48 protein-coding genes (1 of these 48 running past the window's edge) are annotated in these 57,671 nt (G+C 65.7%); 28 read left to right on the forward strand and 20 right to left on the reverse strand.

Annotated elements, in window-relative coordinates; genetic code table 11:
- Positions 1-45 precede the first annotated feature (45 nt).
- The 4 genes from G3O06_RS02215 to G3O06_RS02230 all read right to left on the reverse strand — a co-directional run bounded on the left by G3O06_RS02215 (position 46) and on the right by G3O06_RS02230 (position 3,985).
- Entirely contained in the window at positions 46-537 is a 492-nt protein-coding gene (locus tag G3O06_RS02215; protein ID WP_006749694.1) for a winged helix-turn-helix transcriptional regulator, read from the reverse strand.
- Positions 538-624: 87 nt separating this feature from the next.
- On the reverse strand, positions 625-2,025 hold the full coding sequence (locus G3O06_RS02220; protein WP_205814804.1) for an aspartate aminotransferase family protein: 1,401 nt from the start codon (positions 2,023-2,025) through the stop codon (positions 625-627).
- Positions 2,026-2,186: 161 nt separating this feature from the next.
- Complete coding sequence (locus tag G3O06_RS02225; RefSeq protein ID WP_205814805.1) at positions 2,187-3,113, reverse strand: glyoxylate/hydroxypyruvate reductase A; 927 nt, start codon at positions 3,111-3,113, stop codon at positions 2,187-2,189.
- A gap of 11 nt (positions 3,114-3,124) precedes the next feature.
- A complete protein-coding gene (locus G3O06_RS02230) occupies positions 3,125-3,985 on the reverse strand; it encodes a GNAT family N-acetyltransferase (protein ID WP_205814806.1) in 861 nt (286 codons plus the stop codon).
- 439 nt (positions 3,986-4,424) lie between these two features.
- Between G3O06_RS02230 and G3O06_RS02235 the strand changes: the two genes are divergently transcribed.
- The 13 genes from G3O06_RS02235 (at position 4,425) to G3O06_RS02295 (ending at position 20,758) form a co-directional block, all read left to right on the forward strand.
- On the forward strand, positions 4,425-5,093 hold the full coding sequence (locus G3O06_RS02235; RefSeq protein ID WP_124648630.1) for a haloacid dehalogenase type II: 669 nt from the start codon (positions 4,425-4,427) through the stop codon (positions 5,091-5,093).
- A 991-nt stretch (positions 5,094-6,084) separates the two neighbouring features.
- The gene (locus tag G3O06_RS02240; RefSeq protein ID WP_205814807.1) at positions 6,085-7,668 is read left to right on the forward strand and encodes an ABC transporter substrate-binding protein; all 1,584 of its coding nucleotides are present in this window, start codon (positions 6,085-6,087) and stop codon (positions 7,666-7,668) included.
- Positions 7,669-7,747: 79 nt separating this feature from the next.
- The gene (locus tag G3O06_RS02245; protein ID WP_089459918.1) at positions 7,748-8,701 is read left to right on the forward strand and encodes an ABC transporter permease; all 954 of its coding nucleotides are present in this window, start codon (positions 7,748-7,750) and stop codon (positions 8,699-8,701) included.
- Positions 8,702-8,731: 30 nt separating this feature from the next.
- Positions 8,732-9,691, forward strand: a complete 960-nt coding sequence (locus G3O06_RS02250) for an ABC transporter permease (protein ID WP_205814808.1) — start codon at positions 8,732-8,734, stop codon at positions 9,689-9,691.
- Positions 9,691-11,559, forward strand: a complete 1,869-nt coding sequence (locus tag G3O06_RS02255) for an ABC transporter ATP-binding protein (RefSeq protein ID WP_174987007.1) — start codon at positions 9,691-9,693, stop codon at positions 11,557-11,559. The genes G3O06_RS02250 and G3O06_RS02255 overlap by 1 nt, the downstream gene beginning before the upstream one ends.
- Positions 11,560-11,698: 139 nt before the next feature.
- Entirely contained in the window at positions 11,699-13,033 is a 1,335-nt protein-coding gene (locus tag G3O06_RS02260; RefSeq protein WP_205814809.1) for an FAD-binding oxidoreductase, read from the forward strand.
- A gap of 23 nt (positions 13,034-13,056) precedes the next feature.
- Complete coding sequence (locus G3O06_RS02265; RefSeq protein ID WP_174968707.1) at positions 13,057-13,488, forward strand: AraC family transcriptional regulator; 432 nt, start codon at positions 13,057-13,059, stop codon at positions 13,486-13,488.
- 120 nt (positions 13,489-13,608) lie between these two features.
- Positions 13,609-14,343, forward strand: a complete 735-nt coding sequence (locus G3O06_RS02270) for a cupin domain-containing protein (protein ID WP_174968706.1) — start codon at positions 13,609-13,611, stop codon at positions 14,341-14,343.
- Positions 14,344-14,345: 2 nt separating this feature from the next.
- The gene (locus G3O06_RS02275; RefSeq protein ID WP_205814810.1) at positions 14,346-15,671 is read left to right on the forward strand and encodes an FAD-binding oxidoreductase; all 1,326 of its coding nucleotides are present in this window, start codon (positions 14,346-14,348) and stop codon (positions 15,669-15,671) included.
- Positions 15,672-15,804: 133 nt separating this feature from the next.
- On the forward strand, positions 15,805-17,082 hold the full coding sequence (locus tag G3O06_RS02280) for an FAD-binding oxidoreductase (RefSeq protein ID WP_205814811.1): 1,278 nt from the start codon (positions 15,805-15,807) through the stop codon (positions 17,080-17,082).
- Positions 17,079-18,536: an aldehyde dehydrogenase family protein gene (locus tag G3O06_RS02285; protein ID WP_205814812.1), complete on the forward strand. Its 1,458-nt coding sequence runs from the start codon at positions 17,079-17,081 to the stop codon at positions 18,534-18,536. Before G3O06_RS02280 ends, G3O06_RS02285 begins: the two co-directional genes overlap by 4 nt.
- 68 nt (positions 18,537-18,604) lie before the next feature.
- Positions 18,605-19,792, forward strand: coding sequence for a M20 aminoacylase family protein (locus tag G3O06_RS02290; RefSeq protein ID WP_205814813.1), 1,188 nt, complete (start codon positions 18,605-18,607; stop codon positions 19,790-19,792).
- A 63-nt stretch (positions 19,793-19,855) separates the two neighbouring features.
- The gene (locus G3O06_RS02295) at positions 19,856-20,758 is read left to right on the forward strand and encodes a GNAT family N-acetyltransferase (RefSeq protein WP_205814814.1); all 903 of its coding nucleotides are present in this window, start codon (positions 19,856-19,858) and stop codon (positions 20,756-20,758) included.
- A gap of 203 nt (positions 20,759-20,961) precedes the next feature.
- On the opposite strand, the gene G3O06_RS02300 is transcribed toward G3O06_RS02295, so the two are convergent.
- From G3O06_RS02300 to G3O06_RS02310, 3 genes are all read right to left on the reverse strand, one after another.
- Complete coding sequence (locus tag G3O06_RS02300; RefSeq protein ID WP_174997545.1) at positions 20,962-21,366, reverse strand: cupin domain-containing protein; 405 nt, start codon at positions 21,364-21,366, stop codon at positions 20,962-20,964.
- A gap of 4 nt (positions 21,367-21,370) precedes the next feature.
- The gene (locus tag G3O06_RS02305; protein WP_205814815.1) at positions 21,371-21,850 is read right to left on the reverse strand and encodes a carboxymuconolactone decarboxylase family protein; all 480 of its coding nucleotides are present in this window, start codon (positions 21,848-21,850) and stop codon (positions 21,371-21,373) included.
- 194 nt (positions 21,851-22,044) lie between these two features.
- Positions 22,045-22,545, reverse strand: a complete 501-nt coding sequence (locus tag G3O06_RS02310) for an Ohr family peroxiredoxin (RefSeq protein ID WP_205814816.1) — start codon at positions 22,543-22,545, stop codon at positions 22,045-22,047.
- Between the two features lie 624 nt (positions 22,546-23,169).
- On the opposite strand from G3O06_RS02310, the gene G3O06_RS02315 reads away from it, so the two are divergent.
- From G3O06_RS02315 to G3O06_RS02325, 3 genes are all read left to right on the forward strand, one after another.
- Positions 23,170-25,278, forward strand: coding sequence for an efflux transporter outer membrane subunit (locus G3O06_RS02315; protein WP_205814817.1), 2,109 nt, complete (start codon positions 23,170-23,172; stop codon positions 25,276-25,278).
- Positions 25,279-25,312: 34 nt separating this feature from the next.
- A complete protein-coding gene (locus G3O06_RS02320) occupies positions 25,313-26,629 on the forward strand; it encodes an HlyD family efflux transporter periplasmic adaptor subunit (protein ID WP_205814818.1) in 1,317 nt (438 codons plus the stop codon).
- A gap of 103 nt (positions 26,630-26,732) precedes the next feature.
- Positions 26,733-28,286, forward strand: a complete 1,554-nt coding sequence (locus tag G3O06_RS02325) for a DHA2 family efflux MFS transporter permease subunit (protein WP_174997542.1) — start codon at positions 26,733-26,735, stop codon at positions 28,284-28,286.
- A gap of 654 nt (positions 28,287-28,940) precedes the next feature.
- Here G3O06_RS02325 and G3O06_RS02330 read toward each other — a convergent pair.
- The 3 genes from G3O06_RS02330 to G3O06_RS02340 are packed head-to-tail and all read right to left on the reverse strand — an operon-like array spanning position 28,941 to position 32,153.
- Positions 28,941-30,257 carry a dicarboxylate/amino acid:cation symporter gene (locus tag G3O06_RS02330; protein WP_174997541.1) on the reverse strand — a complete coding sequence of 439 codons (1,317 nt, stop codon included), beginning with the start codon at positions 30,255-30,257 and terminating at the stop codon, positions 28,941-28,943.
- Positions 30,258-30,303: 46 nt separating this feature from the next.
- Complete coding sequence (locus tag G3O06_RS02335; RefSeq protein WP_205814819.1) at positions 30,304-31,218, reverse strand: ornithine cyclodeaminase family protein; 915 nt, start codon at positions 31,216-31,218, stop codon at positions 30,304-30,306.
- Entirely contained in the window at positions 31,215-32,153 is a 939-nt protein-coding gene (locus G3O06_RS02340; protein WP_205814820.1) for a PhzF family phenazine biosynthesis isomerase, read from the reverse strand. The genes G3O06_RS02335 and G3O06_RS02340 overlap by 4 nt, the downstream gene beginning before the upstream one ends.
- A gap of 174 nt (positions 32,154-32,327) precedes the next feature.
- Between G3O06_RS02340 and G3O06_RS02345 the strand changes: the two genes are divergently transcribed.
- The gene (locus G3O06_RS02345) at positions 32,328-33,275 is read left to right on the forward strand and encodes an AraC family transcriptional regulator (RefSeq protein WP_346779478.1); all 948 of its coding nucleotides are present in this window, start codon (positions 32,328-32,330) and stop codon (positions 33,273-33,275) included.
- Between the two features lie 310 nt (positions 33,276-33,585).
- Here G3O06_RS02345 and G3O06_RS02350 read toward each other — a convergent pair whose 3' ends face one another.
- The 5 genes from G3O06_RS02350 to G3O06_RS02370 all read right to left on the reverse strand — a co-directional run bounded on the left by G3O06_RS02350 (position 33,586) and on the right by G3O06_RS02370 (position 38,871).
- Positions 33,586-34,563: a VTT domain-containing protein gene (locus G3O06_RS02350; RefSeq protein WP_205814821.1), complete on the reverse strand. Its 978-nt coding sequence runs from the start codon at positions 34,561-34,563 to the stop codon at positions 33,586-33,588.
- A gap of 139 nt (positions 34,564-34,702) precedes the next feature.
- On the reverse strand, positions 34,703-35,974 hold the full coding sequence (locus G3O06_RS02355) for a patatin-like phospholipase family protein (protein ID WP_174968801.1): 1,272 nt from the start codon (positions 35,972-35,974) through the stop codon (positions 34,703-34,705).
- Positions 35,975-35,984: 10 nt separating this feature from the next.
- Positions 35,985-36,767, reverse strand: coding sequence for a 3-hydroxybutyrate dehydrogenase (locus G3O06_RS02360; RefSeq protein WP_205814822.1), 783 nt, complete (start codon positions 36,765-36,767; stop codon positions 35,985-35,987).
- 15 nt (positions 36,768-36,782) lie between these two features.
- Positions 36,783-37,562, reverse strand: a complete 780-nt coding sequence (locus G3O06_RS02365; protein WP_205814823.1) for an acetoacetate decarboxylase — start codon at positions 37,560-37,562, stop codon at positions 36,783-36,785.
- A gap of 307 nt (positions 37,563-37,869) precedes the next feature.
- On the reverse strand, positions 37,870-38,871 hold the full coding sequence (locus tag G3O06_RS02370) for a bestrophin family ion channel (protein ID WP_205814824.1): 1,002 nt from the start codon (positions 38,869-38,871) through the stop codon (positions 37,870-37,872).
- A gap of 273 nt (positions 38,872-39,144) precedes the next feature.
- Here G3O06_RS02370 and G3O06_RS02375 point away from each other — a divergent pair, with 273 nt between their 5' ends.
- On the forward strand, positions 39,145-40,353 hold the full coding sequence (locus G3O06_RS02375) for an NAD(P)/FAD-dependent oxidoreductase (protein WP_205814825.1): 1,209 nt from the start codon (positions 39,145-39,147) through the stop codon (positions 40,351-40,353).
- A gap of 116 nt (positions 40,354-40,469) precedes the next feature.
- On the opposite strand, the gene G3O06_RS02380 is transcribed toward G3O06_RS02375, so the two are convergent.
- Positions 40,470-40,970: an Ohr family peroxiredoxin gene (locus G3O06_RS02380; RefSeq protein ID WP_205814826.1), complete on the reverse strand. Its 501-nt coding sequence runs from the start codon at positions 40,968-40,970 to the stop codon at positions 40,470-40,472.
- Positions 40,971-41,334: 364 nt separating this feature from the next.
- A complete protein-coding gene (locus G3O06_RS02385) occupies positions 41,335-42,834 on the reverse strand; it encodes a PLP-dependent aminotransferase family protein (protein WP_205814827.1) in 1,500 nt (499 codons plus the stop codon).
- 195 nt (positions 42,835-43,029) lie between these two features.
- Between G3O06_RS02385 and G3O06_RS02390 the strand changes: the two genes are divergently transcribed.
- The 3 genes from G3O06_RS02390 (at position 43,030) to G3O06_RS02400 (ending at position 46,185) form a co-directional block, all read left to right on the forward strand.
- Positions 43,030-43,773: an SDR family oxidoreductase gene (locus G3O06_RS02390; RefSeq protein ID WP_174968686.1), complete on the forward strand. Its 744-nt coding sequence runs from the start codon at positions 43,030-43,032 to the stop codon at positions 43,771-43,773.
- An 82-nt stretch (positions 43,774-43,855) separates the two neighbouring features.
- Positions 43,856-44,893 carry a LysR family transcriptional regulator gene (locus G3O06_RS02395; protein WP_174997529.1) on the forward strand — a complete coding sequence of 346 codons (1,038 nt, stop codon included), beginning with the start codon at positions 43,856-43,858 and terminating at the stop codon, positions 44,891-44,893.
- Between the two features lie 617 nt (positions 44,894-45,510).
- A complete protein-coding gene (locus tag G3O06_RS02400) occupies positions 45,511-46,185 on the forward strand; it encodes a lytic polysaccharide monooxygenase (RefSeq protein ID WP_174968798.1) in 675 nt (224 codons plus the stop codon).
- A 97-nt stretch (positions 46,186-46,282) separates the two neighbouring features.
- On the opposite strand, the gene G3O06_RS02405 is transcribed toward G3O06_RS02400, so the two are convergent.
- Entirely contained in the window at positions 46,283-47,686 is a 1,404-nt protein-coding gene (locus G3O06_RS02405) for a GGDEF domain-containing protein (RefSeq protein WP_205814828.1), read from the reverse strand.
- Between the two features lie 511 nt (positions 47,687-48,197).
- On the opposite strand from G3O06_RS02405, the gene G3O06_RS02410 reads away from it, so the two are divergent.
- The 4 genes from G3O06_RS02410 to G3O06_RS02425 all read left to right on the forward strand — a co-directional run bounded on the left by G3O06_RS02410 (position 48,198) and on the right by G3O06_RS02425 (position 51,976).
- The gene (locus tag G3O06_RS02410) at positions 48,198-49,319 is read left to right on the forward strand and encodes a glycosyl hydrolase (protein ID WP_241019462.1); all 1,122 of its coding nucleotides are present in this window, start codon (positions 48,198-48,200) and stop codon (positions 49,317-49,319) included.
- A 24-nt stretch (positions 49,320-49,343) separates the two neighbouring features.
- The gene (locus G3O06_RS02415) at positions 49,344-49,637 is read left to right on the forward strand and encodes a hypothetical protein (protein ID WP_205814829.1); all 294 of its coding nucleotides are present in this window, start codon (positions 49,344-49,346) and stop codon (positions 49,635-49,637) included.
- Between the two features lie 29 nt (positions 49,638-49,666).
- Positions 49,667-50,548, forward strand: a complete 882-nt coding sequence (locus G3O06_RS02420; protein WP_205814830.1) for an endo alpha-1,4 polygalactosaminidase — start codon at positions 49,667-49,669, stop codon at positions 50,546-50,548.
- A gap of 294 nt (positions 50,549-50,842) precedes the next feature.
- The gene (locus tag G3O06_RS02425; protein WP_205814831.1) at positions 50,843-51,976 is read left to right on the forward strand and encodes a TIGR03364 family FAD-dependent oxidoreductase; all 1,134 of its coding nucleotides are present in this window, start codon (positions 50,843-50,845) and stop codon (positions 51,974-51,976) included.
- A 220-nt stretch (positions 51,977-52,196) separates the two neighbouring features.
- On the opposite strand, the gene G3O06_RS02430 is transcribed toward G3O06_RS02425, so the two are convergent.
- Both G3O06_RS02430 and G3O06_RS02435 read right to left on the reverse strand, forming a co-directional pair.
- Entirely contained in the window at positions 52,197-53,708 is a 1,512-nt protein-coding gene (locus tag G3O06_RS02430) for an aldehyde dehydrogenase (RefSeq protein WP_205814832.1), read from the reverse strand.
- A gap of 197 nt (positions 53,709-53,905) precedes the next feature.
- Positions 53,906-54,700, reverse strand: a complete 795-nt coding sequence (locus tag G3O06_RS02435) for an SDR family oxidoreductase (protein WP_205814833.1) — start codon at positions 54,698-54,700, stop codon at positions 53,906-53,908.
- 600 nt (positions 54,701-55,300) lie between these two features.
- On the opposite strand from G3O06_RS02435, the gene G3O06_RS02440 reads away from it, so the two are divergent.
- The 3 genes in view from G3O06_RS02440 to G3O06_RS02450 are tightly spaced (at most 51 nt apart) and all read left to right on the forward strand, a layout consistent with a single transcriptional unit that may run on beyond the window.
- Positions 55,301-56,746 (forward strand): MmgE/PrpD family protein, encoded by a 1,446-nt coding sequence (locus G3O06_RS02440; protein ID WP_205814834.1) that lies wholly within the window; start codon positions 55,301-55,303, stop codon positions 56,744-56,746.
- The gene (locus G3O06_RS02445) at positions 56,743-57,321 is read left to right on the forward strand and encodes a DUF2889 domain-containing protein (RefSeq protein ID WP_241019463.1); all 579 of its coding nucleotides are present in this window, start codon (positions 56,743-56,745) and stop codon (positions 57,319-57,321) included. Before G3O06_RS02440 ends, G3O06_RS02445 begins: the two co-directional genes overlap by 4 nt.
- A gap of 51 nt (positions 57,322-57,372) precedes the next feature.
- Positions 57,373-57,671: the 5' portion of an AraC family transcriptional regulator gene (locus G3O06_RS02450; protein ID WP_174968660.1), read on the forward strand. The gene runs 613 nt beyond the window's last position; only the first 299 of its 912 coding nucleotides appear in the window; the start codon lies at positions 57,373-57,375; the stop codon falls past the right edge of the window.

Genomic DNA, 57,671 nt, shown 5'->3' on the forward strand with positions numbered 1-57,671 from the left:
TGCGGGCAGCAGGGTGCCGCGCGGGCGGTGGCCGCCGGCGGTCCGTCAATGCCGTTCGCCGAACAGCGATTCGAGCGGGTAGTGCCGTTTGACGAACGGCGACTTGATGATCACGTAACTGAAATACTTCTCGATGCCGATGTTCTGCTCGAGCAGCCCCTCGACGATCGTCTGGTAATGGCTGACGCTGCGCGTGATGAACTTCAGCAGATAGTCGTAGCCGCCGCTCGCGAGATGGCACTCGACGATCTCGTCGACATTGCGGATCGCCGCGACGAAACGGTCGAAGTCCTCGCGCCGGTGGTCGGCCAGCGTGACCTCGGTAAATACGACCTGCACGTCGCCGAGCTTCTCGAGCTGGATGTGCGCGCCGTAACCGCCGATGTAGCCGGCCTTCTCGAGCCGCTTGACGCGGATCAGGCAGGGACTGGGCGACAGCCCGACCGCATCGGCCAGCTCGACGTTGGTCATGCGGCCGCGTTTTTGCAACTGGGAGAGGATGCGCAGGTCGATGCGATCCAGCTTGCTGTCCGTCATGGTCCGTGAGAGGGCAAAAAAATGGAATGTCCGGTTACTTTAGAGTCGAACGGGGGCCGTCACAAGCCCCGCTTTCCCTTGCCGCGCTCACGCCGGCTGCGCATGTGCGGCGTCGAGCGCGCGCTGCACGCCGGGTTCGGCCAGCACGTCGTCGAGCGTCTTGCGCACGCGCTCGAACAGCAGGTCGAACTCGCCCGCGGTGAAGCTCAGCGCCGGGGCGAAACCGAGCACGCCGTCGCCGAACGCACGGAACACCACGCCGTTTGCATACGCGGCGGCCGCGATCCTGTCCGGCACGTTCAGGGCCGGGTCGAAGCGCGTCTTGCGTGCCTTGTCGGCCACCAGTTCGAGCGCGCCGAGCAGGCCGACCGAACGCGCGTCGCCGACGAGCGGATGCGCGCGCAGCGCGTCGAGGCCCGCGCTAAAGCGGGGCGCCATCGCCTGGCCGTTCGCGAGCAGCCCGCCTTCGTGATAGAGCTTCAGCACTTCGAGGCCGATCGCCGCGCTGACCGGATGCGCGGAATACGTGTAGCCGTGGCCGACCGCGGCCGATTCGGCGCGGCTGCCCGCGATCCCCTCGTAGATTTCGTCGGACATCAGCACCGCGCCCATCGGCGCATAGCCGGCGGTCAACCCTTTTGCGACGGTCATCAGGTCGGGTTCGACGCGCTCGGTTTCGCACGCGAACAGCGGGCCCGTGCGGCCGAAGCCGGTGATCACCTCGTCGGCGACGAACAGGATGCCGAGGCGCCGGCACGCGTCGCGCATCGCCTTCAGCCAGCCGGCCGGCGGCACGATCACGCCGCCGGAGCCTTGCACGGGCTCGCAGAAGAATGCCGCGACGTTGTCCGCGCCCAGCTCGGCCACCTTCGCGTCGAGCGCGGCGACCGACGCGGCGATCAGCGCCTGAGGATCGTCGCCGAGCGGATGGCGGTACGGGTAGGGCGACGGGATGTGGTGCTGATCGGTGCGCGGCAGGTCGAAATGGCGATGGAACGCGGGCAGCGCGGTGAGGCCGGCGCCGACCGACGACGAACCGTGATAGCCGCGTTCGAGCGCGATCATCTGCTTTTTCGACGGGCGGCCGGTCGCGTTGAAATAATGCGTGATGAAACGGATCGCGGAATCGACCGCGTCCGAGCCGCCGAGCGTGAAGTACACGCGGTTCAGCGACGGCGGCGCGAGCGCGGCGAGCCGTTCGGCGAGTTCGATCGCAGGCTGCGAGCCGAAATGGAAATAACCGGTCGCGTAGGGCAGCTTCGCCATCTGGTCGGCGGCGGCCTTCACGATGCTGTCGCGGCCGTAGCCGACGTTCACGCACCACAGGCCCGAGAACGCGTCGAGCAGCGTATGGCCCGCGGCGTCGCGCAGGAACACGCCGTCCGCGGATTCGAGCACGGTGACGCCGCGCGCCTCGTGCGCACGGTAATTGACGACGGGGTGGATCAGGTGTTGACGATCGGCTTCGATCAGCGCGGCTTGGTTCATGGGAAGGCGGGACTCTCGTCAGGTGTCAGCGGTGAGTTCATGCTAACGGGCGAGAAATCCGCATGCGTTTTCAATTTGCGGCCCGAAACGTACGCACGCGGCGTTTGCACGGGGCGCTTCGGCATTTTCTGCTGCGCGCCCCGTGCGGCCGGACATGGACGTCAGTAGCCGCGCGCGCGATCGACGACGCCGATCATCGGCTGTCCAGCGCGATGGCGGGCGAGGTTCGCGAGCACTGCATCGACCGCGGTGTCGGGGCGCGTCGCGCTCGCGATGTGCGGCGTGATGCGAATGCGCGGATGGGCCCAGAACGGATGGCCGGTCGGCAACGGCTCGGGGGCCGTCACGTCGAGGATCGCGCTGTCGAGGCGGCCGCTCGCGAGCGCCGCGAGCAGCGCCGCCGCATCGAGCTGCGGCCCGCGCCCGACCTGCACGAGCGACGCGCCGGCCGGAAGCGCGTCGAACACGCGCGCGCCGAGCAGGCCGCGCGTGCCGTCGGTGAGCGGCAGCAGGCAGATCAGGATGTCGGTGCGCGCCAGGAACGTGTCGAGTGCCGCATCGCCCGCGTAGCAGTCGATGCCGTCGAGCGTGCGCGGCGTGCGGCTCCAGCCGGCGCACGGGAAACCGAAGCGCCGCAGCGTGTCGAGCACGGCCTGGCCGAGCGTGCCGAGGCCGAGCACGCCGATGCGACGCGACGCGGCGGCGCGCACCGGCTTCTCGTGCCACACCTGGTCGCGCTGCTGTGCCGCATAGTCGAACAGGTCGCGATGGATCGTCAGCACGGCCTGCGTCACGTATTCGACCATCCCTTCGACGATGCCCGGCTCGATCATCCGCACGACGGGGATGTGCGAAGGCACGCGCGACAGGTCGAACTGATCGATGCCGGCGCCGACCGAGAACACGACTTCGAGATTCGGCAGCAGCGCGACCGGATCGTCCGGCGGCTGCCATGCGGCGAGATAGCGGACGGCTGCGGCGTCGCCGAGGTCCGGCCAGATCCGGAACGGCAGATCGGGCGCCTGTTGCGCGAAGCGCGCTGCCCACTGCGCGCCGCGCACGGGGTCGGCCTTGTACAGGAAGCTCATCGGTGTGCCCCTCAGCCGAGCGCCTGGCTCACGATCGCGAACGCGCGCAGCGCCGGGTCGCCCGCCGGCACGGCACCGCGCGCCATCGCGATGACGGTATCGACGCGCGGCAGCCCGAGCCCCTCCAGCCAGTCGGACAGCCCGCTGTCGCTCGGCAAGTCGAGCCGCACGAATATCCCTTCGTTCAACGCCAGCCAGTGGCTGATCAGTGCCTGCGCGCGCCGCGCATCCGGCGCGATCACCGGGCCGATCACATGGCCGCGGCCGAAGCGGCGGAACAGCGCGAATCCGAGCAGCTCGCCGTCGCGATCGAGCGCGATGCCGTTTGCGACGTCGAGCAGCGCGTCGGTCACCGCGCCGCGTTCGTAGCCCGCCGCACGCGTCGCGAGCGCGGCGAGGCGCGGCCCGTCGTTGGTGCCGAGCGGGCGCAGGCGCTCGCCGGGCGGCAGCGAGATCAGCGGCGGCCGGAACGCCGCGCCCTGGTGCTGGTCGATCGTATCGATCGGCTCGAATCCGAACGCCGCGTACAGCGGCTCGCGTTCCGGCGTCGCATGCAGAAAGACGGTGCGCGTGCCGAAGCTGTCAAGCGCGTGGGCGAGCAGTTCGCGCTCGATCCCGCCGCCCGCGCGCTCGGGCGACACGATCAGCATGCCGAGCGCCGCGTGCGCTTCGCCGAGACGCCAGCCGAGCGCGGTACCCACGACGCCGGTCTCGTCTTCGGCCACGAAACCGCCGCCGAGCTGGCGCACGAAGCGCCAGTCCTCGAGCCGGTGCGGCCACTTGACCGCCTCCGACAGTCGATGTGCGGCGGGCAGGTCGGTTTCGGCGAACGGGCGATAGGTGAGCGTGCGGGAAGGGTTGAGGTCGGACACGCCGGACTCCGGATGGGTGGAAATGACGCATTCACTCTGCCAGTGCGGTGGCGGCGCGGATAGGACGATTCGCCTGTTTTCCGGCGGCGGCGGGCGCGCCCGCGAGATCGATGCAAACCGGCTCGATCGGCACGAACGAACGCGCGAATCGTGCCGGCGCGGCCGGTCAATCCGACCACGCGTGCTGTGGAATGCCACTACGATCAATGCACGGCGGCGCTTCCGCCTGCCGAATGCCGCACCGGCCGCACCGGCCGCGCCCCGCCGCGCCGCGCGCGATCGCGCGGCAGATCGTGCTGCATGGGGCCGGCAACACGCGGCGATTCTGCGTTTTGAGCGGCGCCGAACGATGCGCGGACGACTTTTTGCCCTGATTCAATTTCGTCAAACCCAGCCCATCCCCGGCCCTGCCGGGGCTTCACACCGACAGGACGTCACCATGATCCAGTTTGAACCGAAGTACATCACCTTCGACTGTTACGGCACGCTGACCCATTTCCGGATGGCCGAGACGGCGCGCGAAATCTATGCGGATCGGTTGTCGCCGGCCACGATGGAGGCCTTCGTGCGCGCGTTCGCCGCCTATCGGCTCGACGAGGTGCTCGGCGCGTGGAAGCCCTACCGCGACGTCGTCGTCAACGCGGTCCGCCGCACGTGCGCACGGGTCGGCGTGACGTTCGACGAAGCCGAGGCCGAGCTTTTCTATCATGCGGTGCCGACGTGGGGCCCGCACCCGGACGTGCCGGCCGGGCTGTCGCGGCTGGCGTCAAAGTACAAGCTGGTGATCCTGTCGAACGCGATGGACGAGCAGATCATGAGCAACGTCGACAAGCTCGGCGCGCCGTTCCATGCGGTGTTCACCGCGCAGCAGGCGCAATCGTACAAGCCGCGGATGCAGGGCTTCGAATACATGTTCGACAAGCTCGGCTGCAAGCCCGAGGACGTGCTGCACGTGTCGTCGAGCCTGCGCTACGACCTGATGACGGCCGAGGACCTCGGGATCAAGCACAAGGCGTTCGTGAACCGCGGCCACGAGCCGGGCACGCCGTTCTACAACTATTACGAAGTGTCGGACATCGGCCAGCTGGCGACGCAGCTCGGGCTGTAAGCCGGCTGCGCCGGCAGATCCATCGAGCGCCGGGACGCGGCCGTGATGCCGGCGCGTCCCGGCGCGTTCGGTCAGCGCACGAAACGAGGGTAATTACCGATATCGAGTCGTTCAAGGCGGGGCCGCCCGGGTCGATATATGTACCGAACGGTTAATATTTGGAGGCCCCGCATGAAGTTGTCCACCAAACTGCCGATGCTCGTCGCCGCGGCTGCGGCCGCTTCGTCGCTGGACGAGCAGGCGGCGCGCCTACGGGCCGCCGTATCGGTATTCCGGCTCGCTGCGTGACGGCTTCGCGCCGTCCGCCGGCGGCCGGCGCATCCTCCTGCCCCCTGGGCGCCGCGCCGGCACCCACCCGGCGAGCGCGCCGACATGCCGGTGACGCACACGCCGCCGCACGCGGGCGCGGCGCCTGACGGCTGCACGGTCCCGTTTTCCGGGCAGTCCCGCCATCTTCCCGTCTTCCCGCCAAGCCGTTCCGATCGAGCGGCATTCTTCTGATCTTTCCTGCGCGACGTCCCGTCGCGATCCCCACCGTCGACGCCCGTGGACGCCCGTGCATGCGGCGATCTGCCGCAACGTGCCGCTCGTTGCGGCCGTCGCCGGCAGGCGCGCATGCATTCGACACAAACGTGCGGTTTGCGTGAGCCAAACGCGCACCGGATGCCGAACGGGCAATTTTGTCGGCGCAATCTGCGGCGGCTGCGGCTTTACGATTTCCTGCATCGACACGCGTTCGGCAGCCGCCGCGACACGCCGCCGGGCACAAGGCGACACGCGCGCGCACGCAGCAATTCATGCTGCGCGGGCGGCTCAAAACGATCGATTCGTATCGTGCGGGCCGCCCGAATCGCGACAAACCGCATTTTGTCGATGCTTAAATGAATTGCATGGACACGACGCCACACCCGCTACCAGCAAGCGGGCGCGGCGGGATTGAACAACCACGCTGGATCCTTGGACCCACTTTCCACAGTCAGGAGCAGTTCGGATGAGCGACGATATCGACAATGGCGGCAAGGGCGGCATCACGCGCCGCGACATGATGAAGGTCATGGCGGCGGGCGGCATGATGGCCGCCGGCGCCGGCGGACTGCTGATGACCCCCGGCGCTGCATTCGCCGCGCCCGCGCCGAAGCGCGGCGGCAAGATCCGGGTCGCGAACGAAGCCGGCTCGACGGCCGATACGCTCGACCCGGCCAAGGGCTCGACGGGCGCGGATTACACGCGCTTCTTCATGTTCTACAGCGGCCTTACGCAGCTCGATGCGAGCCTCACGCCGCAGATGAACCTCGCCGAGTCGCTGCAGACGACCGATGCGAAGACGTGGATCATCAAGCTGCGCAAGGGCGTCACGTTCCACGACGGCAAGCCGGTCGGCCCGGCCGACGTGGTGTTTTCGCTGATGCGCCACAAGAACGCGGCTACCGCGTCGAAGGTCAAGACGCTTGCCGAACAGTTCGCGGACGCGAAGGCGAGCGGCCCGGACGAAGTCACGCTCACGCTCACCAGCGCGAACGCCGACCTGCCGGTGATCCTCGCGACGCCGCAGCTCGTGATCGTCAAGGACGGCACGACCGACTTCTCGACCGGCATCGGTTGTGGCCCGTACAAGCTGAAGTCGTTCAAGCCGGGCGTGTCGACCGTCGGCGTGCGCAACGACAGCTACTTCAAGCCGGGCAAGCCGTATCTCGACGAGATCGAGCTGATCGGCATCAGCGACAGCGCCGCGCGCCTGAACGCGCTGCTGTCGGGCGACGTGCACCTGATCAACGCGATCGATCCGCGCTCGACGCAGCGGGTCTCGTCGACGCCGGGCTACGCGCTGAAGGAAACCAAGTCGGGCCTCTATACCGACCTGATCATGCGCAGCGACAACCCGATCGTCTCGAGTCCCGAATTCGTCGAAGGGATGAAGTACCTGTTCGATCGCGAGCAGCTCCGCACGGCGGTGTTCCGCGGCTACTCGGTGATCGGCAACGACCAGCCGATTCCGCCGGGGCACCGCTACTTCAACGCGTCGTTGCCGCAGCGGGCGCACGATCCGGACAAGGCGAAGTTCCTGCTGCAGAAGGCCGGTGCGCTCGGTGCCACGTTGCCGCCGATCTATGCGACGTCCGACGCGAACGGGTCGATCGAAATGGCCGTGCTGCTGCAGCAGGCCGGCCAGAAGATCGGGCTGAACCTGCAGGTCAACCGCGCATCGCCCGACGGCTACTGGTCGAACCACTGGATGAAGCACCCGCTCACCTTCGGCAACATCAACCCGCGCTCGAGCGCCGACGTGCTGTTCACGCAGTTCTTCAAGTCGGATGCGCCGTGGAACGAGTCGGGCTGGAAGAACGCGAAGTTCGACCAGTTGCTGCTCGCCGCGCGGTCGGAAACCGACGACGCGAAGCGCAAGCAGATGTACGGCGACATGCAGGTGATCGTGGCGCAGCAGGGGCGGGTCGGCATTCCGGCGTTCATCAGCTTCCTCGACGGCTACGACAAGCGGCTCGCGGGCCTCGGCTCGATCCCCACCGGGCCGATGATGGGCTTCACGTTCGCCGAGAGCGTGTGGTGGAACGCATGACGTTGTGGCTGGCCGCCGTTGCGCGGCCGGTGCGGACCACCGTGCCGGCCACGCGCGGCTTTTTCAGGAGTGCCGCTCCATGAACCGAATTCTCATCGGGCTGATCGGCCGGCGCATCGCGGTCACCGCGCTGACGCTGCTGATCGTGTCCGCGATCATCTTCACGATCACGAACCTGCTGCCGGGCGACGCCGCGCAGGCCGCGCTCGGCCAGTCGGCGACACCGGAGACGGTCGCCGCGCTGCGCCAGCAGTTCGGCCTCGACATGCCGGCGCACGTGCGTTACGTGCACTGGCTCACCGGCCTGTTGCACGGCGATTTCGGCCGGTCGCTGTCCGGCGACATGCCGGTGTCGGAGCTGATCGGCGGACGCCTGCCGAAATCGCTCGCGCTCGCGGCGATCACCACCGCCGTGTCGGTGCCCATCGCGCTGCTGCTCGGCATCCTCGCGGCCGTCAAGCGCGAGTCGGTGGTCGACCGCGTCATCAGCCTCGGCACGCTGTCGCTCGTCGCGACGCCGGAATTCCTGATCGCGACGGTCGCCGTGCTCGTGTTCGCGGTGAAGCTGCGCTGGCTGTCCGCGTTGTCGTACAGCGGCCCGATCGAAAGCCTGCACGACTTCCTGCGCGCGTACGCGATGCCGGTGCTGACGCTGTGCGCGGTCGTGATCGCGCAGATGGCACGCATGACGCGCGCCGCGGTGATCGAGCAACTGAGCGCGTCGTATGTAGAGATGGCCGTGCTGAAGGGCGCGAGCCCCGCACGCGTCGTACTGCGCCATGCATTGCCGAACGCGATCGGCCCGATCGCCAATGCGATCGCGCTGAGCCTGTCGTATCTGCTCGGCGGCGTGATCGTCGTCGAGACGATCTTCAACTATCCGGGCCTGGCGAGCCTGATGGTCGACGCCGTCAGCAACCGCGATTTCCCGTTGGTCCAGGCGTGCACGCTGATCTTCTGCGTCGCTTACCTGACGCTCGTGCTGTTCGCCGACCTGTGCTCGATCGTGTCGAACCCGCGACTGCGCACCTGAGTGTTTCGTCTTCCTTCCGAGATGCCGCCCATGCACCCGACCGAACCCGTTCAACGCAGCAGCGCGCTGCCGCCGCCCGGCGATCCGCACCCACCGTGGGGGGCGCCGACGCCGCCCGCCGCGCCCGCTCCCGACGAGCCGCGCAAGCGCCGCGGTGTACGCGTCGCATTGACGACCGGCGGCCGCGTCGGCCTCGCGATGGTCGCGCTGATGCTGTTCATCGCGGTGTTCGCGCCGCTGCTCGCGCCGCACGACGTCGGCACGATCGTCACGCCGGACGTGTTCGCGCCGTTCAGCGCGAAGCTGCTGTTCGGCTCGGACTTCCTCGGCCGCGACATGCTCAGCCGCATCCTGTACGGCACGCGCCTCACCGTGCTGCTCGCGCTCGCCGCGGTGCTGCTCGCCGCGCTGACCGGCACGACGCTCGGGCTGCTCGCGACCGTGTCCGGCCGCGCGGTGGACGAGACGATGAGCCGGCTGCTCGACGCGCTCACGTCGATTCCGTCGAAGATGTTCGCGCTGATGTTCGTCGCCGCGTTCGGCTCGTCGCTGCCGCTGCTGGTGCTCACCGCCGCGGTCAGCTACATGCCGGGCTCCTACCGCATCGCGCGTGCGCTGGCCGTCAACATCAGCACGCTCGAATTCGTGCAGGTGGCGAAGGCGCGCGGGGAAAGCGCGCTGTACATCGCATGCGTCGAGATGCTGCCGAACATGATCCATCCGATGCTGGCGGACACCGGGCTGCGCTTCACGTTCGTCGTGCTGCTGCTGAGTGGCCTGAGCTTTCTCGGGCTCGGCGTGCAGCCGCCGTATGCGGATCTCGGTTCGCTCGTGCGCGAGAACATCGCGAGCCTCGGCGACGGGTCGGCCGTCGCGATCATGCCCGCGGTCGCGATCGCGATCCTGACGGTGGGCGTCAACCTGTTGATCGACGGCCTGCCGCATCGCGGCCGCCGCAAGGGCGCGGCCACGGCCGCGGGAGAACACTGATGCGAGATGAATCGACTCCGCTCGTCCAGGTGCGCGGGCTGCGCGTGGTCGGCGGCCGCCCGGGCGGCGAGGAAACGACGATCGTCCACGGCGTCGACTTCGACATCGGGCGCGGCGAGGTGCTCGCGCTGATCGGCGAATCGGGCTCCGGCAAGACGACGATCGCGTTGTCTCTGATGGGCCATGCGCGCACCGGATGCCGGATCGCCGGCGGCTCGGTGAAGCTCGACGGCACCGACGTGTGCGCGCTTTCCGCAGCGGCGCTGACCGCGCTGCGCGGCCGCAAGGTCGCGTATATCGCGCAGAGCGCCGCCGCTGCCTTCAACCCGTCGCGCACGATTCTCGACCAGGTGATCGAGAGCGCGCTGATCCACAAGACGATGACGAAGCGCGACGCGCAGGCGAAGGCGATCGAGCTGTTTCGCGCGCTCGCGCTGCCCGAGCCGGAGACGATCGGCAAGCGCTATCCGCACCAGGTATCGGGCGGTCAACTGCAGCGGCTGATGGCTGCGATGGCGCTGATCACCGACCCGGAGCTGGTGATCCTCGACGAGCCGACCACCGCGCTCGACGTGACCACGCAGATCGACGTGCTGCAGGCGTTCAAGAGCGTGATCCGGCGCTACGGGATGAGTGCGGTGTACGTGTCGCACGACCTGGCCGTGGTCGCGCAGATGGCCGACCGGATCGTCGTGCTGAGCGACGGCGTGATCCGCGAGGCGGGCGCGACCGAACAGATCCTGCATGCGCCGACGCACCCGTACACGCAGAGCCTGATCGCGGCGGTCACGCCGAACGATGCCGAACGCGACGTAGAAGCACAACGACCGGCCGCGCCGGCGCCGCTGCTCGACGTGCGCGGCGCGATCGCGGGCTACGGCGGCCGCACCGCGAACGGCTGGCCCGCGAAGGTGATCCTGCGTGAAGTCGACCTGCGCATCGGGCGCGGGCAGACGGTCGGCGTGATCGGCGAATCGGGCTCCGGCAAGACGACGCTCGCGAAGGTGATCGCGGGCCTCGTGCCGGCGACCGGCGGCGAGATCCTGCTCGACGGCGAGCCGCTCGCGCGCGATATCGGCAAACGGACGAAGGAGCAGCATCGCCGCGTGCAGATCGTGTTCCAGAACGCCGATACCGCGCTCAACCCGGTGCATACCGTCGAGCGCACGCTCGCACGGCCGCTGGCGTTCTACCACGGGATCAAGGGCGCGCGTGCACGCCAGCGCGTCGCGGAACTGCTCGAGCTCGTGCGGCTGCCGCCCGCGGTGGCCGCGCGGCGTACCGGCGAGCTGTCGGGTGGGCAGAAGCAGCGCGTGAACCTCGCGCGCGCGCTCGCGGCCGAGCCCGACCTGATCCTGTGCGACGAGGTCACGTCCGCGCTCGACACCGTCGTCGGCGCCGCGATCATCGAGTTGCTGCGCGACCTGCAGGCGAAGCTCGGCGTGTCGTACGTGTTCATCACGCACGACATCGCGAAGGTGCGCGCGATCAGCGACGACATCGTCGTGCTGTATGCGGGCCGTCGCGTGGAGACCGGCAGCCGCGACGCGCTGTGCGCGCCGCCTTATCACCCGTATTCGCACTTGCTGGTGTCGTCCGCGCCGGAGCTGCGGGCGGGCTGGCTCGACGATGCGGCCGAGCGTTGCCACCGGCCGCTGGTGCCGATCGGTGAGCGCGAGAACGAGGCCGAGCTGTGTCCGTTCCTGTCGCGCTGCGCGATGCGCGTGGACGGCGTGTGCAACCGGACGGCCCCGTCGCTGCGCACGCTCGGGAACGGCGCGCAGGTGCTGTGCCATCGCAGCGAGGAGGATCTCGCGCGCTTCCAGGCGGAGCCGATTCCCGCCGGTGTCACGCCGGTGCAGCTGTAGTGCGTGGCGCGCGAATCGTTCATCGCGCGGTGCGGTGGCGCGCCCGCCGCATAGTCTGCCGCGGCGGTCGTGCAAAACGGCAATTTGTATGCGTGCCGCGCGCGAATACGCGGCAACTGCGGTTTTTGACGGTGATTAAATGATTCTCATTGACCGGTCGCCGATCGTCGTTGCCGGCATGCTCGAGAAGGATCCGATGAAACTGGAATCGTACTGGCTGGATACCCGCCCCGCGTTTCGCGCCGGAAGCGAAGGCCCCGTCGAAGGGCGGGCCGACGTCGTCGTGATCGGCGGCGGTTTCACCGGCTTGTCGGCGGCGCTCGCACTCGCGCAGCGCGGCGTGTCGGTGGTCGTGCTCGAAGCCGCGCAGGTTGCCGGCGAAGCGTCCGGCCGCAACGGCGGCCAGTGCAATACGGGCGTCGCGCAGGACTACGCGTCGCTGGCCGCGCGCATCGGCGCCGCGCAGGCGAAGCAGTTTTATCTCGCGTACGAAAGCGCGGTGAAGAGCGTCGAGACGATCGTGACCGAACAGGCGATCGATTGCGATTTCCGGCGCGCCGGCAAGCTGAAGCTCGCCGCGAAGCCACAGCACTTCACGGGGCTCGAAAAGACCTTCGACGCGTTGCGGCGCGACGTCGATCCCGACATCGAGCTGATCGAGCCGTCGCGGATCCGCGATGAAATCGCGTCCGACGGTTTCTATGGCGGGCTCCTGCAGCGCAACGGCGCGCAGATGCACATGGGCAAGTTCGGCGTCGGCCTCGCGCAAGCGGCCGTGCGTGCCGGCGCACGCGTGTACGAGCACGCGGCCGTTACGCAGCTCGACCGGCTCGACGGCGAGCGCCACCGGATCACCTCCGCCCGCGGCACGATCGTCGCCGATCGCGTGCTGGTCGCGACCGGCGCATCGCAGCACGGGCCGTTCGCGTGGTTCCGGCGGCGCATCGCGCCGGTCGGCAGCTTCATCGTCGTGACCGAGCCGCTGCCGGACACGCAGCTGAACCGGCTGTTCCCGCATCGGCGCGCATACGTCACGTCGCGTCAGATCGGCAACTACTTCCGCGTGACGCCCGACAATCGGCTGCTGTTCGGCGGCCGCGCGCGTTTCGCGATGTCGAGCCCGCGCTCCGACGCGAAAAGCGGCGACGTCCTGCGCGCCGGCATGGCCGGCTATTTCCCGGAACTGGCCGGCGTGCGGCTCGACTACTGCTGGGGCGGCCTCGTCGACATCACCGCCGACCGGCTGCCGCGCGCGGGCCAGCACGACGGGCTCTATTACTCGATGGGCTACAGCGGCCACGGCGTGCAGATGTCGGTGCACATGGGCCGCGTGATGGCCGACGTGCTGTATGGCGCGGCCGCGTCGAACCCGTGGCGCGAGCTCGACTGGCCGGCGATACCCGGCCATTTCGGGCACGCATGGTTCCTGCCGCTCGTCGGCGCGTATTACCGGATGCAGGATTTCCTGCATTGAAGCGAGCGCCGGGAGAATTCGACATGACAGTGCAATTCGTTGGCTCGCCGCGTGTCGCGCAGCCCGTGTCGCCCGCGATCGGCGACGTGCTGCGCACGATCGACGCGTCGTTTGCGCAGCCGCTGAACCTCGACACGCTCGCGGCCGTGGCCGGGTTGAGCGTGTCGCGTTTCACCGCGCGCTTTCGCAGCGAAACCGGGCTGTCGCCGCACCGGTATCTGTGTCTCGTGCGGATACGGCGGGCGCAGGACCTGTTGCGCGCCGGTCTCGCGCCGTCGGTCGTCGCGACCGACGTCGGCTTCTTCGATCAGAGCCATCTGTGCCGGCATTTCCGGCGCGTGCTCGGGATCACGCCGCGCGATTACGTGGTCGCCCGCGCGGGCGGCGCACCGGTGCGAGCGCCATCGACGCGCCTGCGCAGCGAACGCCGCGATGCGTCGTGTCACGCGGCGTAAGCACAGGCATGGACGACATGCCCCGCTGAGGATGCCCGACAGCAGAGCCGGCGAACGACGATTTCCGATATCGCGTGACCGCTTTCGAACGAATCCGTCACGCACTGCACAGGAGCAGAAATGACCGCAGTTTTCGTGTTGCACCGGGCCGACGGCGCGCCGTCTTCCACCGCGTTCCGCAAAGAGGCGTTCGGCGCGAGCGATCCGTTCGCGTCGCATCGCGAGGTCGCGTGGGAAGGCCCCGACGCGATGGCCGCGGGGCGCATCGGCTTCATGGGCGAACTGGACGTGGCGAGCTTTCCGCACATCGAAACCCTCGTCGTCGTCCAGGGCGAGCTGACGCTCGAAGCGGCCGGGGCCGCACCGCTGGTGGTCGGCCCGGGACAGGGCGCCGTCATCGGCGGCGGCACGGCGCTGCGCATCGCCGCGCAATCGCCGGTGCGGCTGATGTTCTGCGCGGCAGCGTGCGCGCAACCGACGAAACGCGGCGTTTTCGCGCTGCACGCCGACGCGGACTTCAAACCGTCCGCCACGCTGCCGGCCGAGGTGCTGCTCGGCCCCGCGCCGCAATGCCGCAGCGACAACGTGTTCACCGACGACGGCGCCGGGTACTGCGCGGGCACGTGGGATTCGACGCCGTATCACCGGATCGTCCGGCCGCATCGCGCGAACGAGTTCATGTTCCTGCTGGACGGCGGCGTCCGGTTTGCGGCGCCCGACGGCAGCGTGTTGTCGCTCGGTGCGGGCGACGCGCTGTTCGTGCCGCGCGGCGCGTCGATCGGGTGGGAAAGCAGCGAACGCGTGGCGAAGTTCTACGTGATGCAGAACGTCAAACCCTCCACCGAACGAGACTGAGCATGTCCCCTCCGCTGCGCCATATCGAAACCTTGTCCACGCCGCCGGCCGCGGCCGACGTCGTCGTGATCGGCGGCGGCATCATCGGCGTCTTCACCGCCTACTATCTGGCCCGGCGCGGCGTATCGGTCGCGCTCGTCGAGAAGGGGCGCATCGGCGCCGAACAGTCGAGCCGCAACTGGGGCTGGTGCCGGCAGCAGAACCGCGACGAACGTGAATTGCCGATGGCCAGCAAGAGCATCGACCTGTGGGAGCGCTTCGCCGCCGAATCCGGCGAAGACACGGGCTTTCATCGCTGCGGACTGCTCTATCTCAGCAATGACGAAGCCGAATTGTCCCGCTGGGCGAGCTGGGGCGAATTCGCGAAGACGGCGGGCGTGACCACCTACATGCTCGACAGCAAGCAGGCCGCCGAGCGCGGACGGGCAACCGGGCGGCAGTGGAAAGGCGGCGTCTTCTCGCCGACCGACGGCACGGCCGATCCAGCGAAGGCTGCGCCGGCCGTGGCCGCCGCACTGATGAAGCTGGGCGGCAGCGTCCATCAGCACTGCGCGGCGCGTGGCGTCGAACTCGAAGGCGGCCGCGTCGCGGGCGTCGTCACCGAGGCGGGCGTCATCAAGACGCGAACGGTCGTGATGGCCGGCGGCGCCTGGGCGTCGTCGTTCTGCCGCCAGCTCGGCATCCGGTTTCCGCAGGCGTCGATCCGTCAGTCGATCCTGAGCGTGTCGCCCGTCGAAACGCCGCTGCCCGATGCGATGTACACGTCCGGCGTGTCCATCACGCGCCGCAGCGATGGACGCTACGCATTGGCGATCAGCGGCCGCGCGCGCGTGGACCTGACGCCGCAGTTCCTGCGCTTCGCGCCGCAATTCGTGCCGATGTTCGCGAAACGCTGGCGCAACCTGCTGCCGGGCGGCCTCGAAGGCGTGCGCGGCGGCCACGAAACGTTGAAGCGCTGGCGCCTCGATGCGCCGACGCCGATGGAAGCCGTGCGCATCCTCGATCCGAAGCCCGACATGCCGACGGTCGCCGAAACGTACCGCCGCGCGTCCGAACTGTTGCCCGAACTGCGCGAAGCGAAGATCACGCACGCGTGGGCCGGGTTTGTCGACAGCACGCCGGACGGCGTGCCGGGCATCGGCGAAGTGCCGGGCGTGCCGGGGCTGATCCTCGCGGCGGGGTTTTCGGGTCACGGCTTCGGGATCGGCCCGGGCGCCGGGCACCTGATCGCCGATCTGGCGTCCGGTGCGCAACCTTTCGTGGACCCGGCGCCGTACCGGCCCGGCCGGTTCAGCGAGTCCGCCTGGGGCAAGGTCGCGGATTTCTGATGCAACGCCGTCACATGGATGAGAGGCCGCCTGCATACGACGCGCATCGAGCCGGACCGCCCGCGAGCGGCCGGATCGGTGCGGTGAACGTTCGCCGGCCCGGCCGTGCGATGCGACAGCTTGGGAGTGCCTGATGCGTTTCAGTTCGTACTGGCTCGATACGTCGGAGCCATTCGTGAGCCACTCGCCGGAATTGCACGGCGGCAGTTGCGACGTGCTGGTGGTGGGCGGCGGAATCACGGGTTCGGCCGCCGCGCTGGCGCTGGCCAAGAAAGGCGCGCGCGTGATCGTCTGCGAGGCGGGCGCCGTCGGGCAGGCGGCCTCGGGACGCAACGGCGGCATGTGCAACAACGGCTTCGCGCAGGATTATGCGTCCCTGTCGCAACGTCTCGGCACGGAACTGGCGAACCGGCTCTATCTCGCGTTCGACGCGGGCGTCGACACGGTCGAGCGGCTGGTCAGAGAGGCGTCGATCGATTGCAATTTTGCCCGCACCGGCAAGCTGAAGCTCGCGGCGAAGCCCGAGCACTATGACAAGCTCGCGCGCAGCCAGGCATTGCTCGCGGCGAGCGTGGACCCCGACACGCGCCTCGTGACGAAGGCCGAACTGCGCGACGAGATCGGCTCGAACCGTTATCACGGCGGGTTGCTGTTCGGCAAGAGCGCGGGGATGCATGTCGGCCGATATGTGCGCGGCCTGGCGAGCGCCGCCCAGGCGCGCGGCGCACACATCGTCGAGCATGCGCCGGTGCTGGGATTGAAGCGGGACTCGCGTGGCAGCTATGCGGCGCGGACCCCGCTTGGCGAGATCCGTGCGCGCCAGGTCCTGCTCGCGAGCGGCATTTCGCACGTCGGGCCCTTCGGCTGGATTCGCCGCCGGATCGTGCCGGTCGGCGCATTCATCATCGTCACCGAGCCGTTGCCGCGCGAACTGCTCGACCGCTTGCTGCCGACGCGCCGGATGGTCACCGACACGAAGAATTTCGTGAATTTCTTTCGCGTCACGCCCGACAACCGGATGCTGTTCGGCGGGCGGGCGCGTTTTGCGGCGTCGAACCCGCGCTCCGACGAAAAGAGCGGCGCGATCCTGCGGCAGCAGATGGCCGCCGTGTTTCCGGAGCTGGCCGACGTACGCATCGACTACTGCTGGGGCGGGATGGTCGACATGACGGCCAACCGGCTTCCGCGCGCGGGCGAGCGCGACGGCGTTTACTACTCGATGGGCTATAGCGGCCACGGCACCCACATGGCGACGCTGATGGGCACGCTGATGGCGGAAATCATGGACGGACGCGCGGAGCTCAACCCGTGGCAAGGCTTCGACTGGCCGGCCATTCCCGGGCACTTCGGCAAACCGTGGTTCTTGCCGTTCGTCGGCGCCTGGTATCGACTCAAGGACACCCTCTCATGAATTCACCTGTTGATCACCTGCTGCAAGCTGGCCGGCTGGAGCGCTTCTTCATCGACGGCGACTGGGTAGCGCCCGACGGCGGCGACCGGTTCGCGGTCGTTTGCCCGTCCACCGAACACACGTTGTGCGAAATTCCGCTCGGCAGCGCGCGCGACGCCGACCGGGCCGTCAGCGCCGCGCGCCGCGCGTTCGAGCGATGGTCCGCGACTTCACCGGATGAACGCGCCGCGCTGCTCGACCGCGTGCATGCGTTGATGGTGGAGCGCGCCGAACTGTTCGCGTTGGCGCTCGCGATGGAAATGGGCGCGCCGATCGGTTATGCGCGCGGCGCGCACGTACCGCTCGCGGCTGAACATATCCGGGTTGCACGCGACAACCTGGCGAGCTACGCGCTCGTCAGGCAGCGCGGCACGACCGCGGTCGTGCGCGAGCCGATCGGCGTATGCGCGCTGATCACGCCGTGGAACTGGCCGATCTACCAGATCACCGCGAAGGTCGGGCCGGCGCTCGCGGCAGGCTGCACGGTCGTGCTGAAGCCGAGCGAACTTTCGCCGCTCAGCGCGCTGCTGTTCGCGGAAGTGGTCGCCGATGCGGGCGTGCCCGCCGGCGTATTCAACCTCGTGAGCGGCAGCGGCGAAACGGTGGGCGCCGCGCTGTCGTCGCACCCGGAGGTCGACATGGTGTCGATCACCGGATCGACGCGCGCCGGCGTGCTGGTCGCGCAGGCGGCGGCGCCGACCGTCAAGCGCGTCGCGCAGGAACTGGGCGGCAAGTCGCCGAATATCGTGTTGCCGGATGCGGACCTGTCGCGTGCGATCCCGCCCGGCGTGGCTGCCGCGTTCCGCAACATGGGGCAATCGTGCAGCGCGCCGACCCGCATGATCGTGCCGCGCGCCGTGCTCGGTGCGGTGGAGGCGCTGGCCGTCGCGACAGCGCAAACGCTCGTGGTCGGCGATCCGTTCGACGAGGCCACGACGCACGGGCCGCTGGCCAATCGCGCGCAGTTCGGGCGTGTTGCGCAGATGATCGACGTGGGTATCGACGAACGCGCGAAGCTGATCGCCGGCGGTCCCGGCCGGCCCGCGGGCCTCGAACGCGGCTTTTATGCGCGGCCGACGATTTTCTCCGAGGTGCGCACCGACATGGCGATCGCACAGCGGGAGATCTTCGGTCCGGTGCTCGCGATCCTGCCTTACGACACCGTGGACGAAGCGGTCGCGATCGCGAACGATACGGTCTACGGGCTCGGCGCGCACGTGCAGGGCACCGACAAGGAACGCGTACGCGCGGTGGCCGCGCGCATCCGTGCGGGGCAGGTGCATCTGAACTACCCGGCATGGGATCCTCAGGCGCCGTTCGGTGGCTACAAGCAGTCGGGCAACGGCCGCGAGTACGGGATCGAAGGCATGGAGGAGTACATGGAGATCAAGTCGATCGTCGGCTTTTACGACTGACACGGCCGCCGCGCGGGAGCGCGCGGGCAGTACGGCTGGAACCCCATTATTTTTCGAAGGTGCCGAAATTGGACCACCCCGTCATCCCCGATATCTCGCTGCAAGCGCATCACGCGCACTGGGCGAAATTGCGTCGCGACCTGCATGCGCATCCCGAGTTGCGATTCGAAGAACACCGGACGGCCGACGTCGTCGCGAGCGAGCTGGAAGCGCTCGGCTATGCGGTGTCGCGCGGGCTGGGCGGCACGGGCGTCGTCGCGAGCCTGCCCGGCACCGATCCGGTCCGCGGCATCGTGCTGCGCGCCGATCTGGACGCGCTGCCGATCCACGAAGCCAACGATTTTGCGCATGCGTCGTGCACGCACGGGATCATGCACGCGTGCGGCCACGACGGCCATACCGTGATGTTGCTCGGCGCCGCGCGCGTGCTGAAGGCGCTGCCGCAGCTGCCCGGCAGCGTCCACCTGGTGTTTCAGCCGGGGGAAGAGGGCGGAGCAGGCGCGCGCAGGATGATCGACGATGGGCTGTTCGAGCGATACCCGACGGAGGCGGTATTCGGGATGCACAACTGGCCCGGGCTGCCGGCCGGCCATTTCGGGTTGCGCACCGGCCCGATCATGGCCGCCGGCTCGCGCTTCAGGATCACGGTGACGGGCAAGGGCGCGCACGCGGCGCAGCCGCACCTGGGCATCGATCCCGTCCCGCTCGCGTGCTCGATGGTGCTGCAGTGCCAGACGATCGCCGCGCGCCACAAGGACCCGGTGGACCCCGCCGTCATTTCCGTCTGCATGTTTCATGCGGGCACCACGGACAACGTGATTCCCGACACCGCCGAGCTGCGCGGCACGATTCGCACGCTGTCGTCGGCATTGCAGCAGCAATTGCAGCGCGACGTCCGGCTCACGTGCGAGGCGCTGGCGAGTGCCTATGGCGCGCAGGTCGACGTGGAGTTTTTTCAGTACTACCCGGCGACGGTCAACACGCCGGCCGAGACTGCGCTGTGCGAGACGGTGATTCGCGACACGTTCGGCGACGAAAGCGTGGCCCGCGACGTACCGCCGAACATGACGTCCGAAGACTTCGGATTCATGCTGGAAGAACGGCCGGGCGCTTACGTGCTGATCGGCAATGCGCGGGCCGGCGCGGCCGCGCCGGCGCTGCATCACCCGAAATACGATTTCAACGACGACATCATTCCGGCCGGCGTCCGGTACTGGGTCGCGTTGGCGCAGCATTACTTCGCGCGCTCGCCATGATGCGCGAAGCCGGCGTTGACGTGGTGCCGTGGCGCACGACGACACCTTTATGAGGATTGCTTGATGAAACGGGAAAACGAGATGAACGATTACGACACGTTGCCGGCGCTTCGCTACCGGCGCTTCACCGCGGCGGACGTCCCCGCGGCCCATGCCCTTTCCATCGCGCTCCGCTGGCCGTTCAGGGCGGAAGACTGGCAGTTTTCCGCCGACACGTCGACCGCGTTCGCGGCAGAGGAAAACGGCGTGGTCATCGGCACGGCGATGTGCTGGAAGTACGGTGTGGATCGCGCCGCGATCGGGCATGTGATCGTCTCCGACGCGCATCAGGGCCGAGGCATCGGCCGCAAGCTGATGGAGATGCTCATCGACGAGCTGGGGACGCGCATCACGTTTCTGCATGCGACGCCGGCCGGCCGGCCGCTGTACGAGAAGCTGGGCTTCAACGTGTGCGGATCGCTGAGCCAGTATCAGGGGAACGTGGTGCGGCCGGCCAACGTGGTCCTGCCCGATGGCGTGCGGCTGCGGGCCGGATCGCCGGCCGACTGGCCGCGCCTCGTCGAGCTGGACGCGCGTGCTTCCGGTCTCCAGCGCGATGAGTTGATGTCGACGCTGTTCCAGCGCGGTGAAAGCGTCGTGCTCGAACGCGACGGCGAGGTGGTCGGGTTTTCGGTGCTGCGGCGCTTTGGCCGCGGGTACGTGATCGGCCCGGTGGCGGCGCCGCGCGCGAGCGACGACGCGTATGCGAAGGCGCTCGTCAGCCATTGGCTGACGCAACGGGAAGGTGAATTCGTCCGCATCGACGTGCCGGACGGGACCGGTTTGCCGGACTGGCTGGCCGAGCAGGGTTTGGCGCGGGTCGATACGTGTTCGAAGATGGTGCGCAACGCGCCGGCTTCGGCGCACGAAGGGCCGGCCGACCCCGTCTGCGGACAGTACGCGCTCGTCAGTCAGGCGATGCTGTAGCCCTCGGCGACACGCGCGGGCTTGCCTCGCGCGTGCGGTGACGTCAGCGCGCCCGGCGCGGTTGTTCGTCGATCGTGCGGGCCAACGGCGACCGGAACACGGGGCGTGCAGGCCCGATAGCGCTCCGCCTGGCGGCGCCCCATGCTAGCCGTCAGGATGCCTGCGTGGCGGCCCGGCGTTGCCGGGCCCCGGTAGCGATCGCGCTACTTCACCGGTGTCAGGACGGGCGCACCCTTGTTCTTGATCAGGAACACGACGAATTTTGCCGGCTTCGTGCTGCTGGCGTTTCGTCCGACCGTGTGCACGTCGTCCGGTCCTTCATGAAACGTGTCGCCGGCATGGAGCGTGACCGTTTTCCCGCCGTTCAGGCCCATCACGATGCTGCCGTCGAGCACGTAGACGAAGGCGTGCGCATCGTGACGATGCACGGGATCGACGCTGCCTGGCGGATAATTCACGACGATCATCTCGACTTCCTTGCCCGGATACTCGGGCAACGGCTCCGTGGTCAGTTGCGTCACCGTGGCTTGCGGAGCGGCGGCGGCGGGCTGAACGGGAGCCAGGAGCGACAGCGCGAGCGGTGCGAGCGCGAGCATGATGCGTTTCATGTCGTTACTCCAGGTTGGCCTTGTCGAGCCCGAACATCTTGTCGAACGAGCCGGGCACGGCGCGGAACGCGACGTTCAGCCGGTTCCAGCAGTTGATGGCGCCCACGAGGAAGGTGAGATCCGACAGCTCCTTCTCGGCATAGTGGGCCCGCACGCGTTCGTAGAGATCGTCGGGCACGCCATGCGTCGGGAGATGCGTCAGTGCTTCGGTCCATTCGAGCGCGGCGCGCTCGCGCGGCGAGAACAGCGTCGACTCGCGCCAGATCGCGACGTGATGCAGGCGCAGCTCGCGCTCGCCGTGGATTTTCGCCATCTTGGTGTGCATGTCGACGCAGAACGCGCAGCCGTTGAGCTGCGATGCGCGAATCTCGACGAGTTCGCGAATCGGCATCTCGATCGCCGTCTTTTGAAACAGCCCGTCGAGTTCGACGAGCTTCTTGGTCAGCTCCGGCGATTGCTGGAAGTAGTTGATACGTTGCGTCATGATCCGTTCTCCTGATCGGTGGAAGCGGTGCCGCTGGCCCGGCACATGCCGATTCATTGCGGGACCTGCCTGGCAACCATCGTAATCGCGGGCCTCACGGGTCAGTAGTGCCGGGAGGGTGCGCACTCTGTTGCCGCTTCGGAACCAATCGCCCGGCTGATGCGTCGGTGCGACCGCACACCGTTGACGTTACGTCACGCCGACACGGCGACGACACTGCAGATTCCCTGCCGGGCCATCTTCGTATAAGGGCACAGGCGCTCCGTGTCGCGGACGAGGCGTTCCGCGACGTCTTGCTCCACACCCGGCATGCGGACCGTGATGTTGGCAATCAGCGCATATCCGCCATCGACGGGATCCCGGCCGAACGACACTTCGGCCGCCACGGTCGCTTTCCGGAGGTCGATCTTTTCGCGTTGCGCGAGCAGGCTCAGTGCGCCGTGAAAACACGCGGCATAGCCTGCGGCGAACAGCTGTTCGGGATTGGTGCCGCCGCCCGGACCGCCAAGTGCGGTGGGCAACCGCAGATCGAGGATGAGACACCCGTCGTCGGATCGCGCGACGCCCGATGCACGGCCGTGGCCGGCCTCGCCTCCGGAGACGGTGACGGTGGTCGTGTAGAGCGCGGCGAATGCCTCCCCGCGATATTTGTCGAGCAGTGTCAGCGACGGAGGTTGCAACCTCTCGTTCTCCATATGCCTCCCGGTTTCTTGTATTGGCCAACGCGAGCGTCTCTAACCTTGCGTGTCGGGGCGGTGCGTTGCTTTTTCGATGCGAATCAGCGCAATGGTGAGGCGCGTGCCTGCAAGTCGATCTCCATGACCTCCATCCGAAAGATGGACCAAACGCTTCTGCATGCTAGGCAAAGACGCGTCTCCATGCCAGATCGACATCGGGATGCATGGTGTTGCCCACTCTGCACCAATGAAGTGACGCCGGAGCGTGATCGGTTGCATCGCGCGCTTGGCGAATGCGGTGACGCAGCGGATTGGTTCCGATGAGGAACGGGAAAGTGTTCCGATACAGGTCTACCTGCGTGCGCGGCCGGCTCTTAGTATCAAGGTACGGCAATGCGCCTGATCAGGGATGCAAACGAGTCATCGATTTCGATCACGCTCGACGCTTGAACCCTGATTCGTGATTTTCCGCCGCTGATGACGTGCCACGAATGCAACGGCAATCGCTCCCGAAAGACGGACTTCGGGTGGGACCGGCTTTGCCTGCGATCCGGAAGACCGCGACCCACACTTCGACCTGCGCGTGCAAGAGGCCCATCAGCGACGCGCAATGCAACGCACATGCGAAATCGGAGGCTTGCGATGGAAACGTTGGATATCGATCGGCTGACGATTTCGCAGGCGCCGATCCGGACTGATCCGCGCATCGAAGCGGGCGCTCATCTCGTCAGTGACCGCGACGGCTATGCGCACCACGGAATCTATGCGGGAAACGGCCTGGTTATCCACTATGGCGGCTTTCATGGCTCCGCCAGGCGGTGCCCGGTGGAATGCGTGCCGTTGTGCCGCTTCGCGGCGAACAAGGGCATTCGTGTTCAGCCTGAACCGGATGCCGCCTATACCGGAATGACCGTCGTCGAGCGGGCCAGGTCGCGCCTCGGTGAAGACCGATACCAGCTTCTGACGAACAACTGCGAACACTTCTGTACGTGGTGCGTGCGGGGTGTCGGGCGCAGTGAGCAGGTACGGCGCGGCTTGAGGAATCCGTGGATGGGCATCGCGACGCTGTTCGCGTTTGCGACCGAGGTACTGGCTGCTCGCGCACGCACGACGTTGCGTCGTCGCGATGACATGCCCCCGGGCCTTGCGGCGCGTGCGCGGATGCCGGACCGAACGCGAATGGCGATTTTTCTGCAAACGGCTTTGTTGGCCTACTACTTGACGAGACGGGCAATGCGTATTTTTTCAATCGCCGTGCGACACACGCCGCGCGTGTTCAAGGCGGGTGTACCGGCGATCGTCGCGGCCGGGTTGTCGGCGTGCGTGAATTACGCCGGCATTCATGGCGACGCGGCGATCGCCGATCCGCGGCAGTACCTGACGCAACAGAGTCTCCCGTTCGAGCAGGGGCATTGGCCCACCGTCGATTGGGCCGACCAGTTCGGCGACGGCCAGCTCAAGATACTGGTCGGGGAAGCGCTGAGAAGCAGCCCGACGCTCGAGCAGGCACGTGCGCGCGTGGCGGCCGCGCAGGCTTATAGCGAATCTGCACGGGCAGGAACGATGCCGCGCGTCGACGCCAGCTACGCGCTCACACGCCAGCAATTTTCAGGAACGGCGCTCGTTCCACCACCGTACGGGGGCTCATGGCAGACGGAGAACCGCGGCATCCTCGGTGCGTCGTATGAGCTCGACCTCTGGGGCAAGAAGCGCGAGGCGCTGAAAGCGTCGGTGTCCAGGCTTCAGGCGAGCCGCGCCGACGCGGAAGCGGTCAGGCTGACGCTCACGACTTCTATTGCGCGCACCTATAACCAGCTCGCCTGGCTCTACCTGTTGCGGGACATCGCGCAACAGGAGATCGCCCGGCGCGAGCAGATCGATCGAATCACCGCCGGTCGGATCGCGACCGGGCTCGACACGGAGGTCGAGCGGGAGACCGCACGCGCGAATCTCGCGACGAGCCGCGCGACGATGAAATCGCTCGACGGCCAGATTCTCACGACACGCTATGAGATCGCCGCGCTGCTCGGCGCCGGTCCCGATCGCGGCCTGCAGATCGAGCGGCCGGTGCTCGGCACGGGAGACGACGTCCGCCTGCCCGACAATCTGCCCGCGGATCTCGTCAGCCGGCGCCCCGACATCGTGGCCGCCCGCTGGAGCGTCGATGCGATCGCGCACGACGTGAAGGAAGCGAAGGCCGAGTTCTATCCCGACATCAACCTGAGCGCCGCGATCGGGCTCGACGCGTTCGGCTTCGGGCGCTTCCTGACGGCGGCGAGCCGCACGGCTTCGGCGGGCCCGGCGATCCACCTGCCGATCTTCGACGCCGGTGAGCTTCGCGCGCAACTGAAGGGGCGCTATGCCGATTTCGATAGCGCAGTCGCAACCTATAACCAGGCGCTCGTGACCGCGTTGAGCGACGTTGCCACACAAATCGCCGGCGTGCGCTCGACGGATGCGCAACTGGTCGACGCGCAGACCGCGCAGCAAGCCGCGTTGAGAGCCGCCGGGCTGGCGCTCACGCAGTACAAGGCCGGCCTCACCAATCAACTGACCGTGTTGAATGCGGACGTCAACGCGTTTTCCGCCGATCAGCGCGTCGCGACTCTGCGCATGACGCGCCGCGATCGGCAGATCGCGCTGGCGTCGGCGCTGGGCGGCGGCTTCGTCGACACGTCGTTCGCGGACTCCGGCGCCGCGGCTCGCGCCAATGGGCCCGTATCCGGCACGCCTGCCGTCGCCGCCCGCTGAGCGGTTATCCATCGAATCTGCCTGGAGAATTGAAATGAGCGAAATCAACCCGCCGGTTCGCGAGCCGGTCGATACCGCCCGCGTGAATCACGATCCGTCGCCGTCGGGGGGCGGAGAGGTCGCAGGCGAACCTGCTACGCGGCGGCGTGGGCTGCTGCTGGCGCTGCTCGGTGTGGCGGTCGTCGCGTCGTCGATCGCGTATGGCGTGTACTACCTGACCTATGCGCGCTACCACGAGTCCACCGACGACGCATACGTCAGCGGCAACCTCGTGCAACTGACGCCACAGGTGGCGGGTACCGTCGTCGCGGTGAACGCCGACGATACGCAGATCGTGAAGGCGGGCGATCCGGTCGTCACGCTCGACAACGCCGATGCGACCGTCGCGCTCGGTAACGCCGAAGCGACGCTGGGCCAGACCGTGCGGCAGGTGAGCAGCCTTTACGTGAACAACGACCTGTATGCCGCGAACGTCGCCCAGAAGCAGTCCGATCTGGTTCGCGCCGAGGACGATCTGCGCCGCCGCCAGGCCGTTGCCGATACCGGCGCGGTGTCGGCCGAAGACATCGCGCATGCGCGCGACACCGTGGCGGCCGCGCGGGCGGTGCTCGATGCCGCTCGCCAACAGGCGGCAGCCAACCGCGCACTGACCGGCCGCACGACGATCGACCAGCATCCGAACGTGCAAGCCGCCGCGTCGAAGGTGCGCGATGCGTATCTCGCGTTCGCGCGCAACGTATTGCCCGCACCGGTCACGGGCTATGTCGCGAAGCGTTCGGTCCAGGTCGGCCAGCGTGTGTCGCCGGGCACGCCGTTGATGGCGATCGTTCCGCTCGACGGTGTCTGGGTCGACGCGAACTACAAGGAAAGCCAGTTGCACAGCATGCGCATCGGTCAGCCCGTCACGCTGACGGCCGACGTGTATGGCGGCAAGGTCAAGTATCACGGCCGCGTCGTCGGCTTTTCGGCGGGTACGGGCAGCGCCTTCGCGAGCTTGCCGGCGCAGAACGCGACGGGCAACTGGATCAAGGTCGTGCAACGCCTGCCGGCGCGCATCCAGCTCGACCAGAAGGAGCTCGAAGCGCATCCGCTGCGTATCGGCCTGTCGATGGAGGTCGATGTGGATACGCGCGACGACACGGGCCCGCAGCTCGGCGCGGCAATGAACACGTCGTATCGCACCGGCGTGTTTGCCGAATACGGCGCACAGGCGGATGCCGAGATCGAGAAGATCATTGCGCGAAACGTCGTCGTCGAGCACGCGGGGTCGACGGGGCCTGCCGGATCGCCGACGGCTTCCGTCAAGCGCGACGCAAGCGCGATGCGCGACACGACGCGGCGCGCAAGCTGAACCGTCCACCCGGTGCGCGTCGTCGTCGCGCGTCGGTCGATCCAATCGTCCGACTGGCCGGATCGAGATGCCGGCACGGTCGATACTTCAGAGTGAAAGCGAGATGAATGCCTCAACGCCACCCGCACCGCCGCCGCTGACGGGCGGCAAGCTGGTCCTTGCGACCATCGCCGTCGCGCTCGCGACGTTCATGAACGTGCTCGATTCATCCATTGCGAACGTCGCGATTCCGACGATCTCGGGCAACCTCGGCGTCTCCGTCGACGAAGGCACGTGGGTGATCACGCTGTTCTCGGCGGCCAATGCCGTCGCGATTCCGTTGACGGGCTGGCTCACGCAGCGCGTCGGACAGATCCGGTTGTTCGTGGCCGCCATCGTGTTGTTCGTGTTCTCGTCGTGGTTGTGCGGCGTCGCGCCGAACCTGCTCGTGCTGCTCGCCGCGCGTGTCTTGCAGGGCGTCGTCGCAGGGCCGCTGATTCCGCTGTCCCAGGCGATCCTGCTGGGTTCGTATTCGAAGGAGAAAAGCTCGACCGCGCTGGCGCTGTGGTCGATGACCGCGACGGTCGGCCCGATCGCCGGGCCCGCGCTGGGCGGCTGGATCACCGACAGCTACAGCTGGTCGTGGATCTTCTACATCAACATTCCCGTCGGCCTGTTCGCGGCCGGCGTGACGTGGATGATCTATCGCGACCGCGAGACGCCGGTGCGCAAGCTGCCGATCGACAAGGTCGGGCTGATGTCGCTCGTCGTGTGGGTCGCGACGCTGCAGATCATGCTCGACAAGGGCAAGGATCTCGACTGGTTCAATTCGCCGGTGATCTGCGTGCTGGCCGTCATCGCCGCGATCAGCTTCCTGTTCTTCCTGATCTGGGAATTCACGGAGAAGAACCCGATCGTCGATATCCGCCTCTTTGCGGTGCGCAATTTCCGCGGCGGCACGATCGCGATTTCAGTCGCGTACGCGGTGTTCTTCTCGAACCTCGTCATCCTCCCGCAATGGATTCAGGGCTACCTGGGCTATCGATCGGTGGACGCGGGGCTCGTGACGGCGCCACTCGGGATCTTCGCGGTGCTGCTTGCACCGTTGATGGCGAAGATCATGCCGAAGTCCGATGCGCGGGTGCTGGCAACACTGGCCTTCCTCGGTTTTGCGGGCGTGTTCTTCATGCGCTCGCATTACACGACCGGGGTCGACCCGTACACCCTGGTGCTGCCGACCTTGCTGCAAGGCATTCCGATGGCGCTCTTTTTTACGCCGCTTACCGCGATCATCCTGTCGGGGCTGACGCCCGACAGGATTCCGGCGGCGGCCGGCCTGTCCAATTTCGTGCGCGTGTTCGCGGGCGGCGTCGGCACGTCGTTGATCGCGACGGGGTGGAACGACCGGACGATCCTGCATCATGCCCGGCTCGCCGAGCAGTCGAGCGTGAACAATCCCGACTATGCGAGCGCCATCGCGCAGCTCCACGCGACGCTCGGCGGCGGCATGGATCAGGCGGCGGCGTTTTTCGAACGCACGCTGAACGCGCAAGCAGCGATGCTCGCGCTGAACGATATCTTCTGGCTGTCGTCGATCATCTTCATCGTCATCATCCCGCTGGTCTGGCTCACCAAGCCGGGCAAGGGTGGCGCAGGGGCAGCGGCAGGGGCGCACTGAGCGAGGCCGCTTCGACGCGCGCGGGGGCACTCGAACGCCGTCGAGCCGGGTTATGCCAACGACTACACGCACGCGTGATCGTACTGTCGCGTTACTTCTGGTGCCGCGCGTGCGATTTTCGGTTGCAGGACGCGGACGCCGGCCGAGTCACCAATCATGCCGGTTCGGCCTGCGTCTGCGCTCGCTCGAAACTGTGGAGCCGCGAGCACTGCATTGAGGGCGGCCTCTGCCAGTCGCGGGCGATCAATCGGAATCCGGGCCTGGGACGGCGCGCGCCGATAGCCTGAAGCATCAAAAGGTTCATGCTGTCGAGGGCGGCGCGATGCCCGTTTCGCCGACGCGTTGTTCGACATCGGACACGAGCAGGGCCCCTCAGGAGCGACGGCTGGATCGCACGCGCTTTGCTTCCGCTGTTGTCGGCTGTATAAGGCTGGACTAGACGAAACAGACAGCGTCAGATCGTCTGACTCGGTTCGGCCATCTACGGCCATTCAAGCGGCTGCTTCGTTCCAAAGAATGGGCAGTCGTGCTCGGATCGAGCGATGAACCGATCGCGCATACGGCACCACGGACTGTTGCAGCAGTCGGAGTGAAGGGGCCCACCCAAACTCGCGCAGCGCGTTGCGGCGCTGCCTTTGGCGCGCGGCTTGCTTGTCACACTCTCGCAATGACCGCTTCATTGTCCGCACGAATTTCATCCTTGTGCTTTCTGCCCGCATCGTCAACTGAAACAGCGTCGGACAACGACGGCGCGAGCACGTTTTCCCATTTCGCGACGGCGGCCGAGGCGACCGCATTACCCAGCACGTTGGTCGCCGTGCGCCCCATGTCCAGGAAATGATCAACGCCGATGATAAGGAGCAGCCCGGCCTCGGGGATATTGAACTGGCCCAGTGTTGCGGCGATGACGACCAAGGAGGCACGCGGCACTCCGGCCATGCCTTTGCTGGTCAGCATCAGGATGGCAAGCATCGACAACTGCTGCACGAACGACAGATGAACGCCATACGCCTGCGCAATGAACAGAGTGGCAAATGTGCAGTACATCATCGTGCCGTCGAGATTGAACGAATAGCCGATCGGCAAAACGAAGCTCGCGATACGTTCGGGGACACCGAAACGGACCAGTTGTTCCAGCATCTTCGGATAAACGGACTCGCTGCTGGCCGTACTGAAACCGATCAGCATCGGCACGCGCATGAAACGCACAAGCGAAAATACCCTGCGCCCGAACAACACGCCACCGGCCAATACCATCAGAAGCCATAGCACGATCAGGCTTCCGTAAAATTCGCCCATGAACCGGCCAAAGGTTACGAGAACCGACACGCCGCGCGTCGTCACGACGTTCGCGATCGCCCCGAACACCGCGAACGGCGCGAGCGCCATCACATAGCCGGTCACTTTCAGCATGACGTGAGCGACCTGGTCGAGCATGCGAACGACGAGTTGCGCCTTGTCGCCCAGCGTCGTAAGCCCGACGCTGAAGAAGGCGGCGAACACCACGATCTGCAGGATTTCGTTGTTCGCCATCGCCCCCACAATGCTGCTGGGCACTAGATGCGCCACGAATTCCTTGGGCGACAGCCCGCTCGTGCTCAACCCGGTCGAGGCGTTGATCGCGGGCAACGGCAGGTTGAGCGCACTGCCGGGCTTCAACCAGTTGGCGATCAGCGCGCCCAGCGCGAGCGAGATGAACGACGCGAAGAGAAACCAGCCCAGCGTCCTGATCCCGATGCGGCCCACCGCGCGCACATCGCCGATCTTCGTCACACCGATGACGAGTGAGCAGAACACGAGCGGGGCGATGATCATCTTGACCAAGCGCAGAAACACGTCGGCGAGAAGCGAGAAATAGCTGCCGACCTGGTTGGCTGCATCCGCATTGGGCAGCATCGCGTGACAGGCAACGCCGGTTGCGATGCCGAGCACCATCCCGGCAACAATGCGTGCAGCAAGAGGTAATTTCATGAGTGTCTCCAAGCGAATCTTTGACAAACGACATTGACGAGAGGCGTCACGCGCCAAGCCGCAGGTAAGCCATATGCGCGACGGCCGCGTCCTGCAGGGCGATGCCGACTGCCTTGTAGATCACGATGTCGGTGGCGTCCCATGCGCGCTGCTCGTCTGCGCCGATGACGGACGAAAGGTCCACCATCGTCCTGCTCTCGATCACGGCACGCGACGGGCGCAGCAGGTCGCCCGTTTCGAACGGCGTCTGCTGCATCCAGTCCACGACGACGCGCGAGGCCGCGAGCAACGACGCGTCGTCGAGTTCGCGTTGATCGGGACGCGTCGCGCCGATACTCGCGACGAATGCACCCGGTCGTAGCCATTCGCCGCGTATGACCGGTTCGGAAGCACGCGTTGCGACGACAACGATGTCGGCGGCGGCGCACGTGTCGGCATCGACCACCGACACGTTGAGACCGAACCGATGCCCGAGGCTGTCGGCAAGTGCGTGCGCGGATACGGCATCGCGGCTGTGAATCATCACTGCGCGCAATCCGGCTCGTCCGGCCAAGGCCTCGGCATGAGCACGCGCCTGCACGCCGCTGCCGAACAGTCCGAGGCTTCGGCTCCCCGGACGCGCCAAATGTCGGGCTGCGAGCGCGGTGGTCGCGGCCGTGCGCACGCCCGTGATCGCATCACCCTCAAGCATCGCGAGGAGCCCGCCATCGACGAGCGAAAACAGCGCGATGTAAAAGCGGAACTGACCGTCGATCGTCGTGTACATCTTTATCGCCGCGACCTTGGCCAGGCCCAGCATTGCACTCATTGCGCTGAACTTCACGTCGGACAATCCGATGCGTGCGCGAGGCTGAACGGCCGCCGTGCCGTTCTGCAGGTCGAGATAGGCATCGCGAATGGCGTCCGATGCGAGGCGCACGTCGAGCACTGCCGCGATCTGGTCGTTGGTAAAGATCTTCATTGCTGCGGCTCCAGCATCATGCTTTCGACTGCGCCGCTGATCCAGCAGCCCGCGTCGGCGTTGTCGGGGTCTCGCATTTTGACCCGGATGCTGGACGGCTTTCGCATCGCGTACCCTTGATGCACGGTCATGCCCGGTGCGCCATGCGCGAGCAGGCCGTAGTGCAACGCACCGTAGAGGGTCGCGGCCGCGGCGATACCCGTCGCCGCATCTTCCGGATACCCGGAAGAGCGCGGAAACTGGCGCGCGTGCGCCTCGAGAGGTTGTGTACGCTCGACCGCAAACGGATAAAGGCCCGTCGATTCGAGCTGGTCACATAGCGCCTGCACCTTTTCGAAGGACGGCGTCAGTGCATGAAGTCGCTGCACCGAGCGAATCGGTATCAGCGTCTTGGTCCGGCTCGTCGTGGCGTTGACAATGCTGAGAGCATCCAGATCGTCAGCATCGATGCGCAGCACATCGCATATCGCGGCATGCAGCCGCGCGTCTTCGATCGAGTGCACGATACCTTTGGGCTGGCTCACTTCGATGGATTGCGTGCTTTCGTCAAAGCGAGCGTCGACGATGCCGCTCAACGTCTCGAGCGTCGCGACGCGGGATGTCCAGCGGCCAAGCCGCCGCAGAAGCCACAATGCGCCAAGCGTCGCATGGCCGCACATCTCCATCTCGTGGTGGGGGACGAAGAAGCGCAGGCAATACGCGTTGGCCGTATTGCTCGGTGCGCACACGAATGCGCTTTCGTGGCCGTAGCGCGCGGCAATCGCCTTCATCTCGTCCGCGGACATGGCATCCGCATCCAGTACGACGGGCGCGGGGTTGCCGCCTCCCGGCCCCGCGGGAAAGACGCGCACGAAATGCAGATCCCCGTGAGGGCGCAACGCGAACGTTGAGTTGGGTGAGTGAGGCAACAAGGAAAGGTCGTTTTCAACCGACATGAACGGGCTCCGGCGTGTAAGTGACGCCAGCATGCCGAAGGGGAAGCGATGTTTCGCCGCCTGTCGGGCCACGACAAGCGCACAATCGGGCCAATTGCGCGTCCGGCCCAGCGCGCGGGAGTCCGCGCACCCCCGTGTTTTCCCCGAGAACCGGGGCGGCGGCCGGGTGTGCGAGTGCCCGGCCTACATGCACGGAAGTTTGAAACGCTATACTGGGCCGTCCCGTTAATACAGCGGTGCACGAGTCCCGCTATAGCCGGCGGCTACCCACCGTATGTGGCGCCCAAGGGTAATTTCGTGAAGCACTATCCGACCGCCAGTACCCATTTGTCCGAAGATCGCGTTGCCGATGTCCGGCAGGTTTCGATCGGCGATTACCGCACGCAGCCGCACGAACATGACGAGTACATGTTTTTGCTGCCGCGTACGGGCCAACTGATCCTGAACGTTGAATCGAACGCCTCGCCTTTGCGCGTGGCGCCGATGTCGTTTGTCGTGGTGCCGCCGCGGCGCCTGCATGACACGCGCGGCTATCGGACGAAGCAGGAACATGTCGCCGTCTATGTGGCGAGCGATTTCGTCGCGTACTGCGAGCGCAAGGCGCAAAGAAGGCTGTCGTGCGCGAAGATATCCATCTGGTCCGCACCGTTGCCGCTGCTCAACGCGGTGCGTCTCGCCACCGACACAGCTCAGCGCGACGTCGACGAACTCGCCGCCTATCGCAAGGAACTGACCAACAAGACGTTGGCGGCCACGTGCATCGAGGCGGGGTTGAGCTCGGACCATCTTCCGGTGACGCCTGCCGACGCTCGCCGCGAATTGGTGAAAGACATTCGGGCGTTTCTCGACTCGACACTCGATCAATCAATCGGGCTCGATCGCGTTGCCTACGAGTTCGGGCTGTCGCGGCGCACGTTGACGCGCATGTTTCGCGACGTCACAGGTGAATCCATCGTCGACTATCAATCGCGGCAGCGTGTGCGCCACGCGTCGCTGCTATTGCAATCACCCGGCATGACGGTCGTCACGGCGGCGGCAGCGGTCGGTCTCGATTCACCGTCCTATCTCGCTCGCCTGTTCCGAAAGTACGGACAGGCGCTACCGCGATCCTTCAAGGCGTGACCTCGAGTCGCACATGACATAAGCGCCGAGACGGCTCGACATCACCGGACCTATTTGCTGAAGACTAAGTGCGCCGGCCACGCGCCAGCTTAGCGTCCGTCACCTTTCGCAGGAGGTCGGTCATTCGTCGTCGCTCCAGGCGTCGCCGCTTGAGCGACTGACCGTCGGACTTCTTCCGAGAACGTTCGTTGCCGATGAGGCGAGGCGAATGACGGTAAGGGATCGATCACGGCCCTTGATGAAGTGACATCCAGGCAATCTCGGACCTGATCTGATGCCGACCGAGAGATCAGGTCTAGACTTGAACGTGTCAGCCGATCGCCGCATCGTGCATGGCGAGCATCGGCTCGACGTCGAAGCCCGCGGCGCGCCATGCATCGATGCCGCCTGCAAGCGGCAACGCCAGCTTGATGCCGCAAAGCCGCAACTGCCTGGCCACCGACACGGCGGACCCTTCGTCGGGGCACGCGCAATAGATGACGAGTGTCCGGTTCGTTCCATGGCGCTCCATGATCTGCCGGGTCTTTCGTTCATCGCCGACTACCGCGCCCGGAATCACGAATGGATCGAGCGTCCTTCGCTCCGCGGAGCGGATATCGACCACGATCGGTCGCGGATTGTTCGCGAGCAATGCATGCAATTCGCCCGCACTGATCCGTGCCTTGCCGAGCGCGCTTGCCAGCATGAGCCTGCGGCAGTAGCGGTACAGGAGATACAGCACCGGAACGATGCCGGCGACGATGAGCGCCTGCCAGCCAAGACGGGCGACAAGCGCGAAAAGCACGTCGATCTGCGAAGCGAACAGCGTGCCGATCGCCAGCCCGATCGACGCCCACAGTGCAATGCCCGCACAATCGTGCAGGACGAAGGAGCGCAACCTGACGGCCATCGCACCGCATAGCGGAACGGCAACGAGCGACAGGCCGGGCACGAACCTCGCGACGATGAGTACGCGAACGCCCCAGCGCCCGAAGAAGCGCTCCGTCGTCGTGACGCACGCTTCGCGCGACTGCGACAGCTTGCAGACGGTGTGAAGCGTGCGCTTGCCATACCGCTTGCCGCCGTGAAACCAGACCAGGTCGCCGAGAAAGCCGCCGATCACGGCGGCGCCCAGTATCGTCGCGAAATGCAGCAACGTCGACGACGTCGCATGCGTGACGAGCGCAATGCCTGCCCCGACCGTAATCAAAGTCGGCATAGCGGGCAGAGGCAGGCCGAGTGAAGACCCGAGCACGTTCAGGAATACGACCAACGTGCCGTACCGTGCAATCATTTCATGCGACATCATGGTGCTCTCCTTGAGGCTCGCACATACCCGATCTCGAAGATCGTTCCTTGCTCCGCTTGAACCTGCCTGCCCGAAGCCGGCGTCGCGTCGGCGGCCACCCTCACCGCAACCGTTCGGCGCGGCAGCGAGTCGCTACGTATTACCTGGCAATCGACGGCTCTTTGTCATGCGGGTGATTCGCTGCCGGAGCAGCGTCGGTGCGCTGGCCACCCGTTTCGTCGACGTCCTGCCGGTAGCGGTGCACGTCCCGCGTGACGAAGCCGATTTCGCGGTTCGGGATATCGAACCAGTCGGGATGCCCGAACGAACGCCGAATATCCTCGAGGCCGCTCGCCCAATGCTCGCGCATCGTGTCCTTGCTGAACTCATAGTCCTTGTAGTGCCCCTCGAACACCTTGTTCTTGTAGATCAGGTGCACGACGTTCACTGCGCTGCCATCGGCCGTCTTCTGTGCCTCCCGCAACAACGGGTGCGCAAGCCGCACGTGTTCGGGAATGTGCTCGAGCAGCGCCTTGATCATCTGCGCATGCTTCTGGTTTTGCGACATGAACGCGGTGATGGCACGCGTGCGGCTCGAATACTGAATGTCCTTGGTGCGCTCGCTGACATCGAGGAAATCGCCCGGCAGCTTGCCGCGCGAGCTCCACAGATCGATCTGGAAAACGAGCGTGTCCTTGTGCTGGCTTTCCCGGATGATCTCGGTCAGCGGCGTGTTGGAAACCAGTCCGCCGTCCCAGTAAAACTCGCCATCGATCTCGACGGCCGGAAAGCCCGGCGGCAGCGCGCCGGAGGCGATGAAATGTTCCGGCTCGAGACGCATTTTCGAATTGTCGAAATAGACGAGATTGCCCGTTCGCACATTGACCGCACCAACCGATACGCGAATGTTTCCGTCGTTGATGCGAGCGAAGTCTGCGTACCGCAACAGCGTCTCACGCAATGCCGACGTGTCGTAGTAGCTGACCTGATCGGGGCGCTTCCTGCCGAGCCCGGCGAAAGGCCCATGCGTGCGCGGGGCGAAGAACCCGTCCTGACCTTCCATCAACGTGCGCGTTGCGGCCCAGGCGCTCGTCCACCTGCGCCCGATGTCTTCAAGACCGGGCCACGCCGACATGCAGGCGCCGAAGTGCGAGAACGGATCGGTCGGCTGGCTGATGGTGTTCCAGAAGCCACGCAGTGCTTCCGTTCGATCCGCGGGCGCGTTGCCGGCGATGATCGCCGTGTTCAGCGCACCGATCGATACCCCGGCGATGCGCGTCGGTTCCACGCCGACCTCGGCCATACCCTCGTATACGCCGGCCTGGTATGAGCCGAGTGCGCCGCCGCCCTGCAGCACGAGCCCGATTTCGTCGTAGGCGGGGAGCTTGATGCGATGGGGCTGCTTCAGCTTGTTACGCTGGCTCGAATGCATGATGTTCTCCTTACTGCATGAACCAGCCGTGGCTGACGACGATCGATTGCCCGGTGAGCGCGCTCGACTCGAAGCCGGCCAGGAACGCAACCGTGTTCGCGACATCGGCCAGCGACGTGAATTCGCCGTCGACCGTCTCCTTCAGCATCACGTCGCTGACGACCTGCTGCTCGGAGATCCCGAGGGCCTTCGCTTGCTCGGGGATCTGCTTGTCGACCAGCGGGGTTCTGACGAATCCCGGGCACACGACATTGGCGCGCACGCCACGCGGCCCGCCTTCTTTCGCGACCACCCGCGCGAGACCGAGCAACCCGTGTTTCGCGGTCACATAGGCGGATTTGAGCGGCGAGGCCTCGTGCGAATGCACCGAGCCCATGTAGATCACCGTGCCGCCCTTGTTCGATGCATACATATGCCGGATGGCGGCCCGGGTCGTCAGGAATGCACCATCGAGGTGGATGGCCAGCATCTTCTTCCAGTCGGAAAAGGCGTAATCCTCGATCCGGTTGACGATCTGGATGCCGGCGTTCGACACGAGCACGTCGATTCCACCCAGCCGGCTCACCGTTTCGGCCAGCCCCGCGTCGACGGCTTCCTCGCTGGTGACGTCCATGGCGATCGCCAGCGCATTGCCGCCGTTGGCGACGATGTCGTCGGCGACCTTTCGCGCTGCTTCGACATTCAGATCCGCGATCACGACCGTCGCGCCGTCCGCCGCGAGCTTGCGCGCGCACACTTCGCCGATACCGCTTGCCGCGCCCGTCACGAGCGCGATCTTGCCATTCAGTGCCATACGTCCTCCGGGAGCCTATTGGTTGACTGCGAGTTTCAGCGACTCGGCAGGGGCGAGATAGTCGTAAGCCACTTCGCCGATATCGAGTGTGAGATTTGCAATGAGGTGGCGGGCGCCGATCACCTTGCGAACCGGCAGATCGGCAACCGATGCGAGTGCGTGCGGATGCAGCTCGAGCGCGGCAGGCCCTTCCCATGCGCCGATCACGTCGACATCGCGCAGGAAGAAACGCACCAGTTCGCAAATGCGGGCCGAGCCATCGACGTGCGGAATGACCTTGAGCAGGTAGTTGGGCGTGTCGGCGAGCTTGCGGCGCTCGGCCGCCGTGTCGAGCGCGCGATACTTGAAGCCCATCGTTCCGGTGGCAATGCGCTGCGTGCCGTAGTCGAGCGTGCCGAGCAGCGTGTCCTTGCCATCGACGCGGAGCGTCGGCGACGCCAGCTTCTTGGGAAATCCCCAGATCTCGCGTCCGGCCGCGATCGGGCCTTCGTCGTCGAGGTACATCGCGTGCGTGAAATTGGCACGATTGCCATCCTCGTCGAGGACGGAGATCACCTGGCCGCTCTCCGTGTAGTCGCCGAATCCCGACGAATCCGGCATGCGAATGAATTCGTAGTGGACGATCGCATGGTCAACCGTCAGCGGTTCCGGAACGACGGCCCGGAGCGCATCCATGTCCGTCTCGTACGAGATGATGAAGTACTCGCGATTGATGAAACGGAAGGGCGGGCGCGGATACGCCGGGTTGTGCACGGGCATCGCAAAGGCGTTGTCGCGGATGTCTTCTTCGGTCACGGGTCGTTCCTCGGTTGGTGAAGTGCTGTGTCATACCCGTCGCGACAGCCTCGGCCGACGCGGCGAATGACGGGCGAACGCGCAACGCGGCGCAGAATTGCCGCGCGAGGTCGCGCGTTTCTCTTGCGGTGTCCGGTTTGTTCACTGATGAGTTCGGCAGCGCGTACGGCCACCGTCAGCACCAAGCGTAGGCGATGTGGCCTTGCGGCAGTAGCGTCGCAATGGACCTCATCATGTTGTCTCGGCGACAACAATCGAAGACAGGAGGCGCGGCGGCACGCTACCCGTCAGGGAGGTGCCGGATTCGCTATAGCGCGATGACGGTGTGGCTCGACGATGCGACGGCATGCTCCCCGAACATTGCCTTCAGGTCGCGCTCGATCGTGCCGCACAGCGTCGAGATGGGGACGTCGTTCGCGCCGCCTTCGAAAGGGTTCTCCGTGCTTTCGCCGACCTGGTCGAGCGACGTGTACATCCACGACACGGCGACACTGCATGGCACGACCAGCCAGACCATGTTGCCGTGCATGAAGCCGCTCACGCTGTCGTTCAGCCGGTTGAATTCGTTCAGAAGACCGAACGGAAGCGACAGGCAGAAAAATCGGACGAACAGGGAGCTGACGGTCGCGTATTGACGTGGATAGGGAAAATTCTTGAAGCGTTCCGATCGGGACTGGAGGTCAATGAAGTCTCCGATGGTTTTCTCAAGTTCCATGTAGAAACTCGTGTTCAGGTGGCCGGCAAGATGAAGCATCCTGAGCGAAGTGCCCTGCAGGCTCAGCACGCATGTCGTGATGGAGGCAGAAGAGAGCGCCTGTTCCGCTTCGGACGGGGACAAGTACTTCGGCAACAATTCCTTGATGTCGTTTTCCCATTCCGGCACGCGGTAGAAGCGGCGGTACTCCGCGTTGTAGCGCTTGTTCGTGCTTTCCCAGATACGAGGACGGCGCAGGTCGTATCGCAGTGCGGTGAGCCACGCGAGGTGTCGATAGACCAGCGTTCGGGCAATCTCTTCGTCCTTCACGAAGTCGCGCGTGATTTGCCCCCAGCGGCGGCTCTTGCTCAGGATGCCGGTCCAGATTTCCAGTGCGTCCATTGCCCGGTTGTACGTCTGGACGTTCTTGAAGCCGACGATGAACGACGTCGCGGTTCCGAGCAGCGCCACGATCGTCAGGGGGATCGACAGCCATGTGACGGAAAAGAACTGATACAGAACGACCGGGACGGAACCAAAAATGAGGAGTTCGTATATTTTCCAGCGCGTCCAGATCAGAAATTCCGATAGCTTGTACGATTTCCCGAGATGCATTTTATTTGCCTCATCGATAGCTCAGGTGGGTGACGAGTGCGGCGCTTGGGTCACGCGCGATCTTTCGTCACGCATCATGCCTGCGATCGATTCGGCCGGGATGTGATCGATTGGTGCCGAAGAGGCAACACCGTGAGCACGCTTGCGGATCTACTGCGCAATGCCGCGTCAACCTACGATGACCTCGCGCGACGACGTTTGCATTTTGCCTGCCTGTCTGGCTTGCAACCGGTATCCGTCGACATCGCAATTTTCCAACCGAGGGCAATCATCATGTCGCAGAAGATCTTGATAGTGGGTGCCGGTTTCGCTGGCGTGTGGGGCGCACTGGGCGCAGCTCGCGTGCTGGATGGTGCCGGTGTGACGGGCAGCGACGTCGAAATCACGTTGATCTCGCCGAAACCGGAATTGCAGATCCGGCCGCGGTTGTACGAAAGCGAGCCGCAGCGCATGGCCGCGCCGCTGCTGCCGTTGCTCGACGCCGTCGGCGTGAAGTTTCTCGAGGGTAGTGTCGAAGAGATTGCCGTTCAGGAGAAGACGGTGAGCGTGGCTTGCTCCAACGGCCAAAAGCGTTTGCTCGCGTATGACAGGTTGCTGTTGACCAGCGGCAGCAGGCTGGGCAGGCCGCCGGTACCGGGGCTGGCAGAGCACGCGTTCTCGGTCGATCGTATCGAGGACGCGGTCGCGCTCGATGAGCACTTCGCTGCGCTGGCGAAACTGCCGGATTCGCCGGCACGCAATACCGTCGCGGTCGTGGGCTGCGGCTTCACGGGTATCGAGGTCGCCACCGAGTTGCCGCATCGCTTGCGCGAACGGTTCGGCCCGGACGCGGCGATTCGCGTAGTCGTGATCGGCGCGCAGGCCGAAATCGGCCCGGATCTCGGCCCGAATCCCCGGCCTTACGTCGCGGAAGCCTTCGACTCGCTGGGCATCGAGGCCGTACTCGGGTCGCGCGTCGTGTCGGTAGGGGCGGACGGCGTTCGCACCGCGTCGGGCACGCATATCGAAGCCATGACCGTGATCTGGGCGGGCGGCATGCAGGCCAGCCCGCTGACGGCGCAAGTCTCGTCGCATCTCGACCCGCTCGGACGTGTCGAGGTCGCGCCGGATCTGCGTGTCGCCGACGCGCCGCACGTGTTCGTGGCGGGCGACGTGGCGCGAGCGCGCAGCGACGATGAAGGGCACTATGCATTGATGTCGTGCCAGCACGCGATCGTGATGGGGCAATTCGGCGGGTACAACGTCGCCGCGGATCTGATCGGTGTGCCGACGCTGAAGTACACGCAGCCGTTCTATGCGACATGCGTCGACCTGGGCGAGTGGGGCGCTGTTTACTCGGAAGGCTGGGACCGTGAGATCAAGCTGACGCACGCGGAAGGAAAAGCGCGCAAGCAAATGATCAACACGCAATGGATCTATCCGCCTGCGCCGAATCGCGCCGAGGCGCTGGCGGCAGGCAATCCGCAAGTCTCCTTCGGCTGACCTGCCGGTGCCCCCGCACGTGTCGCGCGTGGCTCGGCGGGGGCAGCTTGGCACGCGGCAGCGGCACTGAACGTCTTCCACGGGCGAGACGCCGCTGCCGCGCGGCAGGCAGCGAGTCAGTCGACGACGGTCACGATATTGACGGTGCCTTGTCTGGCCATCTTTGCATACGGGCACAAGCGCTCCGCGGTTCGAACCATCTCTTCCGCGATGCTGCGATCGATACCGGGCATCCGGACCCGGACATCGACGAGCAATGCATAGCCGCCGTCCATGGGGTCGCGGCCAAACGAAACCTGCACGTCCACGACCGTATCGGTGATCTCCATGTCGGCGCGTTTCTCGAGCAGGTTCAGCGCACCGTGGAAGCACGCGGCGAAGCCCGCCGCGAACAACTGCTCCGGATTGGTTCCGTTGCCGGGCCCGCCGAACTCGGTGGGCAGGCGCAGATCGACGGCGAGATTTCCGTCGTCCGAGCGGACCACCCCGGATGCGCGGCCGTGCCCCGTCTCGCCACCGGTTACGGTGACAGTCGTCGTATACAGAGGCTGAAAATCCCGGCCCCGATACCGGTCGAGGAGGGAAAGCGGAGGGGCCTGCAGCTTCTTGTCATCCATGATGCGTGCTCGAGTTCGACGACGCGCTCCGACCCCCGGTCATTCATTCGTCGAAGCGTCTTGCGGCGGGGGCTGCACTGCCCGGGCAGATGGCGTCTTCAAGAAATGGGGTGGGGCGAACGATCGTGTGAAGAATGCGACGTTCTTCCGGTGCAGCCCGATTTGGGTTCGTCTACGGGAGAAAGACGCCCCCATGCTAGAGGAGCGCGAACGGCGACGGTATGACTGTCCAGGGCGATTGTATGTTTCCCGTTGGACACCAATCCGGACTCCGGCACGAGGGTCGCCGCCACGCATTCCCACGCGCCGCCCGGCGGCACCGGTTGCCGATGCACACCGATGTACGCCGTTGCGGCGTGACGCGTCAGCGGTCCAGGCAGCCCCGCAGTATTTGTGCAAGACGGCACGCTTCGTCGGCATCGGTGATGTTCGCGAACCCGATGATGAGGCCGCGCGGCGTTTGCTGCGTGAGGCTGTTCGTATACCAGATCGAAAGCGGCAGGACCGCGAGCCCCGCGTCGCGGGCACGCGCCGCAACGGCGACGTCGTCGACCGGCCCGTCAGGCCCCTGCGTGAACTGCACCGCGAACTGGATGCCGCCAGGCGGCAATTCGACGATGAGCCGCTCGCCGAACGCCTGCCGCAATGCGTGCACGATCAGCGTGCGGCGCTCACCGTACAGCGTACGCATCCGCTTCAGATGCCGGGCAAAGTGCCCCTGTTCGATGAAATCCGCCAGGGCCGCCTGCAAGAGCGTCGGCGAGCCCGCATTCATGCTGCATGCCACGCGTTCGACGCGCTCCACCGCGCGCTCCGGCACGACCGTGTACGCGAGCCGCAAGCCGGGGTACATCGCCTTGCTGAAGGTACTGCAATAGATCACGCGATCGCGCCGGTCGAGACTCTTCAGCGCCTGCAGCGGGCGGCCGACATAGCGAAACTCGCTGTCGTAGTCGTCCTCGACGATCCAGCCCGACGTTTTCTCAGCCCAATCCAGCAGCGCAATGCGCCGGGCGAGCGACAGCGTGTGCCCGAGCGGGCTCTGGTGCGACGGCGTCACCAGCGCGAAGCGTGCCTGCGCGTCCAGTTGCATGCCGCGCTCGACGTCGATCCCTTCGGTGTCCACTGGCACCGGAACGAGTTGCACGCCGGTCTCGGACAGGAAACTGCGCGCGAGCAGATAGCCGGGATCCTCGAACCACACACGGTCGTTCGGACGCGCGAGGCTGCGCAGCACGAGTTCCAGCGTTGCGCGATAGCCGCCCGTGATGAATACCTGTTCCGGCATGCAGGTCACGCCGCGCGACAGCGTCAGGTAGGTGGCGATGTGTTCGCGCAACGGTCGGTAGCCGGCCGGATTCGGGTAGCCCAGCAGTGCGCGTTCGCCACTGCTCGCGCGCAGCGAAACGAGCCGGTGCCATACCTTGCGCGGAAATGCGTCGAATGCGGGAAGCCCGGGTTGCAAAGGACGCGGCTCGCCGCTCATCGCGACGGCGATCGGCTGCGGACGCCGCGGCGGCTGACTGTCGCGCGACATACCCGGCGCCTGGAACAGGTCGGCATCGTCGGCACGCTCAGGCACCGGCCGCGTCACCGATTTCGGCAGGGACGGCGATACGAACGTGCCTGCCGCGCCGCGCATTTGCAGATATCCCTCGTCGACCAGGATCGTGTAAGCCTGTTCGACGGTGCCGCGCGCCGTGTTCAGTTGCGTCGCGAGGCCGCGCAATGCGGGCACGCGGTCGCCGGGACGCAGATGACCCGCGGCGATCGCGGTTCTGAACCGCTCGCAGATCTGCAGATAGATCGGCAACTGTTGTTGCCGGTCGATCTCGATGGTCAGTGGGGGCGTTTGCTCAGGCATCACGGTCTCGTGGGTAACGGAGAGTGGACAGCGCATGGACCAGTCCGATCGACGATTCTTGGCACTTATGGATAGGACATGATTCTTCCACAATTGCGCCACGTGATGCGACGGTCATCGCTGCCTGCATCGGATCCGGCACTCTTCACGTCGGCCTCGCATTCCCGTCACACCCATTCGTCAGGAGATTTTGCGATGAAGATCGTTGTCATCGGCGGTTCGGGCCTGATCGGCTCGCGTGTCGTCACGCTGCTCGGCGAAGCCGGCCACCAGGCGCTGGCCGCGTCGCCGCGCACCGGCGTCAATACCATCACGGGCGAGGGCCTGACCGACGCATTGACGGGCGCGGACGTCGTCGTGGACGTGGCGAATGCGCCGTCGTGGGAACCGCAGGCGGTACTGGACTTCTTCCGCACGTCGGCACGCAATCTCGGCAAGGCCGAAGTGGCCGCGGGCGTGCGCCATCACGTCGCGCTGTCGATCGTCGGCTGCGACCGGATGCCGGAGAACGGCTATTTCCTGGCCAAGGTCGCGCAGGAGCAGGCGATCGAGGCAGCGGGCGTGCCGTACACGATCGTGCGTGCGACGCAGTTCATGGAATTCATCGGCGGCATCGCGGATTTCGGCACGCAAGACGGTACGGTCCGCATCGGCGACGGCCTGTTTCAGCCGATCGCCGCGGAAGACGTGTCGGCACTCGTCGCGCAGGTCGCGCTCGCCGGGCCGCAGAACGGCACGGTCGAGATCGCGGGCCCGGATCGCGCGCCGTTCGCGGAGATCGTCGCGCGGTATCTGAAGTCGGTCGGCGATACGCGTACGGTCGTGACCGATCGCGACGCCCGTTACTACGGCGGCCGCGTCGAGGAGAAATCGCTGGTGCCGCTCGGGGATGCGCGACTCGGCCGCATCGGTCTCGACCAGTGGCTCGCAGGAAGCTGATTCGCGTTCGCACGTGCAGCGGTTCGCCGGCGCACGCCGGCGACGGGCAATCGGAGTGAGCGACATGTCTGGGGAAGCGGAAATGAATCAATCGGATACAGCGGAGCACGGTGTTCGTCGCGACCTGGCCGGTCGTGCCGATGCACTCTCGGCGAGCTTCGGTGCGAGCTACGCGGGCATCCTTGCGTTCGTCGCGGTGGCGAGCGAGGGCAGTTTTACCAAAGCCGCCGAGCTTCTCGGCGTCGGCCGGCCCGCCGTGAGCCGGAACGTCCAGAAGCTCGAGGCGCAGTTGAGTACGCGGCTGTTCCAGCGGACCACGCGCATGACCGAGCTGACGTGCGAAGGCCAGCGATTCTTCGAGAACTGCCACCAGGGCGTCGCGCAGATCGTCGAGGCCATGAACGACATGCTGGAACTGCGGCAGGGGCCGCCGCGCGGCCTGATCCGGATCAGCTCGGCGGTGGGGTTCGGCCGGAAAATCGTGGCGCCGTTGCTGGAAACCTTTGCGCAGGCGTACCCCGACATCGTCTTCGATCTGCTGCTCGACGACCGGCCGATCGACCTGGTGTCGGAACGGATCGACGTGGCGTTTCGCAATGGCCGCATCGAGGACTCCAGCATCATTGCGCGGCAACTGATTCCGATGCAGATGGCGCTTTGCGCGGCACCGTCGTACGTGGCGAGGCACGGGCTCCCGCAGAGCCTGGAGGAGCTCGACCGGCACGCGTGCATCAACTTCCGTTTTGCGAGCGGCCGCATCTTCGAATGGGAATTCAACGTCGATGGCCGGGTACAAAAGTACCTGCCGACCTCACGCCTCACGTTCAATGACGCTGACCTGGTGTTGCAGGCGGTTCTGAATGGGGCGGGTATTGCGCAGATGGCGGGCTATCAGATTCGCGACCATCTCGCATCGAACGAGCTGGTCGTCGCGCTGGCGAAGCATGTGCCGGAAGATCGCGGCCACTATATCTGCTATCTCAGCCGGCAACATCTTCCGACGCGCATTCGCATCTTCGTCGATTTCATGACCGAGCAGATACGCGCACTTGACCTGAATTGCATGACGCGGTTCAACCAGGATCTCACGGTTGCTTCATCGACGGGATTGGCTGCCTGAAGAATTCGTGAGTGAAGACGTTGAGGGCCAGCGGTGAATCTGTCGGCATCACGCTCGGCGGATCAGATGAAAATCCGGAAGCGTTCGGCACGCGAACGGAATGACGAGGCCTGGCGAGAGAAATGCCGCGCCTGAAGTGACGGCTGGCGGGGTGGTTCGCCCAGATTCTCTGCAATCCGTCCACGCCCCGTCGCACTATTCGAAAACGAGCCCCGAAGCGCAAAACCGCCTGCCGAACGATCGCTAACGGTGTTTTAAATGAATTGGCGGTTTATTCAATTCCGCAATTTAAATCGATTCAAGAGCAGGTTGAAATAGAAAACGATTCACGCATTTGATTAAAATTAAAAAACTATCAATGCGGGACGTTTATTTTTCCGATTTTTGCGGATAAGGTTCGGTTCGGTGAAAGTGATTTGTCAGGAAGCGTGGCGATCAATCATCGCCTGCCGCGGTTTCATTTGACCACCGCTTTTGCCGCTCAGTGTGCGCGACGACGCGTCGACAGGAATCCCTGCCAGGGATCTTGCGGCAGGCTCGATGCGCGCATCTCCGTTCCGACATCAATGTCATGAGGGCTCATGAAAAAGATCATCCGCAAATACGTTGCTTCCGTGATGCCATGCTCGTTGGCCGGCGTGGCACTGCTGGTCGCGGCGGCCGGTGCTCACGCGCACGGTCGTTTGACCGAACCGCCTTCGCGCATCGTGCTGTGCACGCAAGGCCAGAATCCGAACTGCCCGGTCGACGCCTGGCACGCGAACGCGATGGAGAACGGCAAGTTCTTCCCCGCGACGCAAAGCGGCCTGTCCGATCCGTTCGCGCCGGCCGACGCGAAGAATGCCGCACCGCCAGCGGACGGTGAAATCGCCGGCGCCAGCACGAATGGCCCGCTGCCCGTGCTGAACGAACAGTCGCCGAGCCGCTGGCAGAAGATCCCGCTGCGGCCGGGTGCGCTGCAGAATTTCAAATGGGAATTCAGCGCGGTGCACAAGACGCGTCGCTGGAACTACTTCATTACACGCGCCGACTGGAACCCGTCGGAAAAGCTGACGCGCGCGCAGTTCGAGCCCACGCCGTTCTGCACGATCCAGAATCCCGGCCAGCCATACTGGGACCCGAACGCGAACCTGGTGCCGCAGCAGCCGACCATTCACCAATGCCGGTTGCCGGTGCGTAGCGGTTACCACGTCATCCTTGCGGTCTGGGAAGTCGCGGATACGGCGATGGCGTTCTATCAGGTCGTCGACGCGACGTTCACCAATGGCGATACGACACGCAGCCCGTTCTGATACTGCTGCCACATGACGCGCCCGGCGATGGCCGGGGCGTCATGAATTGAAGAACGCCCGCCGGGGGCGCGGCGGACGGCACTGACACGGCAACCGGCTACCCGGCGACCACCTGGTTGCGACCTAGATGCTTCGCGCGGTACAGGCGTTCGTCCGCCTTGCGCAGGATCGCGTCGATCGTCTCGCCGTCCCTGCCGAATTCGGAGGCGCCGACACTCACGGTGACCTTGATCGGTGCGCCGATGCCTGCTTCGAACGGCGCGCCCGCGACCGCCGCGCGGATGCGCTCGCCGATCGACTGGGCGGTGTCCAGCGCGGCTTGCGGAAGCAGCACCATGAATTCCTCCCCGCCCACCCGCGCGACGCCATCGTACGGCCGGATCGCATCGGCGCATTTGTCGACGAAGCGTTGCAACACCTGATCGCCCGCCTGATGTCCGTAACTGTCGTTGATCGCCTTGAAGTGGTCGAGATCGAGCGCGAGCAACGAGAACGGCGCGCCATTGCGCTTGGCCCGGTTGATTTCCGCTTCCACGCTTTCGATGAATTGCCGCCGGTTGGTCGCGCCCGTGAGCGGGTCCGTGGCCGCCAGGTGCTCGAGCTTTTCGTTGGTCCGTTGAAGCGCCTGCAGCGCGCGCTCCGTCCTCGCCATCGCTTCCCTCAACCGGGCAAACAGTTCCGCCTGGCTGTAGATCTTCGAAAACGAACGGGTCGTATGAAAGGCCTGCACCACGCCGAAACTGAGCAGGAAGAAGCCGGCCGCGAAAATGGCATGCGCCAGCCACCACATGTGATTCCACGGCCGCCCGAGGATGAAGGCGAGCGAGGAGAGCGCGAACGACGTCACCGAAATGCCGTAGATCGTCATCAGCGGCGAGCGGATGCGGCGCACGACCAGCGCAACGACGTTGACGACCGAGAGCAGCAGTGCGCCGCCCTCCATCGACAGGCGTACCCACGGGTTGCCGGCCACCGGCGAGAAGGCGATCACGGCGACCGCGACGTCGACGAGCCCGAACAGGGCGATCCAGGGTAGCCAGACGCGGGGATCGGCGCGGGTTGCTGCGCTGTCGGCCTTGCGACTGTAGGTGAACTGCCCGACAAGGATCAGGATCGACATGGCCAGGCGCGACGCCGGCCCGTACAGCAGGAACAGCCAGATATTGTGATGCGCCATGCCGGTGAACAAGCCATGCAGCGCATAGATGAGGGAAAAGCCCAGAAAGCCCAGCGTAAGCCAGCGCAGCAACGGCTCACCCGACAGGCGGTAGCAGCGCCAGCAGACATAGGTGACGAACGCGCCCTCGAGCGTGGCGATCGCGATCGCCAGTTCGTGAAAGGCGTGATTCTCGAATTTCAGCGATGGGTCCTGGAAGACGTACAGGTAGGCGATCAGGTACGCAGGCACCAGCGCGAAGCCGACCAGCAGGAGCCTCGCGTACATCCGGGTGACCAGTTGGGCGGTGCGGGCCGATTCTTGGGCGGCGACATTGACGGTCATGATCTGCCTCCAGTTTTGGTGGATGCATCAAGGATGAGAACGGCAACCACGACATCATGGCGGGTCGGTCGCCAATACGATGAAGCACGATCGCAGTGCCTGAACTTCGTCAACTTGAACAATAATCCAGATGGCTGCGAGATATCCGTTTGAATTATCGAATGGCGACAATTTCAATATGGCAATTCGATCGCATGAGTATTTCGGATTTCGACATGAGTGGAAATAGTCGATTCCAGGGTTGATGCCGGATGATTATGTAGTATAACAAATCGAAGCGCGGATGCCGGACTGAAACATCACTACAACGGCCGTCGAAATACCGGTATCCGCCACCGTGCGGCGGGCGCACCCTCTCGGGCTTCACCAGCATCGACTGAAGTCGTGGTGTTTCCCGTTGTTGATATAAAAACATAATCAATATCGAAGTTTGTCTTCAAATGACAATTTGTAAGGTTGATTTCTTTTGAATTCGACCTGGGCGGAGCTTTGTCAATCGAAAGGGGAAACCATGAACCAGATCGGAATTGAGGGCATGAAAATGAAGAAGAACCAATCCGGAATGATGCGGCGATCGACCTTGAGGGGCGCGCTGGCGCTTCTGTTGGCATGGTCGTCTTTCGGCACCGGCGCTGCCGCGGCGGGCGGGACGGCCACCGGCACGGCGCCGGCATTCGTCTATAGCCCGTACAAGGACGCGACGATTTCGATGAACTGGAACACGAACGTCATCTCGACGAACGTCACCGGTCAGATGACCCCGGTGCTGTCGGTGCTGCCAACCGGTGTACGTACGCTGACGCTCGCGTTTGCGACCGGTGAATGCGGCAGCGAGAACTGGGCGGGCGTCGACGGCGGTGCGATGGCGGCCGCCAATGTGCCGCTTTTCACCGCGGCCAATGTGAATTACGTGATTTCCACCGGCGGCGCGGCCGGCATGTTCACGTGCGGGACGGATGCGGGCATGACGGCCTTCATCAATCGTTATGCATCGAACAACCTGATCGGGATCGATTTCGATATCGAGGGCGGGCAGACACAACAGGTGATCAACGATCTCGTCCAGCGCGTGGCAGTTGCCCAGCAGAATTATCCCGGCCTGCGCTTCAGCTTCACGCTGGCGACACTGGCTCCTTCCCAGCAGGGCGCGACCACGGCCAGCTCCTGGGGCGCCAGCGCCCCCGACAGCTTCAACGTGTATGGCGACTGGGTCATGCAGGCGATTCAGACGTACGGCCTGAAGAACTACACCATCGACCTGATGACGATGGACTACGGGTCGGCCGGGGCGGGGAATTGCGTGGTCGCGAACGGCACCTGCCAGATGGGACAGTCGGCGATCCAGGCGGCGATGAACCTGCACGATCACTGGGGCGTACCGTACAGCCAGATCGAGCTGACGCCGATGATCGGCGGCAACGACGTGGCCGGCGAAACCTTTACGCCGGCGGATGCAGACACCGTTGCGCAGTTCGTGAAACAGAATGGTCTCGTGGGGGTCCACTTCTGGTCGTTCGACCGTGACGTCGATTGTCCGCCGGGCGCGGCAACGTCGACGTGCAATTCGATCGGCGGTGTCGGCACGCTCGGTTATACGAACCGGTTTGCCAACGGCCTGGCGCCCGGCAAATGAACGAAGCCGGGCAGGGTGGAGACCATGCGGGTCGCCCGTATCATTGCGACGACGTTTCGCATGGTCTCCGACTTCCGCGACCGGCAACCGGAGGCGTCGCCGAGTGCATGCCTTGAACGGCAACTGCCGTTCGAATGCGAGTTGATCTGCAGGATCGCGGCCGCCGTGCCGACAAAAATCGACAAATCGGAACAGATGGGCGTGACGTTCCCACCTACCATCCGGGCGTGCCTCGCGCATGCCCGCATCACCGCAGCATCGGCAGATACATCGCCCGCATCCCGCTGCACGTGTCTTCCTCGCTTCCTCGCATCCTGACAAGCCGCCCAACAGGCAAAGGATTCGTCATGTCCGCCAGATCGTTCGCTTCATTCGTGCTGATGCTGCTGCTTGCCGCGTGCGGAGGCGACTCGGATTCGTCCGTGCCAGGCACCGCCGTCGCGGCGGCCTCGGCGCGCGCGTCGCAAGCCGCCGCGTGGAAACCACTCGTGCCCGGCACGAGCTGGCAATGGCAGATCGACGGCAACCGGATCAACGAGACGGTGCTGGACGGCGTGAACAACCCCCGCAAGATGTTCGACGTCGACATGGAGCTGACCGATGCCGGCACGATCCAGCGCCTGAAGGCGAAGGGCATCTATGTCGTCTGCTACATGGAGGTGGGTGGACGCGAAGATACCCGAGGAGACGCCGGCAAGTTTCCGGACAGCGTGCTCGGCAACCCGGTGGAAGGCTACGAGGATCACGAACGCTGGCTGGACATTCGCCAGACCGCGATCCTGATGCCGCTGATGCTGGCGCGTCTCGACCAGGCGAAGAAAAAGGGCTGCGACGGCATCGAGCCGGACCTCGACGACAGCTATCGCCAGGAAACGGGCTTTCCGCTGACGCGCGACGATCAGTTGCGCTACAACACGGCGCTGATTGCCGCCGCGCACGATCGCGGGATGTCGATGGGCCTCAAGAACGGCTCGGGCATCGCGACCGCGATGGCGAAAGTGGCCGACTGGGCGCTCAACGAACAATGCAACAGGTTCCACGAGTGCGACGGCTACGCGAGCTTCATCGCGCTGAACAAGGCCGTGTTCAATGTCGAGTACACGCGCCCGGACGGCATGAAGCTCGCGGATTTCTGTCCGGCGGACAACCAGGCCAATTTCGACGGCATTCTGAAACTGTCGAGCGACACGCTCTCGGCGCTGCCGCGCGCGGCCTGCCGGTTCGAGTAAGCGGCGGGGAGGCGGCGCGTGCGAACGCCGTATGCCGCCCGGGTGAAGCGTGCTGTTCTCACTTGTCGAGATGGCAAAATTTGCCAATTCATGCTGTTTTGTGGCTTTTCATGCGAATGTCATCTCGCGCCGGGATAGTGCGGTATCGGGCGACGGTTCCGGGCATGAACGGCGCGAGCCGGCCCGCTTGCCCGGGTCCCGAAGATCCGTTCATGCGACGCAGCGAGCGGCACGCCATGCGCACGGCTGCCGGAGCGGCGGCGTGCATCATCTCGACAGAAGGAACGTGCAATCGTGAACGCCACCGCAGCGGCAGATGCTTATGACGTGATCGTCGTCGGCGCCGGCATCGTCGGCCTCGCACATGCGTATACGGCGGCACTCAAGGGGCTGCGCGTCTGCGTGATCGAGCGCGATGCCGCCTGCGTGGGCGCGTCGATCCGCAATTTCGGCTTCGTCACCGTCACCGGGCAGCACGCCGAACACAGCTGGCGGCGTGCGCGGGCGAGCCGCGAGGTCTGGGCGGACGTCGCGCCGCAGGCCGGCATCGACGTGCTGCACGAGGGCCTGCACCTGATTGCGCGTCGCCCCGAGGCGATGCACCTGATCGACGCCTTCATGCAGACCGGCATGGCCGACGGCTGCCGGGTGATGACACCCGGCGAAGCGGCGGCCGCGGCGCCGGAACTGCGGCTGGACGGCGCGCAAGGCGTGCTGCACAGCCCCCATGAACTGCGCATCGAGCCGCGTACCGCGATCGGGTTGCTGGCGTCGTGGCTGGCGGAACGCTTCGGCGTGCGGTTCCGCTACGGCGAGATGGTGCACGAGGTGCGCACGCCGTCCGTGCGGACGTCGCGCGGCGTACTGCATGCGGAGCGCGTGATCGTCTGCGGCAATGCGGACAGCCGTCACCTGTACGGCGACTGGTTCGCGCGGCATGCAGTCCGGCTGTGCCAGTTGCAGATGCTGCGCGTACGGCCGCGCCGCCCGCTGGCGCTGCGCGCCGCGGTGATGAGCGACCTGAGCCTGCTGCGTTACGCGGGTTTCGCGGCGCTGCCCGCGGCCGGTGCGTTGCGCACGCGCCTGAACGAGGAGGAGCCCGTGAGTCTCGCTTACGGCATCCACCTGATCGCGGTGCAGAGCGCCGACGGCAGCCTCGTGGTGGGCGATTCGCACGAATACGGCGCCGCGCCGCTGCCGTTCGCGACGCAGGAGATCGATGCGCTGATCCTGCGCCTGCTGCACGAGACGCTCGATGTGCCGGAACTGGACATCGTCGAACGCTGGACCGGCAGCTATCCGTCGGCAGCCGATGCCGATTGCGTGATCGAGGCGCCGGACGACGGCACGCGCGTCGTTGTCGTGACGAGCGGCGCCGGGATGAGCACGGGCTTCGGGATCGCGCAGGACGTGTTTGCCGCGTGGTGAGGGGGCGACTATGCGCGTCGCGCATTCGCCCGGTTCGCGGGATTTGCGCTGTCGATGACCGACAGGGCTGTCCCGCACCGTGCTGGTTGGCCTTATCGGTAACGCGCGCGCCTGACATGCAGGCGTGCCTGCGTGCCGGTTATTCGTGACACGGCACACAAGCCTGCGGCGATTACCCCGGCCGCTTGGCGGCGGGGTGTGCCTTCATCGCATGCCCCGCTCAATCCGCGTACAGGTTCGGAAACTGCCCCGTCGTGCTGATCACGGTGGTCCGCGTTTCCAGGTACGGTTCAAGCGCGTCGATGCCGTTTTCACGCCCCCAGCCGCTGGCCTTGAAACCGCCGTAGGGCGTCGACCAGCGCAGGAACGAGTAGGTGTTGACCCAGACCATGCCGGCGTCGATGCGGTTCGACACGCGATGTGCGCGTCCGACATCGCGTGTCCAGAGGCCCGCGGTCAGCCCGTACGGCGTATCGTTCGCGATCGCAATGGCCTCGTCCTCGCCGTCGAACGGAATCAGCGCGGCAACGGGCCCGAAGATTTCGTCGCGTGCGATCCGCATCTGGTTGGTGACGCCCGCAAACACCGTCGGCTCGACGAAATAGCCGGCGGCCAACTCCGGCGTCGCGATGCGCCGGCCGCCGGCGATCAACTCGGCGCCGTCCTGCTTGCCGACTTCGACGTAGGACAGCGTCTTGTTCAACTGCGTTTCATGCGACTGCGGGCCCATGTGATTCGAGTCGATCGACGGCATGCCGACGCGCACCGCCTTCGCACGGGTTCGAAACGCGTCGACGACGCGATCGTAGATCGGCCGCTCGACGAGCACGCGCGAGCCGAGTGCGCAGCTCTGTCCGGTGAGCCGCCAGGCCGATGCGGTGGCGGCGTTGATCGCGTTGTCGAGATCGGCATCCGCGAAGAGGATATGCGGCGCCTTGCCGCCGAGTTCGAACGTGAAGCGCTTCAGGTTGTCGGCACCGTCGCGCACCATGTGCTTCGCGGTCTGGCTGGCACCCGTGAACGAGATCTTGTTGACGTCGGGATGCTTGACCAGGTGCGCGCCGGCGGTGCGCCCGTAGCCGGGTACGACGTTGAACACGCCCGGCGGAAAGCCCGCTTCGTGAACCAGCCGTGCGAGTTCGAGCGCGGATACGGGGGTCTGCTCGGCGGGCTTCACGACGACGGTACAACCGGCCGCGAGCGCCGCACCGACCTTCAGACAGGTGGCGAGCAGCGGGACATTCCACGGAATGATCGCGCCGACGACGCCGATCGGGACTCGCGTCGTAAACGCATGGACACTGTCGTCGATCGGGATGGTCGCGCCTTGCGCCTTGTCCGCGAGCGACGCGAACCACTGGTACCACTGCACCTGTGCCGTGAGGCTCGCGCGATGCTCGCGCACGAGATTGCCGTTGTCGCGCGATTCGATGACCGCGAGCTCGGGGATCGCGGCGCTGAACAACTCCGCCAGGCGACGCAGCAGCGCCGCGCGGACATGCCCCGGCGTGCTGCGCCAGGTGCCGTGGAACGCGGCGCGTGCCGCTTCGACCGCGCGATCGATGTCCCGGGGGCCGCCCATCGGCGCGATGGCCCAGGGCCGGCCGGTAGCCGGGTCGATGCTCTCGGCCAGTTCGCCGTCGATCGGCTCGACCCACGCACCGTCGATGTACAGATGCTCATGGCGCCTGAGCGGCGCATGATCTGTCGTGGCGAGCGATTCATTCAACATTCGATACTCCGGATAGGTCGTACGTCGTTCGGGAACACCTGCTGCGATGTACCGGCTCGGGCCGAACGCACGGTCCGATCCCCGGTGGTGCCGCTGGCCGCTGGCCGCTGTCGCAGCGTCGATGCGTTGCGCCGCGGTTGCTCGATAGACGTCCGCGTATCGCGACCGGTGTCGAGCGCCGCAACGCGGTTGCGTGCTCAGATGGGCGTGTCGGCCACGCCGCCGTCCGCGCGCAGCGCCGCACCGGTGGTGGCCGACGCGAGCGGAGAGCAGGTGTAGAGCACGAGGTTGGCCACTTCATCGACCGACTGGAAGCGCCGCGTGATCGACGACGGGCGCAGTGCGTTGACCAGCTCCGCGCCCTGTTCCTCGATGGTCTTGCCGGTGCGGCGGATCTCCGCCTCCAGGAAGGTCTTCACACCTTCGCTCAACGTCGGCCCCGGCAGTACCGCGTTCACCGTGACACCGGTGCCGGCCATGCGCTTCGCGAGGCCGCGCGAGATGCCGAGCAGCGCGGTCTTGGTCATCGTGTAGTGCAGCATGTCGGGCGGCGTGCTGATCCCGCACTCGGAACTGATGAACACGACGCGGCCCCAGTCGCGCTTGCCCATTGCGGGCAGGTAAGCGCGCGACAGGCGGATCCCGGACATCAGGTTGACGTCGAAATACCGTTGCCAGGCGGCGTCCGGAATGTCGAAGAAATCGGCGGTTTCGAAAATGGCCGCGTTGTTGACGAGGATGTCGCAGTCGGGCACTTGCGTGACGAGCCGGTCGCAGCCGGCGGCGGTCGAGAGATCGGCGGCCGCGCCGCGCACCTTTGCACCGGGAATCTCGGCCTTGATGGCCGAGACGGCCGCCGCGATCCGCTGCTCGTCGATGTCGTTCACGACCACGTCGGCACCGCACGCCGCGAGCTGCTTCGCAATGGCACGGCCGATGCCCTGTGCGGCGCCGGTCACGACGGCAACCTTGCCGGTCAACGTTATCTGCATGATGTCTCCTGGTGTTTTTTTTGCGTTCGCGCGTATGCGAAGCAGTCGGCGGACGCGATGTGCTCGCCCTGTTCCGGCGATCGTTCGTGCCGAACGTCATGCCTGAATACGTAGCTTTGATCCCTGTCCGATCTCGATCGCGAATCCGTCGACAGGATTCCGGAGCGGCTGCCGCGTCGTCGGAAAATCGCGCCGCATTGGATCGTAAGTGAAGGGTGCCGAACCGGGCATGCTGCTGCGTCCGCATTTATTGCTAGATCGTACAAATCGGTATCGCGTGCGTCCTGCACATGAATACCGGCGTACGGATCTCGGAATCGATCGAGGGCGCGATTCATCGCGCGTGTCGCGTCGTGTCGCCGGATCGCCGCGGTCACGTTTTCAAAGTACGGAATGCTCGCGTGGCTCGAATTGACTTTGCCGCGACGCACGAATCATCCTGACAACGCGCAATTCGCTGCAGATCCGGCATGACGTTTCGCGTCGCCGGCCACAATACATTTGCGTGACATGCCGCCATCATCCATTCGCGCATCGGGCAACGCACTCGACGCCGCTGAGTGAATCGATCGACCGGCACGTCACGGCAGGAGACAGGCAATGAAGTTCGAGAGCGGCGCGGTTGCGTCGGCACCCGTTTCAACCGATGTCACCGCAACGCTCGCCGCGCATGTCGCGCACGTTGCGAACGGGCACCTTACCGACGCTGACACCGAAGCGTTGCGCCGGCTTTTCCTCGACAACTTCATCGTGTCGGAATGGGGCGTGACGCGGCCGTGGACCGGCCAGATCGCGGAGTGGACGCGCCGCTTCGCCAACACCGGGGCGAGCCCCGTGCCGGGCTGCGAATGGACGGCGGAGGCTTCCATTGCCGCATTGGTGCATGGCACGGCATCGCACAGCTACGAACTCGACGATACGCACAACGCCACGCTCAGCCATCCCGGCGCGGCCGTCATTCCCGCGGCGCTGGCCGTGGCGGCGGACACCGATGCGTCGCAGGAACAGTTGTTCCGTGCGGTGGCCGCGGGCTACGAGGCGATGGCACTGGTCGGTATCGCGGCGGGTGGCCTCGAAACCGTGCATCGCGGTTTCCATCCCACGGCGATTTTCGGTGCCTTCGGCGCTGCCACGGCGAGCGCGGCGCTGCACGCCTTTCAACGCGGCGAACCGGTGACCGATGCGCTGCTGATTCGCGCATGGGGGCACGCGCTGTCGCAGGCCAGCGGATCGATGCAGTTCTCCGCGGAAGCATCCGGCGGGGAGGTGAAGCGGGTGCATGCGGGCTTTGCGGCCCGCAACGGCGTACTGGCCGCGGCGTTCGCATTGATGGATGCGGTCACGGCGCCGCGGCTCTCGGTCGAAGGCGTCTACGGGCTGGCCGCGTTGTTCGGCGGGCCGCTGCAGGCGGTCGTGCCGTCGGAGCGGCTGCAGATTCACGAGATCAGCTTCAAGCCGTACGCGTGTTGCCGCCTGTTCCATTCGACCATCGACGCGCTCGGCGAATTGACCGACAACTTCAGCGTACCGACCGCCTGCCTTCGCGAGATCGTCATCAGCGGCCCGCAACTGATCGCCGATCAGCACATGCTCGCGCGGCCCACGTCGACGATGGCCGCGCAATACAGCTGCCCGTACATCGTGGGCGCGACGCTCGCTTACGGCCCGTATCGCTACGACGTCTACGACGACGCGTTTCTCGACGATCCGCAGATCCGCCGCATCGCGGAGCGCGTGCGATTCGAATTCAGCGAATCGCTGACCCGTTACTACCCGACGCGATTTGCCACCGGCGCCGCGATTCGCTTCGAGGACGGCACGGCACGCTCGGCGATCGTGCTCGACAGCGTCGGCACACCTGCACGGCCGCTGACCGTCGAGCAGATTCTCGCGAAGGGCGACGGCCTCGCATCGCGGGCCCCGGCATCGGCGGCCGGCACGCAACTGGCCGCGCTGCTGTGGGACGGCGCCCAGGGCAGCCGTGCGCTGGCGCGGGCATTCGCACGAGCGTCGCACGAAACCAGCCGGCAATGGAGGCAAGCATGAGCCTCGAGTCGACCGCCGCATCGACGCCGGGCGTGACCCGCGAGCCGCTCCATACGAGGCACATTTCGTTCGAGGGGTTCCGGCGCAGCGACGGCCTGTTCGAAATCGAAGGGCAGGTCACGGACCGCAAGCCGCAGGACTTCACCCCGCCGAGCGGCCTGCGCGTGGTGCCGGCGAACGAGTCGATCCACGATATAGGCTTGCGGGTCGTATTCGATCTCGACATGATCGTGCGGGAGGTCAGCACGTTCATTCGAGCGTATCCGTATCGCGAGTGTCCGGGCGGCGGCGAATCGTTGCAGGCACTCGTCGGGCTGCGGATCGGGGCGGGCTGGAGCGGCGAAGTGCGCAAGCGCCTGCCGCCCGGCGACACCTGCACGCATTTGCGGGAAATCCTGATCCCGCTCGCGACGGCGGCCATTCAGGCCGTCAATCCGTTGCGCTCGCAAACGTTGCTGGATGCGACCGATGCCGGCGGCAAGCCGCTCAAGATCGACAGCTGCTATGCGTACGGTGCGTCGCGGGAACTCGTGATGCAACGCTGGCCCGCGTTTCACCGGCCGGTGCGGGATTGACCCCGCCGTGCGATGCATGACCTGACTCGATGCTGCCGGACGGCATTCCCCATGGACCCGCTATCGGACATTCTTTCCCTGCTGAGGCCCGGCAGCCAGTTCTACGCCGGGCTCGATGCCGCGGGCGCGTGGTCGTTCGCCTTTCCCGAATACGAAGGCATCAAGTTCGCGGCCGTGCTGCAAGGCGGCTGCTGGGCGATCATCGACGGCGTGGACGCGCCCATCCGCTTCGAGAAGGGGGATTGCTTCCTGCTGAACCGCGGGCGCCGGATCGTGCTGTCCACCGACCTCGCGCTCGAGCCGCAGGACTCGACGGCCGTGATGGAGGCGGTCGCGCGCGAAGGTATCGC

It is taken from the genome of Burkholderia sp. Ac-20345 (assembly GCF_017104825.1).
In the GTDB taxonomy this organism is placed as follows: domain Bacteria; phylum Pseudomonadota; class Gammaproteobacteria; order Burkholderiales; family Burkholderiaceae; genus Burkholderia; species Burkholderia lata_B.

What these genes read in the sequence shown, in the direction of transcription:
- G3O06_RS02215 (WP_006749694.1), bottom strand. Translation starts at nt 537, where the DNA reads ATGACGGACAGCAAGCTGGATCGCATCGACCTGCGCATCCTCTCCCAG.
- G3O06_RS02220 (WP_205814804.1), bottom strand. Translation starts at nt 2,025, where the DNA reads ATGAACCAAGCCGCGCTGATCGAAGCCGATCGTCAACACCTGATCCAC.
- G3O06_RS02225 (WP_205814805.1), bottom strand. Translation starts at nt 3,113, where the DNA reads ATGAGCTTCCTGTACAAGGCCGACCCCGTGCGCGGCGCGCAGTGGGCA.
- G3O06_RS02235 (WP_124648630.1), top strand. Translation starts at nt 4,425, where the DNA reads ATGATCCAGTTTGAACCGAAGTACATCACCTTCGACTGTTACGGCACG.
- G3O06_RS02240 (WP_205814807.1), top strand. Translation starts at nt 6,085, where the DNA reads ATGAGCGACGATATCGACAATGGCGGCAAGGGCGGCATCACGCGCCGC.
- G3O06_RS02245 (WP_089459918.1), top strand. Translation starts at nt 7,748, where the DNA reads ATGAACCGAATTCTCATCGGGCTGATCGGCCGGCGCATCGCGGTCACC.
- G3O06_RS02250 (WP_205814808.1), top strand. Translation starts at nt 8,732, where the DNA reads ATGCACCCGACCGAACCCGTTCAACGCAGCAGCGCGCTGCCGCCGCCC.
- G3O06_RS02255 (WP_174987007.1), top strand. Translation starts at nt 9,691, where the DNA reads ATGCGAGATGAATCGACTCCGCTCGTCCAGGTGCGCGGGCTGCGCGTG.
- G3O06_RS02260 (WP_205814809.1), top strand. Translation starts at nt 11,699, where the DNA reads ATGATTCTCATTGACCGGTCGCCGATCGTCGTTGCCGGCATGCTCGAG.
- G3O06_RS02265 (WP_174968707.1), top strand. Translation starts at nt 13,057, where the DNA reads ATGACAGTGCAATTCGTTGGCTCGCCGCGTGTCGCGCAGCCCGTGTCG.
- G3O06_RS02270 (WP_174968706.1), top strand. Translation starts at nt 13,609, where the DNA reads ATGACCGCAGTTTTCGTGTTGCACCGGGCCGACGGCGCGCCGTCTTCC.
- G3O06_RS02275 (WP_205814810.1), top strand. Translation starts at nt 14,346, where the DNA reads ATGTCCCCTCCGCTGCGCCATATCGAAACCTTGTCCACGCCGCCGGCC.
- G3O06_RS02280 (WP_205814811.1), top strand. Translation starts at nt 15,805, where the DNA reads ATGCGTTTCAGTTCGTACTGGCTCGATACGTCGGAGCCATTCGTGAGC.
- G3O06_RS02285 (WP_205814812.1), top strand. Translation starts at nt 17,079, where the DNA reads ATGAATTCACCTGTTGATCACCTGCTGCAAGCTGGCCGGCTGGAGCGC.
- G3O06_RS02295 (WP_205814814.1), top strand. Translation starts at nt 19,856, where the DNA reads ATGAAACGGGAAAACGAGATGAACGATTACGACACGTTGCCGGCGCTT.
- G3O06_RS02300 (WP_174997545.1), bottom strand. Translation starts at nt 21,366, where the DNA reads ATGAAACGCATCATGCTCGCGCTCGCACCGCTCGCGCTGTCGCTCCTG.
- G3O06_RS02305 (WP_205814815.1), bottom strand. Translation starts at nt 21,850, where the DNA reads ATGACGCAACGTATCAACTACTTCCAGCAATCGCCGGAGCTGACCAAG.
- G3O06_RS02310 (WP_205814816.1), bottom strand. Translation starts at nt 22,545, where the DNA reads ATGGAGAACGAGAGGTTGCAACCTCCGTCGCTGACACTGCTCGACAAA.
- G3O06_RS02315 (WP_205814817.1), top strand. Translation starts at nt 23,170, where the DNA reads ATGGAAACGTTGGATATCGATCGGCTGACGATTTCGCAGGCGCCGATC.
- G3O06_RS02320 (WP_205814818.1), top strand. Translation starts at nt 25,313, where the DNA reads ATGAGCGAAATCAACCCGCCGGTTCGCGAGCCGGTCGATACCGCCCGC.
- G3O06_RS02325 (WP_174997542.1), top strand. Translation starts at nt 26,733, where the DNA reads ATGAATGCCTCAACGCCACCCGCACCGCCGCCGCTGACGGGCGGCAAG.
- G3O06_RS02330 (WP_174997541.1), bottom strand. Translation starts at nt 30,257, where the DNA reads ATGAAATTACCTCTTGCTGCACGCATTGTTGCCGGGATGGTGCTCGGC.
- G3O06_RS02335 (WP_205814819.1), bottom strand. Translation starts at nt 31,218, where the DNA reads ATGAAGATCTTTACCAACGACCAGATCGCGGCAGTGCTCGACGTGCGC.
- G3O06_RS02340 (WP_205814820.1), bottom strand. Translation starts at nt 32,153, where the DNA reads ATGTCGGTTGAAAACGACCTTTCCTTGTTGCCTCACTCACCCAACTCA.
- G3O06_RS02350 (WP_205814821.1), bottom strand. Translation starts at nt 34,563, where the DNA reads ATGATGTCGCATGAAATGATTGCACGGTACGGCACGTTGGTCGTATTC.
- G3O06_RS02355 (WP_174968801.1), bottom strand. Translation starts at nt 35,974, where the DNA reads ATGCATTCGAGCCAGCGTAACAAGCTGAAGCAGCCCCATCGCATCAAG.
- G3O06_RS02360 (WP_205814822.1), bottom strand. Translation starts at nt 36,767, where the DNA reads ATGGCACTGAATGGCAAGATCGCGCTCGTGACGGGCGCGGCAAGCGGT.
- G3O06_RS02370 (WP_205814824.1), bottom strand. Translation starts at nt 38,871, where the DNA reads ATGCATCTCGGGAAATCGTACAAGCTATCGGAATTTCTGATCTGGACG.
- G3O06_RS02375 (WP_205814825.1), top strand. Translation starts at nt 39,145, where the DNA reads ATGTCGCAGAAGATCTTGATAGTGGGTGCCGGTTTCGCTGGCGTGTGG.
- G3O06_RS02380 (WP_205814826.1), bottom strand. Translation starts at nt 40,970, where the DNA reads ATGGATGACAAGAAGCTGCAGGCCCCTCCGCTTTCCCTCCTCGACCGG.
- G3O06_RS02385 (WP_205814827.1), bottom strand. Translation starts at nt 42,834, where the DNA reads ATGCCTGAGCAAACGCCCCCACTGACCATCGAGATCGACCGGCAACAA.
- G3O06_RS02390 (WP_174968686.1), top strand. Translation starts at nt 43,030, where the DNA reads ATGAAGATCGTTGTCATCGGCGGTTCGGGCCTGATCGGCTCGCGTGTC.
- G3O06_RS02395 (WP_174997529.1), top strand. Translation starts at nt 43,856, where the DNA reads ATGAATCAATCGGATACAGCGGAGCACGGTGTTCGTCGCGACCTGGCC.
- G3O06_RS02400 (WP_174968798.1), top strand. Translation starts at nt 45,511, where the DNA reads ATGCCATGCTCGTTGGCCGGCGTGGCACTGCTGGTCGCGGCGGCCGGT.
- G3O06_RS02405 (WP_205814828.1), bottom strand. Translation starts at nt 47,686, where the DNA reads ATGACCGTCAATGTCGCCGCCCAAGAATCGGCCCGCACCGCCCAACTG.
- G3O06_RS02410 (WP_241019462.1), top strand. Translation starts at nt 48,198, where the DNA reads ATGAACCAGATCGGAATTGAGGGCATGAAAATGAAGAAGAACCAATCC.
- G3O06_RS02415 (WP_205814829.1), top strand. Translation starts at nt 49,344, where the DNA reads ATGCGGGTCGCCCGTATCATTGCGACGACGTTTCGCATGGTCTCCGAC.
- G3O06_RS02420 (WP_205814830.1), top strand. Translation starts at nt 49,667, where the DNA reads ATGTCCGCCAGATCGTTCGCTTCATTCGTGCTGATGCTGCTGCTTGCC.
- G3O06_RS02430 (WP_205814832.1), bottom strand. Translation starts at nt 53,708, where the DNA reads ATGTTGAATGAATCGCTCGCCACGACAGATCATGCGCCGCTCAGGCGC.
- G3O06_RS02435 (WP_205814833.1), bottom strand. Translation starts at nt 54,700, where the DNA reads ATGCAGATAACGTTGACCGGCAAGGTTGCCGTCGTGACCGGCGCCGCA.
- G3O06_RS02440 (WP_205814834.1), top strand. Translation starts at nt 55,301, where the DNA reads ATGAAGTTCGAGAGCGGCGCGGTTGCGTCGGCACCCGTTTCAACCGAT.
- G3O06_RS02445 (WP_241019463.1), top strand. Translation starts at nt 56,743, where the DNA reads ATGAGCCTCGAGTCGACCGCCGCATCGACGCCGGGCGTGACCCGCGAG.